Genomic DNA, 57,671 nt, shown 5'->3' on the forward strand with positions numbered 1-57,671 from the left:
CCGTAGACAAGTAATTTTAAAATCTTATCAAGATTATACTTATGCTTTGTTTCAAAATCATAACGCTTTATAAAATCTGTAATTCCAAGTTCCTTGTAGATTTTTTCTAGAAAGAAGTACCCATAATTTTTATCCTTTTCTTTATCTGAATTTGAATCTAATAGATTCAATGTAATTTTAACTTCGTTTTTAGGTGTTTTTTTAGCCTCAGCTTTAAGCTTTGCAAGAATATCAGGATCATCAGATTCTAACTCCTCTAAATTTCCATAACACTGAACAATTCTTTGTTTTGATTTACCGTTTTTATCTCGATAACCTTCAACTAGATATACTTTTGTGAATTTAGCTGTATTACCTTTACTTAATCTAATATACATAAATGATCACCCTCTTTTATTATATCTTAAATTAGTACAGCTCACAACATCGATAATTAAAATCATACATAAAAAAACGTCTATTTTTCAATCCATAGATATTTTTTTCTATTTATAAAGTGTCAAACTCGAGGATGCAATGGATTCGATTGGAATGGTTGTAGAAGGTGTTGTTACCACAGCGGGTACTTATGAACTGGCTGAAAAATTTAACGTAGACATGCCGATTACCACTGAAATATTCAATATACTTTATAAAAATAGTGATGTAAGAGAAGCGGTAGTGAACTTAATGATGCGAAGCAGGACACATGAAATAGAAGAAGTGGCAAAGAATAATATGTTTAAATGGTAATGATTTATATGAGAAAAAATAGCTAATTAGATAGCTATTTTTTTATTTTCAAAAGGCATAATCCTATTTACTTCATCATATATATATATTGTTAATACATTTCTATACTATTCAAGCTAGAATTGTGTAATATTTTAATAAATATTTATGATTAAAGGAGTGAAAAGAAATGGAAAAGTTCAATATATATAATGATATTGCAGAACGAACCCAGGGAGATATCTATGTAGGGGTTGTAGGACCTGTTAGAACAGGAAAATCTACATTTATTAAAAGATTTATGGAATTATTGGTTTTACCTAATATTGAAAACACATATAGAAAAGAGCGCGCAAAAGATGAATTGCCACAAAGTGGTGCAGGTAAAACCATCATGACTACAGAACCAAAATTTGTACCTAATGAAGCAATTGAATTAACCTTAAAAGAAAATGCAAAATTTAAAGTACGATTAGTAGACTGTGTAGGATATTTAGTAAAGGGTGCAATGGGTCATGAGGAAAATGGAAAACCTAGAATGGTAACAACACCATGGTATGAAAAACAAATTCCTTTTGTAGAGGCAGCTGAGATTGGGACAAAAAAAGTGATTACAGATCACTCTACTATTGGGTTAGTCATTACTACAGATGGTAGTATTACAGATATTGAAAGAAATAAATACATAGAAGCAGAAGAAAGAGTTGTAAAAGAGCTAAAAGAATTGAATAAGCCATTTGTAATGATTATAAACTCTATGAGCCCTGCAGATCCGCAAACTGCCACACTAAAAAAACAATTAGAAGAGAAATACAATGTGCCTGTGGTTGTAACGGATTGTGCCAAAATGAATATAGAAGATATAAATACGATATTGGAAAATGTTCTGTTTGAATTCCCAATTAAAGAGATTAATATTACACTTCCAGGATGGGTAGAGGGATTAGAACCAAATCATTGGCTTAAGGATAAATTGATTTATGGGGTGAGACAATGGAGTCAAGAAGTAAAAAAAATAAATGATATAAGAAACTCTGTAAGTGAGTTTATGGATATGGAAGTCATATCAGAAGCAAATATAGAAGATATTTCTTTAGGTGAAGGTGTTGCAAAAATTGAAATGAAAACAAAGGAAGGGTTATTTTATAATGTTTTAGAAGAAATGACAGGTTATAAAATTGAGGGGGATCATCAACTATTAGGGCTTGTAAAAGAATTTTCAAAAGCGAAGAGGGAGTATGATCGGGTAGAGAAAGCATTAAATGATGTGAAAGAGACGGGTTATGGTCTTGTTGCGCCACGGCTTGAAGAACTTGAGCTACAAGAACCTGAAATTTTTAAACATGGTAATCGATTTGGTGTAAAATTAAAAGCCAATGCACCATCCCTTCATCTAATTAGAACAGATATTGCTACAGAAGTTTCTCCAATTGTAGGAACTGAAAAAGAAAGTGAAGAATTATTAAAATATCTATTAGATGAATTTGAATCTGATCCAACAAAGATATGGGAAACTAATATGTTTGGTAAATCACTCCATGATATGGTGAAAGAACAATTACAACACAAATTGTTTATGATGCCAGACGATACAAGAAACAAGATGCAGAGGACTTTACAGAAAATCATCAATGATGGTAGTGCTGGTTTAATTTGTATTATTTTATAATGGATAATAAAAATAGATAGGAAATATCCTATCTATTTCCATTCTTCTACTTGAAAAAAATATATATTTGTGTATAATAGAAGTAAAGTATATCTGGGTGTAGCGCAGTTTGGTAGCGCGCTAGAATGGGGTTCTAGAGGCCCCGGGTTCAACTCCCGGCACTCAGACCAAAAGAAAACCTGTAATCTAAGACGATTACAGGTTGAATTTATTTTTGACAAAGTTAAATAAATCATTATAATAAGGGATATTTCGGTCAGATATACTTCATAATATTTACAAAAAAACCATTATATAATAAAATGAGAATAATACATAATGGGAGATGATTGCTATGAGATTTTTTGGACCCAATCAAGCAGATATATGGAAACTATTGAGTGAAGATATTGATGGAGAATGGATTGTTTTAGGAGGAACTAGCAAGGAATATAAAGTAGGAAAAAAGTTTAAGGAGTGGTCCATTACATTAGAAACAGCTTCATCAGGAAATAAACAGGACCCTGTACTTACAAGAATTTATGCAGATTTTTTCAATAAGCATGGGCTCAGATTTAAAATATTCAATGAACATTTCCGCAACTATTTTATGAGTTTCTTTGATATGCAAGATGTACAGGTAGATCAGAATGGATTTAACAAGGAATTTATTATTAGAAGTAATAGTGAAATTGCGATGAAAAGATTCTTTGACAATCCTATGATTAGAGAATTGATAAATATGCAACAAGATGTACTATTTGAAATTAATGGGAAAGGTTATGATCAAGCGGTTGAAAAAGATAGTATATGCATGGTTGAAATAAAAATGCCAGGAGTAATTAAAAATAATGAATTTTTAAAAAATTCATTTGAATTGATGGTAGCAAGTCTTTTAGAAATCGAAAAATTAAATAACGAATATGAAACATTAGATGTAAATAATTTTTCGAAATTTAGCGTGGTTAAAAAAAGTATAAAAAATGTTATGGCTGAGAAAGTTTCTTATGAAGAATTGAAAGAGAGCATCTTGAATAAAATAAGTAAAAAGAAAAAGCCATCAAAAGATGAAGAAAATGTAGCGGTTATTGCAATAGACAGTGCAATGAGTAGTAAACAAGAAAAAGAAGATGCAATTTTGTGTATTGAAAAGAATATAAACGTTGAAGCTGATCAAGCACAAGAAGAATATGAACCAATACTACAGATACAAAAAGAATACAATGATAGAGAAGAAGATATTAGTAGTATTGAGAATACAACGGACTTAAACGAATATTTAAAGGGTTTAAGCGTTTTTAATTTAGATTCGAGTGGTTCAGAATATGACAATCCTTCAGAAAAGAATAAATAAAAAATACTCATTTCCTTATGTAGTGGAAATGAGTATTTTTTTATATTTTTTGCGTATCATTTGATGTGTATGGGAACGTATTGACTTCTACTTTTAAAACTTTACCAACTGCTTTATAAACAAAAATAGTTATGATGGAGTTTGTAGCAGTTTTAAATAAGTTAAAGGGGATAATGGCTGGTATAATCATGGCTTTTACAACATCAAAAGGAACATTTAAGAAAAGGGTTGTAAGAACTAAGTTGAGCGGAATCATGATTAAAGTCATACAAGCAGAACCAGCAATTAAACCAATTATTGAACCTTTTAGTGTGTGCATTCTCTTGTAGATGTTGCTTGCAACAACGACCATTATTCCCGTTGCGATGATATGCATGAGTGCACCAATCCATCCACTACCTGCACTTACAGTAAATCCTTGTATTATTGAGACGATAGCAGTAATCATAAATCCAGCACCAGGACCAAATAAAAAGGCACCGACCAAAGCAGGTACATCACCAGGTTCATATTCGAGGAAAGGAGCAGCTGGAATAATAGGGAAACGAATGAGCATCATAAGCATTAATCCCATAGCAGATAACATTGCAAGTTTTACCATCTTGTTTACATTATACTTCATAAAAATAACCTCCTTAAATAAAAAATTCCCTAAAATATAATTTCAGGGAATTTAGCATACATAATTGTATTAAACAATACCTACAATACAATGACATTATCTTCTATCATCCAGACTCTAACTGTCGGCCTTGGAATCTCACCAAGTCAGCTTTCGCACGCGGGCTAACGAAAAAAATCGTATTACCGCCGGTAGGGACTTTCACCCTGCCCTGAAGATTATATTTAATTATGTTTTTACATAATAATAACACCATAAAATTTATATGTCAAGGTTAAGATGCATTTGCCAGTTCTGAACAGACTAACGTAGGGGGTAGTTGGGTAGTTGTGTTGAAAAAAGAATTATAATTACATGAATGATCACACAAATAATCATGAAAATATACCCGATGGTTATTTTGAAGTAGATAGGATTATAAAAATTGTAGATGAATGGAGCAATACATAGTATAATGAATATTGATACAAATAGGTAAATGATGCATAGATAGAGAAACAGAGATTCAGTATGGATTCACTATATTTCTGGAATGATATATAGTGAAATAAATAACTAAAGAGGTGTAAAAAATGGCAGAAATAAAATATGAAATCCAAAAAAATATTGGACAAATATCAGAAAATAAAAATGGTTGGACAAAAGAAATAAACCTAATCAGTTGGAATGAAAGATCACCAAAATATGATTTGAGAGACTGGGCACCTGAGCATGAAAAAATGGGAAAAGGTATTACTTTATCGGTAGAAGAACTTAAAAAACTGAAAGAAATTTTAAACAATATGGATTTATAATTTATAAAAAATACTACGCCTAAACATATAATAGGAGTAGTATTTCTATGTTTAGGCGAATATAACAAAAGAAAAAAGACAGAATAGAACAATTCATAGATAAAAATACAATATAGAAAACCTTGATAAAAGCGGGAAATTACTATATTTTGTAACAATATTGAAAACCTTTACAAATATTGTAGGACTGAAAAACTAATTTCAATGAATCATAATAATTATGGAGGAAAATCAATAGAAGTGAAGAATTATATAAAGATAAAAAGAACTAGTAGGTGAAGGAAGTGAAAAAGAAGTTACGTAAGAAATCAAAAAAAAATAAGCGATTTCGATATTTTATATTGGGTGTGATTTTATTTTATTTAGGCATAAAGTTTTTACCTATGCTCATATCTTTTTCAAAGGAGACAAGTATAGCTGAGTATGGAAATATTCAAGTTGTAGATAAACTCAATTGTTATATTATTAGAGAAGAAAAAAAAGTAAATAGTAATGTTGAAGGAGATATTAAATATTTTGCGCAAGAAGGAGAAAAAATAGAAAAGGGGTATAAGATCGCTGAAATAGAAAAAAGCATAGTGGATGATGAGACAAGAAAAAAATTAGAGATCATCAATCAAAGAATTGAGAGCATAAATGAAAATGAAAATAACTTATTTCAAAGTGATATTAAAAAAATTGATGAAGAAATAAATAAAATAATTAATAATATAAAAGAATATAAAGAAAAAGGAAATCTATTACAAATTAGCAAGTTAAAAAGGGAACTTAGTAACAAGTTAGAGAAAAAAAGAATCATCACGGGAGATAAAAGTTTTGCAGGGAAAAATTTAGAAGCGCTAAAGCTAGAACAAGAACAATTAGCAGGGAAAATAAATAATGCCATTAATATTATAAAGAGTCCGCAATCTGGTATTATTAGTTATAATATAGATGGATATGAAAACATACTTACTCCTAAGAATATGGCTACCATAGAATTAGAAAAATTAAAAAAGATAGATAGCAAAATAACAAATTTAAGTGCTGAGAAAGTAATTAATCAACAAAATTTATTTAAAATTGTAGATAATAATTTGTGGTATATGATTAGCTGGGTAGATGATGATACTTTAGAAAGATATAAGGTAGGAAGAAGCGTAGCTTTTCAATTTCCACAGAGGGAAATAACTGGTAGCATCTATAAAATAGTAGAAAATGAGAAGAATAATATGGTTATATTTCAATTGGATCAGTATGTAGAGAATTTTTTTAACCTAAGAAATATAGAACTGAATGTCATTTCAGTAAATTATGAGGGATTAAAAATTTATAGAGACAGTGTGATTGAAAAGGATGGAAAAAACGGTGTATATGTACTGGATATTAATAGATATGTTAATTTTAAACGGATAAAAATTATTGGATATGATGATGAATATGCAATTATTCAAAGTAATGTTTTCTACGAAAAAGATGGAGAAGATATGAAAACAATCAGTACCGTAAAATTATATGATGAAATTGTTAGAAATGGCGCTAGAGTGAAAGAAGGTCAAATGATTTATTAGGATATGGAGGAGGATTTTATGTTATATATTAAAGAAAATATTGACAGTATACGAGAACAAATGAATGAAGCTTGTAAAAGGGTTGGAAGAAATGCAGATGAAATTCAACTCATTGCAGTTACTAAAACAGTAGATCGTGAAAAAATCAATGAAGCAATTGCAATGGGGATTACAGACATAGGAGAAAATAGAGTACAAGAAATAATGGATAAGTATGTTGCGGTATCAAATGTCCATTGGCATATGATTGGACATTTGCAAACAAATAAAGTAAAATATATTATTGATAAAGTAAAATTAATACATTCTGTAGATCGAATATCTTTAGTACAAGAGATAAACAAACGGGCAAAACAAAATAATCGGATTATGGATATATTAGTGCAAGTAAATGTGGCTAAGGAAGATACAAAATTTGGTTTAGCCTGTGAAGACGTATATGATTTTCTTAAACAAATACAACCACTAGAGCATATTAAGGTTAAAGGATTAATGACGATTGCACCTTACGAAGAAAACCCTGAAGATATTAGAAAGTATTTTAAAATATTAAAAGAAATGTTTGAGGAAATAAAGTTGAAGAAATTTTTAGGTGTTGAAATGCAATATTTATCAATGGGCATGACAAATGATTTCCAAGTTGCTATTGAAGAAGGGGCAAATATTATTCGTGTAGGAATGGGAATATTTGGAAGAAGAAATTATAATAAGTAGATCTATAAAGGAGGTTATGTAATGGCTGGTAAATTGGTTGATAAAGTAAAATATTTTATGGGATTAGATGACTATGATGAAGATGAGGATGAACTAGTAGAAACATCTGTTGAATATGATGAAAATATAACACCTATAGCTAGTAAAAATAAAAAGATTGTAAATATTCATACGACTACACAAATGAAAGTAGTTGTTTATGAACCCAACGAGTTTGAAGAATCGCCAAGTATTGTGGACAATCTTAAGAATAGAAAACCTGTGATTATCAATTTGGAAAATTTAGATGGTGAGTTAGCAAAAAAGATTTTTGATTTTGTAAGTGGGGCAGTATATGCGTTAGATGGCAGTATTCAAAAAGTTTCAAAGGGAATCTTTATTTTAGCCCCAAACAACGTGGATATATCTGGGAATATCAATGAAGAATTGAAGAATAAAGCACTATTTCCTTGGAATAAGTAAAATTTGGGTGGTGAAAAAATGTGGATAATGAAAGTATCAGTAGCTTATTTTTTTAAAGTGTTAGATTTTTTGATTATAGCAAGAATATTATTATCTTGGTTAAATCCAAACTTTGATGCAACGATTCCAAAACTAATTTATCAGTTAACAGAACCAATATTAGCACCTTTTAGAAACTTACTTTTCCGATTTGGATTGGCCAGAGGGATGATCGATTTTTCACCGATACTAGCTGTGTTAGTGTTGGATTTTGTTGGACAAGCTATTGTAAGATTATTGTAAGAGAGTGTGATATTGTGATTGACAAAGAATTGCTGACAAAAAACATAAAAAACAATGAAGAACGACAATGGATTATGAAAACTTTAAGTAAAGTGGAGAGTGTATGTAAAGGCCATATAATAAAGTATACTGATTTTTATGATCCGTATCAAATTGCTGTATGTGTGCCTACATTAAATCAAATCGTAGAAGTAAAATATTTGATCGCTGGTGGGTATGAACAAGCTGAAAGAAAGGTAATAATTATTTATCCTGAATATATGCAAGTGAAAAAAGAAGATTTTCCAATTTGTGCGATTCGTGTGACAGGAAAGTTTGAAAAAAATGACTTAACACACAGAGATTTTTTAGGGGCAATTTTAAATCTTGGATTAAAAAGAGAAAAAGTAGGGGACATTTTAGTTAGAGATGGACAAGCAGATATGATTGTATCGGAGGAATTATGTGATTTTATTCGTATGAATCTAGAAAAGATATCTAAATATAGAATAAATATTGAACAAATCACATTTGATGCATTGATAAATGTTCAAGAAGATTTCAGACTAGTTTGTTCAACCGTAGCATCTCTAAGATTAGATGCAATTATTGGTGTTGGATTTGGGGAGTCTAGAAATGCGATATCAAAATTAATCAGCAACGATCGTGTTAAGGTGAATTTTAGACCAATTAATCAACCATCATATACGATTGCTGAGGGAGACCTAATATCTTTTAAAGGAAAAGGAAGAATAATATTAGACAAAATTGGGAATAAGACAAAAAAAGATAAATACCAGATTTGCATTAAAAGAATGATCTAGAGGAGGGGATAAGATGATTACACCACTGGAGATTCAAAATAAAGAATTTAAAAAAGGAATGAGAGGCTATAAAGAAAATGAAGTAGATGAATTTTTAGATAAAATTATTGTTGATTATGAAAGCTTATATAAGGAAAATATAGAGTTAAAAGATAAAATTACAATGCTGAATGATCAAATAGGAAAATATGAAAATCTAGAAAAGACATTGAACAATACGCTTGTTTTTGCTCAGAGCACTGCTGAAGAGGTTGCACAAAATGCTCAAAAAAAAGCAGAACTTATTATAAATGAAGCAGAAAATAACGCACAAAAAATCATGGATGGTGCAAATTCAGAAGTGATTAAAATCAAGAGAGAATATGAAGAAGGCAAAAAGCAATTGCAAATTTTTAAAACCAGATTTAAGACATTATTAGAAGCTCAGCTTGAAGCGGTTACAAGTAGTAGCCAAGAAATTATTGATCAAGATGAATAATCCATGGAATTCTCGTTTTGAATGAGGATTTTTATGTTTGAAGAAGGATGAAATTATTATATTGTGAGAATTTCCCAGGCAATAGAGTCAATTATGGAAAGTAAGCAAATGGAGGCAAATGAAAATGAAAATAATTGGTATAATAGGGGCAATGGATGAAGAAATTGAAATTCTAAAAGAAAAAATGACATTAGAAAAAGAAATTTATTTTGCAGGAATGACATTTTATAAAGGAAAATTAGTTGGAAAAGATATTGTGGTTGTTAGAAGTGGTATCGGAAAGGTAAATGCAGCTATTTGTACACAGGTTTTAATTAGCAATTTTCAAGTGGATGCAGTGATAAATACAGGTGTAGCTGGGGCGATTCATGATGACCTTGATGTAGGAGATATTGTTATTGCTAAGGATGTTATAGAACATGACTTTGATGTTACATGCTTTGGAAACTATAAGCTAGGTCAAATTCCACGAATGGATGAATATATATTTAAGGCAGATGAAAAGTTTGTTGACATCGCTATGAAAGCAAGTGAAAAAGAAAATAAAAAATATAAAACGACAACAGGAAGAATTGTATCGGGAGATGTTTTTGTTGCGTCTTCTGAGAAAAAAGATTTATTGTGGAAGGAATTTAAAAGTTCTTGTGCAGAGATGGAAGGCGCGGCTATTGGTCATGCTTGTTACTTAAACAAGACGCCTTTTGCAATTATTCGTGCTATGTCTGATAAGGCAGATGGATCAGCAGATGTGAATTTTAATGAATTTGTTCAAGAAGCAGCAAACAATTCTGTTGAAATCGTAGTAGAAATGCTAGTGCATATATAGTATTTAAAAAATGTTCATATAGAAATAGATCGTTAGGTGATTAGGATAGCGTAAATGCTATCCTTTTTAGTTGGAGAAAGCAAGTAATTATTAGGATATTCAGCAAAAATGAGGGGAAAATAAGAAGAATAAACATATGAAAAGAAGTTGTTATATATAAAATAAAGGGGAAATATTATATATATAATGGGGGAATAATAATGGATGAAAAAAGATTTGTAAAGATTGAACATAAATTAGAAAAAATTTCAAATGAATTAGAAAAAACAAAAATAGCGGAGTATGTGGATCTTTTAAATAACACTAAAAGATTATTATATGTTAATTTTGTTGCTGGATTAGCTAGAGGTTTAGGGACAGCTGTAGGGCTTACCATTTTAGCTGCGCTATTTTTTTATATGCTGAACAAAACAGTAGATCTACCATTAATAGGAAAATATATTGCTGAGTTAATAGAGATTATTGAGAATAATAGGTAAAGGAGGTATGAATTGTGAATGTAGCTAAATTAAAGTACTTCAAAGAGAAGTTATTAAATGAAAAGAAAGAGACCCTAAAAGCCATAGAACGCATGGATGAGAACGAGCCGAATGAGTCATTTCAAGAATATTTTGGTGAGCTATCCGTATATGATAATCATCCGGCAGATATTGCAACAGAAACCTTTCAAATGGAAATGAATTTTAATTTAAAGAATAACGAAAAATTATATCTACAAGAAGTTGAGGAAGCAATCGAAAGGTTTGAAACAGGTGTATATGGGAAGTGTGATACCTGTGGGGAAAATATACCAGAAGCAAGACTTGAGGTTATGCCTACTACGAAAAATTGTATTGGGTGCGAGAAAAAAAATTTGCACATAGCAGAAGAAATCCATACAAGACCTGTAGAAGAAGAGACGCTAGAATATCCATTCGGAAGAACCTATATGGATGCAAATGAGGATTATAATGGATTTGATGGAGAAGATACATGGCAAGCGGTTGCCAGATTTAATAAAACAGAAGCACAAGATATGGCGCTAGATTGGTATGATAACAATATGTACGATGAAAATGTATCAGGAACAGTAGAATATGTAGACAATATAAGCAACGATTTTTATATGGGGCAGCTTGAAGATGTGGAAAGAGAAGATATACCGGATAGACAAAAGAAAAATATACAAAAAAAGTGAAGCAAAGCTTCATTTTTTTTGTAATAAAGACTTAAAAAATATGGTATAATCAGAAAGATACTGATTTTTAGGGGGAAGGATAATATGAATTATTTAGTTGTTGCGTTGCTTGTTATTTTAGATCAAATAGCAAAATATATGGTGAAAAATAGATTTGAGGTGGGTGAGTCTATACCTATTATAAAGGATGTTTTTCATCTTACCTATGTGCAAAATATCGGTGCAGCCTTTGGTATATTAGAAAATCAAAAAATATTTTTTGTGATGATTACAGTTTTGGTGATTAGCGGAATCATTGTGTTTATTCGTACGCAAAAGAATATACATAAAATAGTACTTTTTAGTCTAAGTCTTATTGTAGGAGGGGCTATTGGCAATTTAATTGATCGCGTGAAACTTGGATATGTAGTAGATTATTTTGATTTTAGAATTTGGCCTGTATTTAATATTGCAGATACAAGTATTGTGGTAGGAGCTATATTACTTTCATACTATTTAATTTTTATAGATGGAAAGCGTGACTAGAAAGGGAGAATTTGATTGGATATTCAAAAATTTTTTGTTGATGATATGGATGAAGAAAAAAGATTAGATTTGTATTTATCGGATGCATTAGCGGATATGTCTAGAAGCTTTATACAGAAATTAATAGAAAAGGGAAAGATTAAGATTAATGGGAAACCAATTAAAATAAAAAAGCACAAGATAAAGGCAAATGATGTCATTGAAATTGAAATACCAGAGCCTGAGAGGCTAAAAATCGAAGCTGAAAATATTCCTGTTGAGATCATTTATGAAGATGATGATTTGCTTGTGGTAAATAAACCACAAGGAATGGTTGTGCACCCAGCACCAGGAAATTATCAAGGAACACTTGTGAATGCTCTAATGTATCATTGTAAAAATTTATCTTCTATCAATGGCGTGATTAGACCTGGCATTGTTCATAGAATCGATAAAGATACGAGTGGCCTCCTTATGGTTGCGAAAAATGATCAAGCACATAAATGTTTAGCGGAGCAATTAAAAGAACATTCGATCAATAGAAAATATATTGCATTGGTTTATGGAAATATTAAAGAAGAAAAAGGAACCATACAAGCGCCTATTGGGAGAGATCCTAATAATAGATTAAAAATGGCAGTCGTTGAAAGAAATAGTAAAGATGCTATAACTCATTTTCGTGTATTAAAAAGATTTAAGGGATATACACTTATTGAAGCGAAGTTAGAAACAGGGAGAACCCATCAAATAAGAGTACATATGACCTATATCAATCATCCCCTTGTGGGAGATCCTGTATATGGACCAAGCAAACAAAAATTTCGTTTGAAAGGGCAAATGCTACACGCCAAAACATTAGGGTTTAGGCACCCTGCGAAGGGTACTTTTATGGAATTTCAAGCAGATTTACCTGATTATTTTACAAAACTTATTAAAATGCTAGAAGATAAGTATATGTAATAAATATAGAAAACGAGGTGGAATTATGAAGTTTAAAGCAAAAATAATGGATGAAAAGGCGATACAAAGGGCAACTACGAGAATTGCTCATGAAATTATTGAGAGAAATAAAGGGGTTGAGGATATTGTTCTTGTGGGTATAAAGACAAGAGGAATTCCATTTGCTAAGAGAATTGTTGAAAAAATTGAATCCATTGAAGAGACAAAGGTGAATGTTGGTATTTTAGATATCACTTTATATCGAGATGATTTAACAAAGTTAGATGATAATCCTGTATTAAATGATACAGATATTGCTTTTGATATTAATGAAAAGGTAGTTGTATTAGTAGACGATGTTTTGTATACGGGAAGGACTGTTAGAGCTGCTATGGATGCGATTATGGATATTGGCAGACCAAAAGTCATACAGCTTGCTGTTTTAATAGACAGAGGGCATAGAGAACTTCCGGTTCGTGCGGATTTTATTGGTAAAAATGTACCTACATCAAAAGAAGAAATTATTCGTGTAGAGTTTGATGAAATTGATGGCGTAAATATAGTTACAATCGGAGATTTAAATAAATAGATAGAAATAAATCCAAGTTTAATTTAACTTGGATTGGCTCTATTAAGGATTTCAACAATATTTGCGCGAGGGGTAATGTAGATGGTTTTGTTATTTTCATAAATAACCATTCCGGGTTTTGCACCACTGGGCTTTTTTACATTTTTAACGAAGGTATAGTCAATAGGTACATTGCTAGACATTTTTCCTTTGCTATGAAATGCAGCAAGTTCAGCAGCTTCTAATATTGTACTTTCTGGAACTTTATCATTTTTACAAAAAATAATGACATGAGAACCTGGCAGATCTTTTGTATGGAACCATAAATCTTTTTTAGAAGCGGTTTTTAAAGTTAATTGATCATTTTGTTTGTTATTTTTTCCAACCATGATTTGAAAACCATCGGATGAAATAAAAGATAGTGGTTTACTAGAGATATCTTTTTTCTTCTTCTTAGAAGATAAATTCCTTTTTTTCTTAATATAACCTTCTTCCACTAATTCAGAACGGATTTCTTCAATATCTGCTAAACTCCATGCACTTTCTATGGTGTGCAGTAAATTCTCAAAATAATGTATTTCGTTGTCTGTTTCTTCTAATTGGAGTTGCTTTTCTTTTTCTGCATTTTTTGATTTGGTATATCTTTTGAAATATTTTTGGGCATTTTGTGCAGGTGTAAGGTTTGTATCTAGTGGGATGATTACTGGAGCAGCTGTAGGATCATAAAAATTGATGACTTCAATTTCATGTGCATCTTTTTCTATTAGGTATAAATTAGCCGTTAATAACTCTCCATAAATTCTATAGTTTTGCGATTTTTGGGCTGAAATTAATTCTTTACGTAGCTTCTGTTTTTTATTAGATAATTTATTGAGTGTATGTGTGACTAATTTTCTTAAATCTGTAGATTTCTGTTTTAATCGATCGAATAAATCCCTTTTAATATAGTATTCTTCTAGTACATTACTCATAGAGTCAGAGACGTTAGATCCATAAATAGACTGATACATTTTTAGGGAAACAGAATAAAAATCGATTACATGATCATCTTCTTTAGATACAATGATATTTGGGTAGAATAAATCCTGTGTAGCATGGATAAAACCTTTAAATGATTGCCATAGTTCTTTTGAATTTTCATCGGATAAATTAAAAAGAGTTGCATCGTCATGAATATTTGCGCGAAAGCAAATTTCTCGGGATGCTATCGGACTAATCCCTTGTATAGAAGCATAGATAGCTTTGTAAATAGGTGTTTCGAAAGAAGTGTCTTTTATTGTAGCAACAAATTCTTCGAAATTTAGAAAAGTTGGATCAACTTTTCCTTGATTTGGAGGAGCTACATAAGATTTTCCAGGTAAAATTTCTCTATAACGATTTAAATCTGCTGATATTCTTTTAATACTATCTAATATTTTATTTGTAGACGGATCGAGTAATATAATATTACTATGTTTTCCCATGATTTCAATGACTAATTTTTTAATACGCATATAACCTAATTCATCATAGCTTTCGATATCTATTTCAATAATTCTCTCAAATTCTTTTTGCTGAATATCTAAGATTCTACCTCCTTGCAGATGTTTTCTTAGTAACATACAAAACATAGGAGGACTTTGTGGATTTACTTTATCTCCGTTGGTTAAATGCATGCGTGGATGCTTGCTACTTGCAGAAAGAAGTAGATTGTATTTTTCTTTAAAACATCGAATGAAGAGGTTAATTTCATCCGCTTCAGGTTGGTATATTTTCTCGATTTTACCTTTACTTATTTTCCCCCTTAATTCATGGACAATTGCTGAAACGACCATTCCATCAAATGGCATATACATCCCTCCAAACTATTGTTTATCATCATTAAAGTATACCATTCTTTCAAAGAAAATAAAAGTTGGTATAGAAATGTATAGGATTTCAAAAAAATAAAGAATATATAAAAGGTAACATTTCATTTTGTATTTTTATCCAATATGGATAAGAAGTTGAATCATTCATAAAAATAAAGAGAAAATCTTTTATAAGGCTTAAATTTTAGTAGTAAAGATGATATAATTATGTGTCATGAGAAGGATGTAATAACTAATATGTAATTAATTTTAAAATAAATGGATGGAAGGATGAAAAGTATGATTAAGAGTATGACAGGATTTGGAAGAGGTGAAGCAAAGGATTTAGAAAGACAGTTTACCGTTGAAGTGAAATCAGTTAATCATAGATATAATGACATTGTTGTGAGAATGCCTAAACGTCTAACCTATTTGGAGGAGCAACTCAAAAATATTGTAAAAGGTAAAATAAAGCGTGGGAGAGTGGAAATTTATATTACATTTGAAAACATTGGGGAAACCGATGCAAAAATCTCTGTAAATGCTCCCTTAGCAAAACAATATGTAGAGAGTTTAAAAAACATTCGAGAGGATCTCCAGATTATAGATGACATTTCTGTTTCATTGATATCTAAATTTCCCGATGTGATAAAAGTTGAACAAAAAGAAGAAGATGAAGATGCAACGTGGGGATGTTTACAAGAAGCGACAAATAAAGCATTGAAAATGTTAATGGAAATGAGAATGGCTGAAGGAAAAAAATTAGCAGAAGACATTGAAAATAGATGTATGTACATATCAAATATTGTAGAGCATATTGAAAATAAAGGACCACAGGTTGTATTAGAACATAAAGAGAAACTTAGAGATCGCATTCATGAACTATTAGAGGATGCTACTGCAATAGATGAAAATAGATTAAATATGGAAGTGGCTTTGATTGCTGATAAATGCAGCATAACGGAAGAAATTGTAAGACTTAAGAGCCACATTCATCAATTGAAAAAAGCACTTGAAGAAAATGAAGCAATTGGACGAAAATTAGACTTTTTAATCCAAGAAATGAATCGAGAAATTAATACAGTAGGATCAAAATCAAATGACTTAGAAATTACAAACTATGTAGTAGATATAAAAAGCGAACTTGAAAAAATAAGAGAACAAATACAAAATATTGAATAGGGAGGGCTGGAAATGAGTATAAAATTAATTAATATAGGTTTTGGAAACATTGTATCTGCAAATCGATTGGTGGCCATTGTAAGTCCTGAATCAGCCCCTATTAAAAGGATTATTCAGGAAGCGAGAGAGCGTGGGATGCTCGTGGATGCCACTTATGGCAGAAGAACAAGGGCAGTGATTATTACAGACAGCGACCATATTATATTATCAGCTGTTCAGCCAGAGACTGTTGCACATCGATTAACCAATAAAGATGAAAATAAAGATGCTACGGATCATGACTTAAAATAATATGTAAAAGGGGAATGCAAATGACAAAGAAAGGATTATTAATTGTTATATCTGGCCCTTCAGGTACTGGAAAAGGTACTATTTGCAAAGAATTATTAAATAGAGAACAAAATATGAAAATCTCTATATCTGCTACGACTAGGGAGACGCGAACCGGAGAAATAGATGGAATAAATTATTATTTTATTGACAAGGATACTTTTGAAAACCAAATTTCACAAGATGCATTTTTGGAGCATGCAAAAGTTTATGACAACTATTATGGTACGCCTAAAAAATATGTGATTGATGAAATCAATAAAGGAAATAATGTTTTACTTGAGATTGATATTCAAGGGGCATTACAAGTAAAGGAGAAGTATCCTGAAGGTTTATTCATATTTATATTGCCACCATCTATGAAGGAATTAAAGAAAAGGATTGTTGGCAGAGGAACTGAATCAGACAAAGCAATTGAAAAGCGATTCAAAAGTGCTTTTGAAGAGATAGATTATGTAAAGAAATATGATTATTTTGTGGTCAACGATGAAGTAGAAGTAGCTGTTGAAAGAATTAGAGCGATCATGCTTGCAGAAACGTTTAAAATTACAGAGGATATACAAAGTATGATATCAAAATTTAAGGAGGAGTCATTATGTTAAACCCATCAATTAACAAACTAATGAAGAAAGTAGATAGTAGATATACACTAGTAATTGCAGCATCTAAGAGAGCAAGAGAAATTATTGAAGGCGATGAAAAACTGATAAAGGTTGATTCAAATAAACCTGTCACTATTGCAACTTATGAAATTGCAGCGGATGCTATTTTATGTGGTAGCTCAGAGCCACAATCAGAGGAAAAATTAGAACAATAATGAGGTGCAGGTATGAATAAAAATGTTATAGTTGGTGTAACAGGAGGAATTGCAGCATATAAAGCAGCAGATGTTGTAAGTCGCCTAAAAAAACAAGGCTTTAATATAAATGTTATTATGAGCAAATCAGCACAAGAATTTATAAATCCTTTGACTTTTCAATCTTTATCTCAAAACTATGTGGTAACAGATATGTTTGACGAACACAAAACATGGGAGGTTGAGCATATATCTCTTGCGAAAAAGGCAGATTTGTTTTTAGTTGTGCCTGCAACAGCGAATGTCATAGGGAAAATTGCAAATGGTATAGCAGATGATATGTTGACCACAACAATCATGGCTACGAAGGCACAAGTCCTTATAGCTCCAGCTATGAATACCAATATGTATGAAAATCATATTGTTCAAGAAAATATTGAAAAATTAAAAGCTTTAGGGTACGCTTTTGTGGAACCTCAAGAAGGAAGACTGGCTTGTGGAGATGTTGGAAAGGGAAAACTTGCGGAACCTAAAGAAATTGTAAGAGAAGCCATGGAACAATTAGCGTCCAAAAAAGAACTAGTAGGAAAAAAAATTCTTGTTACAGCAGGGCCTACGAGAGAAGCCATTGATCCAGTGCGCTACATTACCAATCATTCATCCGGTAAAATGGGCTATGCTATAGCTGAGATGGCTGCAAGTAAGGGAGCAGAAGTGAGATTAGTTTCAGGGCCTACGAACTTAAAAAAACCATTTGGTGTAGAAAAGATTGATGTAGATACAACGAATGAAATGTATCAAGCCGTATTAAAATCTTTTGAGTGGGCAGATATTGTAATAAAATCAGCTGCAGTTGCAGATTATCGTCCAAACTTCGTTTCCAAAAATAAAATTAAAAAAGAGGATAGTGATTTCACGATTCAACTTACTAGAAATCCTGATATTTTAAAAGAATTGGGAAAACGGAAAAAAACAAATAAAATACTTGTTGGCTTTGCTGCAGAAACACAAAATTTACTGTATAATGCAAAAAATAAAATAAAAAATAAGAATCTTGATTTTATCGTGGCGAATGATCTTACAAAGGAAGGTGCAGGGTTTAAGAGTGACACCAATATTGTAAGTATTATAGATCGAAATGGGCAAATAGAAAATTATGAGAAGATGTCAAAGAAAGATTTAGCTGAAATCATACTAGATAAAGCGAAAGATTTATTCATAAAGGAGTAGGGTAACCTACTCTTTTTCTATACGGTGGTTGCATACTTTTTTTTCTGATATAATGAGACCATGGGGGAAATAGGCTATGGAAAAAATAAAATTTGTAAAAGTAATTATTAACCATAAAAGTAATCAAACAGATCGAGCATATACTTATAAGATTCCTGAAAAGCTTATAGGAAAAATCCATATAGCATCTAGAATTATCATTCCGTTTGGAAAAGGGAATAGAACAATAGAAGGATTCGTAGTAGATATAGTAGATCATATAGATATTGATTATGAAAAGGTAAAATATGTAAAATCTATGGTGGAAGAATCTGATATTTTATCAGAGGAATTGATAGACTTATGTAGATGGATGAAAGAAAAGTATCTGTGTAAGTTTATAGATGCGATTCAATGTGTAATACCTACAGGAATATCATTAAAATCGAAAAAAAGAATTGTTTTAAATAAAAACTTTAAGGAAAAAGAATTATCAAGCTATAGGCTTTCAGAAAAGCAGGGGAAAATCATAAAATTACTACTTGACAGAAGCCATGTAACAGAAGATTTTTTAAAAAAATATCTACAAGATTCGAATATAAATGCGGTGATTAAAAGTTTAGAAGATAAAAATATGATTGTTGTGAAAAATGCTTTGAAAAGTGATGTAAATACAGCTTTTGAAAAAAAGATTAGGCTTTTAGATAAAGAAGATATACGCATATTAATAAATAAAGTAAATAAAAATGCAAAGAAACAAAGAGAAGTTTTAGCATATCTTTTAGAACATAAAGAAGTCCTATGGGGGGATATAAAAGAGAAGATGAATGTATCTTTAAGTACGATCCAAACCCTTTCCGATAAAGGGTTTGTTGAGATGATTGAGGTAGAGAAAAGACGAGATCCCTATAAGAATATGGATGTACTCTCTACAGAAGCTCTTGCACTTACAAAAGAACAGACTTTTACGATACAACAAATCATTCCATATATTGACAAAAACACTTATAAACCTTTTTTAATTCATGGGGTTACTGGAAGTGGAAAAACAGAAGTATATATGCAATTAATACATTACCTATTCAATCAATCAAAGGAAGCTATTGTATTAGTGCCAGAAATAGCATTAACATCACAGATGATTGAAAGATTCAAAGGAAGATTTGGCAATAATGTGGCAGTGCTTCATAGTAAACTTTCATTAGGAGAGCGCTATGATGAATGGAATCGCATTAAAAATGGAGAAGTGAAAATTGCGGTAGGCGCAAGGTCTGCTGTTTTCGCACCTTTTAAAAATTTAGGGATGATTATTATAGATGAAGAACATGAGCATACCTATAAGTCAGATTATAGTCCTAAATACCATGCAATAGATGTAGCAAAATTTAGATGTATTCAAAATAATGGGGTTTTAATCTTAGGTTCGGCGACACCTTCTATTGAAAGTTATCAAAAATCATTAAATGGTGAATATCATAAAATTGAAATGAGGAGTAGATTTAATAATAATTCTCTTCCAGGTATGGAAATTATTGATATGCGAAAAGAGTTAGAAAAAGGAAATAAAAGTATTTTTAGTGCGTGTTTGCATGAAGGGATTATGAATAATTTAAAAAAAGGAGAACAAACAATACTTTTTTTAAATAGAAGAGGGCATTCAACCTTTATTTCATGTAGAAAATGTGGCTATGTAGTAAAATGTCCAAATTGTGAGATTTCTCTTACCTATCATGCGGCTTCCTTTGATGCGGTTTGTCATTATTGCGGATACACAAAAAAACCACCAAAGATATGTCCTGCATGTGAAAGTAAGTATATAAAATATTTTGGTGTGGGCACTGAAAAAATTGAAGTGATGACAAAAAAATACTTTCCACAAGCAAAGGTTGCGAGACTAGACTTAGATACCACATCAAAAAAAGGTGAAATGGATCGAACACTTGATCAATTTAAAAAAGGTAAGATTGACATATTAATTGGTACCCAAATGATTGCGAAAGGATTAGACTTTCCAAACGTAACCCTAGTAGGCGTAATTGCAGCAGATACCAATTTGAACTTACCTGACTTTAGAGCCAATGAAAAGACATTTCAACTTATTACACAAGTTGCTGGACGCGCAGGGAGGGGAGAAATATTAGGCAATGTTGTTGTGCAGACCTATGGGCCTGATCATTTTGTAATTGATTGCGCGAAAGATCACGATTATAAATATTTTTATCAGCAGGAAATTATGCTGAGAAAGGAATTTTTTTATCCACCTTATGCGAGGCTTATCAATATCCTATTTACAGCAGAAAATGAAGCACAGTTAATTAAAGAGACTCACAATTTTGCAAATATGCTTAGAGGAAAACTTCTTGAATGTAAAATGAATTTAAGAGAAGTGCTTCATGGGCCACATCCAGCGCCTTTATCAAAAATAAAGGAAAAATATAGGTGGCAAATCATCATTAAGAGTAACCCAGTTGACCAAAACACAATTAAGGGTATAATAAATGATATAAGGTTTGACAATAGAGGAAATCATTTTAGTAAAGATATAAATATAAGTATAGATATAGATCCTTATAGTATGCTTTAAAGAAGGAGGAACAATATGGCTATTAGAAATATTGTGAAGGATGGAGATCCAACATTAAGAAAAAAATCAAGAATGGTAGAAAAAATTGATAAAAGAATTCTCACACTCATAGATGATATGGTAGATACAATGTATGCTGCTGATGGCGTAGGGCTTGCAGCACCACAGGTTGGAATACTAAAAAAAATCGCTGTAATAGATATAGGAGACGGCATTATAGAACTTATTAATCCTAAAATTATCGAAGAAAAAGGAGAGCAGATCGATGCAGAAGGATGCTTGAGTGTTCCAGGTGTTACAGGAGATGTAAAAAGACCGAAATGGGTAAAAGTAAGAGGTTTAGATAGAAAGGGTCAAATGATAGAGATTGAAGGAGAAGATCTGCTTGCAAGAGCTCTTTGTCATGAAATTGATCATTTAGAAGGCATATTATTCACGGATAAAGTTATTAATAAGTAGGAGGTACTTATGAGAATTGTATTTATGGGAACACCTGAGTTTGCAGTTCCTTGTTTAACAGAAATAATAGAAAAAGGACATGATGTAGTAAGCGTAATAACGCAACCAGATAGACCAAAAGGCAGAGGAAAGAAATTGACGCCTCCTTCTGTAAAGGTAAAGGCATTAGAACATAACATACCAATCCTTCAGCCTGAAAAAATAAAAGAAAAAAGTGTTGTTGCAAAACTAAGAGATTTAGCACCAGATTGTATCGTAGTCGTTGCATTTGGGCAGATTTTATCAAAGGAAATATTAGATATTCCACCGTTAGGATGTGTAAATGTACATGCATCCCTTTTACCTAAATATAGAGGTGCAGCCCCTATTAATTGGGCAATTATTAATGGAGAGACAATATCAGGTGTAACAACCATGTATATGGATATAGGTTTAGATACTGGAGATATGATATTAAAAAAGGAAACAAGAATTGAAAATAAAACAGCTGGAGAACTTCATGATGAACTATCTTTATTAGGGGCAAAATTGTTGGGAGAGACCTTAGTATTATTTGAAAAAAGCCAAGTACCTAGAGAAAAACAAAAAGATGATGAAAGTTGTTATGCGCCTATGATGGATAAAAACACAGGAAAAATAGATTGGAAAAATACGGCACAGTCTATTGACTGTTTGATTCAAGGTGTAAATCCATGGCCATCGGCTTTTAGCACTTATAAAGGGGAGAAATTTAAAGTTTGGCGTGCAAAGGTAGCAAATGAAATCTGTAATGAAATTCCAGGAAAAATTATAAAAGTAGATAAAGAAGGTTTATTTGTAGCTACAGGGCAGGGGATACTCGTTTTAGAAGAAATACAATTTTTAAATAATAAACGTATGACGGTGGATGCCTATTTAAGAGGTCATGAAATAGAAAAAGATGTAATTTTAGGTGAATGGAATGATTAAAAATTCTATAAAAAAAAATGATGTTTTTTTTATTACCATACTCTTTTTATTGATTATTGTATCGAGTATCGTTGCTGTTTTGTCATTTTATTTAGTTCATTCTAGTAATATGGTATTATACAAGATTTTTTTGAATATACTAGTAATAGTAACTACATTTATTAGTCTCTTACTATTTATGAATGGGATTATCATCATAAAACTACTAAAGGGCAAAAGCATTTCTTGTATTTCAAGAAAAATAGTACAAATTTCATTAAGTTTTATATATACGAATACAGTAAACCTTTCTCGGTTACTAGGCTTAGATAAAAATAAAATAAGAAGCGTTTTTTCAGAATTAAATAATCGGCTCATATTATTATCAAACACCCATGTAGTGGCTGAGGAAATTTTAGTATTATTACCCCATTGTCTTCAAAAATCAAGTTGTCCACATAAAATAACAAACCATATTGACAATTGTAAAAGATGTGGGCTATGCGATATAGACAAATTAATTGAGTTAAAAGAAAAATACAATATAAAGTTGTTTGTAGCAACAGGGGGTACATTAGCAAGAAAAATTATTAAGGAAACGAAACCAAAAGCAATTATTGCGGTAGCTTGTGAGAGAGATTTGAGTAGTGGTATATTAGATGTGAAAAATATACCAGTCATAGGGATCCTCAATGAAAGGCCAGAAGGGCCTTGTGTAAATACGCGTGTAAATTTAAAAAAAGTTGAAGAAACGATTCAATATTTTATTACTGAGGTTAATTTTACTAAGAAATAGAAGAGACTAACTATGCACCCTCTTTGGGTGCATTCATTTATATAGGAGGAATTATGGAAAAAATAAATGCAAGAAAATGTGCTTATCATATACTGATAGACATAGAGGAAAATAATGCTTATTCTAATATCGCAATGAATAGACAATTAAAAGGAAAAAGTGTAGAATCTGTAGATCGGAGATTGATTACAGAGTTGGTGTATGGTGTTTTAGAAAATAAGATTTATTTAGATTTTATGATTGGTAAACTTTCAAAGATTAAAATGAAAAAAATTGATCCTAAAGTATTAAATATTCTTAGGATGGGATTGTATCAATTGATTTACCTTGATAAAATACCATCATTTGCAGCAGTGAATGAAAGTGTGAAGTTAGTGAAAAAAATTGACTTTAAAGCATCTGGATTTGTAAATGGGATCTTAAGAAATTTTATTAGAGATAGAGAAAATATAAAAGTACCAACACTAAGTGAAAATCAAGTTATGCACCTTTGTATTACGTATTCCCATCCTAAATGGATGGTAGAGTCTTGGTTAAAAGAATTTGGACAAGACTTTACCATAGCACTTCTCAAGGCAAATAATGAAACCCCAAAACTATCAGTTCGTATGAATACATTAAAGACGACGAAGAAAGAACTAGTAGAGAAATTAATAAGACAAGGAATAGATGTATTTGAGGACACTTATGTAGAAGAAGCCATTCATATTGGAAATTTAAAAAACATTGCAGAAATGGAGATCTACAAAGAAGGATTTTTCCAAATTCAAGATGAAAGTTCTATGCTAGTTGCGCATGTACTTGATCCAAAGCCTGGAGAATTTGTTATAGATGTTTGTGCAGCGCCTGGAGGGAAGACGACACATATTGCCCAGTTAATGAAAAATAAAGGGAAAATATTAGCGCGAGATATCTATGAACACAAACTAAAATTAATCAACGATAATGCCAAACGGCTTGGCATTGAAATTATTAAGACAGAAGTTTTTAATGCAAAAGAAACGGATGAAAACCTTTATGGACAAGCGGATAAAGTGTTAGTGGATGCACCTTGTTCAGGACTTGGAATCATAAGAAGAAAACCAGAATTAAAATATAATAAAAAGCCAGAGGATACAAAACAACTTGCAAAACTACAGCTTGACATCCTAAATAATGCTAGTAACTATGTAAAAAAAGATGGGATTTTAGTATATAGTACTTGTACCATAGAGAGTCAAGAAAATATAGATGTGATCAAAAAATTTATAAATAGCCATGAGGATTTTGAAATACGAGATATCAATGACTATCTCCCCATAAATTTTAGGGGAGAACAAAAAATATTACAATTATATCCAAATATACATGGGACAGATGGGTTTTTTATTTGTAAATTAAAGAAGAAAGCATAAGTAATCCGTCTACAATTGGATAGGAATGTGGTATAATAGGGATTGTATATAAATAAAAGTCGAAAAAGCAAGTACGATAATTTGTGGGGTGAGTAAATGGAAAGCGGAGCATATTCTCATATTGGGAAAGTGAGAGAAATAAATGAGGATGCTTATTACATATCAAATGGAAAGCTAAATTTGTTTATGGTTGCAGATGGAATGGGGGGGCATAATGCAGGAGAAGTTGCTAGCCATGAGGCGATCGATTCTATAAAAAAATTTATGAAAAAACATACAGAAGTACTCTTGAATAGCAATGAAGAAACGGTTTGTGAAATTTTGAAACAAGCAACTTTAGAAGCCAATAAAAATATATTTTTAAAATCTAAGAGAGAAGAAGCCTGTAAAGGCATGGGGACTACACTCACCATTATACTTATATTAGCAAAGGTGTATATAGCACATATAGGAGATAGTAGAGCGCACTTAATTCATAAAGAGGACATTGTACAAATTACGCAGGACCATTCACTTGTGGCAGAACTTTTGCGAAATGGAAGTATTACTGAAAATGAGGCGAGGATGCATCCGCAAAAAAATATGATTACACGTGCGTTAGGAACGGAAGAAAGTATAGAGATCGATCTATATATATTGGACTTAGGGGTTGATGATATCATCCTTTTGTGTACAGATGGTCTATCTAATTTGATAGAAATAGAAGAAATAAAAGATGCACTAATAGATTGTGAAAATATGCAATATGCATGTGAGCATCTTGTGGAACTAGCAAATGAACGAGGCGGATATGACAATATTACAGTAGTAGCAGTAAAAAATAGTTAAGTGTAGAAGAATCGAGGTGAAAAAATGATAGGAAAAATATTAGGTGATCGCTATGAAATTATTGAAAAGATTGGTGGAGGTGGTATGGCTTTAGTATATAAAGCCAAATGCAATCTGTTAAATAGATATGTGGCTGTGAAAATATTGAGGCGTGAATTTACAAGTGATGAAGAATTTATTCAATCTTTTAGAAAAGAATCACAAGCTGCAGCAAGTTTATCTCATCCAAATGTTGTAAATATCTATGATGTTGGAAATGATGAAAATGATATATATTATATTGTCATGGAATATGTAAAAGGAAAGACATTAAAGAAAATAATTAAAGAAAGAGGGCCTCTTAGTACAAACGAAATTATAGATATAGGAAAACAAATTTCCCTAGGATTACAACATGCCCATAACAACCATATTGTGCATAGAGATATAAAACCGCACAATATATTGATCACAGATGATGGAAGAGTGAAGGTTACAGACTTTGGAATTGCTAGGGCGGTTACTTCTTCAACTGTAACGAATACGGGAAACATCATAGGATCAGTACACTACTTTTCGCCGGAGCAAGCTAGGGGTGGATATATCGATGAAAAGTCTGACTTATATTCTCTTGGTATTGTTCTTTATGAAATGGCGACGGGAAAAGTGCCATTTGAAGGTGAGAGTCCAATATCGGTTGCCCTTAAGCATATTAATGAAGATATTATACCGCCTTCCTTGATAAACGAGTATATACCAGAAGCGCTAGAAGATATTATTATGAAGGCTACACAAAAGGATCAGAGTAAAAGGTATAACAGTACGAAAGAGATCCATGAAGATTTAGAGCAGACATTAATACAACCAGGGGGAAGTTTTGTGAAATTTGAAGAAGATGATGATAGTCCAACGCAAGTGATTCCTGTTATTAAAAATGAAGACATCCAATTAAATGATGGGTTTGAAAGTAAAAAAAGTAAAAAAAGTAATCGTACCATTGTGTTAGGAGCCATTGCAACAGCATTTGTTTTAGCAATTCTTTTTACGGGACTTGTGTTTTATTTAAAAGATAAGCTTATTATCCCAGAGAAAGCGATCCCATCAGTAATCGGAAAATCCTATGAAGAGGGAAAAAATAATTTAGAAAATCTCGGGTTTGGTGTAGAACTAGCGGCTGAGAGGAATAGTGATCAATATGAAAAAGGATATATCATTGAGCAAGATCCAGTAGCTGGTGAAATACGTAAAGCAGGATATACATTAAAATTAACGGTGAGTAAGGGGCCTGAATTAGTAGAGGTGCCATCTTTTACAAATAAAAACATAAATGAGATAGGCTATATGCTAGATAATGCAGGGCTAGAAGAAGGAAAGGTTCAATATGACTACAATGCTTTGCCAAGTGGCATCATTATTAGCCAAAGTCCAGAGGCACGAAAGGAAGTAGCTAAGGGATCAGAAATAAACTTTGTTGTCAGTCAAGGGCCAGAGATTAGAACGATTCTAATGCCAAATTTAGTAGGAGAAATGATTGAGAAGGCGAAAAACACCCTTGAAACTTCAGGGCTTAAATTAGAAAAAATCGAAGAAAAATTTGACGATACGGTTGAAAAAGATATTGTTATTTCACAGAGTGTCAAAGCAGGTTCTGAAATTGAAGAGAGAAAAGTAATAAATCTAGTAGTAAGTAAAGGACCTGAGGAAGTAAGTCAACCTCCTGAAGAAGATGAATTGCAAATGAAATCTATTTCTTTTCCACTCTTTTATGATCAGGCAAAAGCAGAAGCTTTTGTTCTAAAAATCGTTAAAATTCAAAATGGTATTTCGACGGATGTATATAGGGCAACCCATTATAAATCCAAAAGTGGAAAAGAGAAAATAACGATTCAAGGTAGAGATAAAGCAACCATTGAAATTTACTTTGATAATACCCTTATAACCACAAAGCAAATAGATTTTGAAACGGGGAAGATCTATGATTGATGGGATTATTACAAAAGGAATTGGTGGGTTTTATTATGTTCAATCAAAAGATGGTATATATGAATGTAGAGCAAGAGGAAAATTTAGAAAAGAAAAAATAATTCCTTTAGTAGGAGATCGGGTGAAAATAACAATTAATAATGTTTCAAAACAAGGTGTTGTTGAGGAAATAATGGATCGAGATACAGAGTTTATTCGACCACCTGTTGCAAATGTAAATCAAGCAATCATTGTTTTTGCAGTAAAGAAACCAGATCCAAATCTTATGCTTTTAAATAGGTTTTTAGTAATGGCAGAATATGAAAGGGTCGATGTGGTTGTTTGCTTTAATAAAATAGATTTAGATGAAAAACGGTATAAAGAACTACAAACTCTTTATACGGATGCAGGTTATAAAGTAATTGGAACAAGTGTAAAATTAGGCATAGGGATAGAAACTTTTAAAGACATATTAAAAGATAAAATAACAGTGTTTGCAGGGCCGTCAGGGGTTGGAAAGTCTTCTCTCTTAAATGCAACCCAACCAAATCTTTCTCTAAAAACGGGCGAAATCAGTGAAAAGAATAAGAGAGGAAAGCATACTACACGGCATGTTGAATTATTAGAATTAGATTTAGGAGGATGGGTATTAGATACCCCTGGATTTAGTTCCTTAAATTTAGATTTTATAGAAGAGGAAGAATTGCAATTTTTGTTTAAAGAGTTTATTTCAAGAATGGAGTTTTGTAGATTTAACGGATGTAAACATGTAAACGAACCAGAATGTGCTGTAAAGGAAGCAGTACGCAATCAATTCATTAGTAAATCTAGATATGAAAGTTATATTCAGTTATTAAAAGAAATTAAAGAAAAAAGGAGATACTAACCATGGTAAAAATTGCACCATCCATATTATCAGCAAATTTCGCTGATTTATTAGAAGATATAAAAAAAGTTGAAAAGGCAGGTGCTGATCTACTCCATATTGATGTAATGGATGGACATTTTGTACCCAATATTACAATAGGACCATTAATACTAAATAGCATTAAAGGGAAAACAAGGCTTCCGTTTGATGTACATTTGATGATTGAAAATCCTGATTTATATATTCATGAGTTTGTGAAATATGGAGCAGATATTATAACAGTACATGTAGAGGCTTGTCCACATCTACATAGGACAATTCAAAATATAAAATCTCACGGGGTAAAAGCAGCGGTATCTTTAAATCCTGCTACATCTCTAAGTACTATTGAATATATACTTGAAGAGACAGATATGGTTTTATTAATGTCTGTGAATCCTGGATTTGGCGGACAAAAATTTATTCCATCTGTACTGAATAAAATAAAAGATTTAAGAAAAATGATTAATGATAAAAAATTAGATGTAGATATTGAAGTAGATGGAGGTATCAAACTTGATAATGCAGCAGATGCTGTAAAAGCAGGAGCCAATATATTGGTTGCAGGATCTGCTATTTTTAATACAGATAATATAGATGAAACCATAAAATTGTTTAGAGATCAAATAGATCATATATAAGTGGAGGCCTTTCATGAAATGTGTGATTATAGCAAATGGAGATATTGTTGATTATGAAGAAATAGGGAAATTAATCAATGATTGTGATTTTATTGTATGTGCCGATGGGGGAGCAAAACATTTATTACATATGGACATACTTCCCCATACCATTGTTGGAGATTTAGACTCGATTGATGAAAGTGCAAAAAAATTCTTTAAAGATAGAAATGTAGATTTTTATAGATTTCCTAAAAAGAAAGATTATACGGATACGGAGCTTGCTATAAAATATGCTTTGAAAAAAGGTGTTACTGAAATTCTATTCTTAGGAGTGATTGGGAGCAGAATGGATCATACCATTGCAAATATTACATTGCTATTGCCATTATTAAAGAAGAATATACAAGCTAAAATTATAAATGATCATAATGAAATTATGATTGTAGATAAAGAAATAGCAATAGCAGGTGAAATAGGAGAAGTCTTATCCATCATTCCTTTAACACAGAAGGTGGAAGGGATTACTTTACAAGGACTTGAATATCCGCTTTATGATGCAACCATATCAATGGGACAAACGATTGGCATTAGTAATAAATTTATTGACAAAAGAGCGGTGGTATCCATTAAAAAAGGAAAAATTCTATTGATAAAGGCTAGAGATTAAAAACCCAATTTAAATGGGTTTTTTTTGTATCTAAATTTAAGAAAGATGAATAGTATATAATAATTACAATTTAAAAAGAAATATAATGGGGTGGTGTTTTGGGCAAAAAAATATGCATTAGGAGAATATTAGGAATATTATTGGCGCTAGGAGGGACAATTATTCTTATAGAGTTTATACCATTATGGATTTGGTATTGTATGCTAGGTGGTTTATGTATCATTTTTATCTTACTATTATTCAAAATTATTTGAATAGGAGGGGACAATTTTGAGGAGGAGAAAATACAAGCATATCTGGAGAAGAATAGAAAAAACAGTGATTAGATTCATGCTTTTATCCATTGGGGTTGCTATTATTGCATTTATAGTCCTTCCTAAGAGCGTATGGCTCATTTTAACAGGCTTGGCTATGATTTGCATAGGATATAAACTGTTTTGCCATTATTAGCATATAAATAAATAAAGCCCGCCAATGAAGGCAGGCTTTAGAAAGCTATATCGCTCTTTCAACTTTATTAGAACGTAGGCATCTAGTACAAACGTGAATTCTTTTCGCAGAACCGTCAACTACAGCTTTAACTTTCTTTATGTTCGCACCCCAAACTCTTTTTGTATGATGATTAGAGTGACTTACAGTATTACCAGCTATTCTACCTTTTCCACATACGTCACATGATTTTGACATATATTACACCTCCTTCGAGAACATATACAACATATTGCAAACATTAATAGTTTACCATATCTTTAGTGTTTTTTGCAACTACTATACAAAAATATTCATATAAAAGATTTTGCATATTCAATAAAATGGTATTTAAGTTGAATAGTTATTTGAATTCATATAAAATATAGTATAGATTTTAAAGTACATACTAAGCTTAAAAGGGTATGAAAAGGAGGATGAAAATGGCAGCCACATTACAAAATGAATTAGGGAATATTTTCATAGATCATGAAGTTTTAGCATCTATTGCGGGCATATCAGCTATGGAGTGCTATGGGGTAGTGGGTATGGCAAAAAAATCTACTGCTAGTGAATTATCTGAGCTATTAAGACGTGAAAATCTAGGTAAAGGTGTAAAAATTAAATCTGAAAATGATAAAATTGTTATAAATCTTTTTATTATCGTTGAATTTGGCACACGAATATCGACTGTTGCACAAAATATTATAGACAAAGTAAAGTATAATATAGAAATGATTTCGGGATTACAAGTGAAGAAAGTAAATATTAATATACAAGGTGTTAGAGTTCAGAAGTAATTTGAGGAGGTACGAAGTTGAAAATCAATGAAATTGATGGACTGTTACTGAAAAAGATGATTATTCAAGGAGCGAATATTCTTGAGGCAAATAGATCTGTAGTAGATGCCTTAAATGTATTTCCCGTTCCAGATGGAGATACAGGTACAAATATGTCCCTTACAATGAATGCAGCAGCAAAAGAAGTAAAAGAAACAAGGGAAAACAGCATAGATTATGTGGTAGATGCAATGGCAAATGGATCTTTGATGGGCGCGAGAGGGAACTCAGGTGTGATTTTATCACAACTATTTAGAGGATTTACGAAAAGTGCTAAAGGGAAAGATCAATTAACAACGATAGATTTAGCAGATGCCTTTAAAAGTGCTTCTGATACTGCTTATAAGGCAGTTATGAAGCCCATAGAAGGGACGATCCTCACAGTTGCCAGAGAAATAGGTGAAAAAGCGGTTGAAATAGCAAAGAGAGAAAAAGATGTTATAACCTTTCTACAAGATATTATAAATCATGGTGAACAAGCTTTAAATAAGACACCTCAGATGCTAAAAATTTTAAAAGAAGCAGGTGTTGTTGATGCTGGTGGGAAAGGTCTTATATTTATTTTTAAAGGATTTTATGAAGCGATAACAGGCAAAAAAGTGAATTTAGAGTCTCATAGCAATATAGATATTATAAAAGAAGATTTAAAAGAAACAGAAGATATTACCTTTGGATATTGTACAGAATTTATTGTTCAAGGAAGTAATATAAATATTGAAAAATTCAAACAAAAGATTAAAAATTATGGGGATTGTATGTTAGTTGTAGGAGATGCATCTTTAGTAAAAGTACATATTCATACAAATAATCCAGGGATGATTTTGGAAAATGGATTAGAATTAGGGCAACTTACACGGATTAAAATTGACAATATGAGGCAGCAACATGAAAATAAAATCTTTGAAGCGAAAAATGATGAGAACATTATGTTAGTGAAAGAATTTGGAATGATCGCTGTTACCATGGGTGACGGACTAACAAATATATTTAAAGATTTAAATGTTGATGAAATGATTACGGGTGGACAAACCATGAATCCAAGTACGCAAGATATCAAAGAAGCGATAGATCGTATTCAAGCAAAACATATATTTATTTTTCCAAATAATAGTAATATCATATTAGCAGCGAATCAAGCAAAGGAATTAAGTGATAAAGAGATTACTGTTATTCCATCTGAAACGGTACCACAGGGAATTGGGGCGATTTTAGCTTATGATGAAGAATCAAGCCTTGAAAAAAATATTGAAATGATGACGGAAGCCCTAAAGAATATAAAAACTGGGCAAGTTACTTATTCTGTGAGAGATACACAATTTAATGATATGCCTATTGAAAAAGGAGATATATTAGGAATTATTGATGGAAAGATTACGGCAGTAGGAAAAAGTGTTGAGGACGATGCCTATAGATTGCTAGAAGGTATGATTGAGGATGATGATGAAATCATTACAATTTTTTATGGAGAAGATTGTGAGGAAGAGAAAGCGCAGCGATTAGCGGATCGAATTAGTGGGAAATATGAAGAAATAGATGTTGAAGTCTACTATGGTGGGCAGCCACTTTATTATTACATATTCTCTGTAGAATAAGAAATGGCGAGCGTCATTTCTTATTCTTTTATGGGGGAGGTTAGCGCATGCATGATTTGAAAGAATCCATCCAGTTTATAAAAGGGGTCGGACCAAAGCGGTTAAAATATTTAGAAAAAATAGATATTTATAGTATTGAAGATGGGTTGTACTTTTTCCCAAAATCATACGAAGACCGACGGGAAATGAAAAATATTGCAGATACAAAAGATAATGAAAAAATCACTATAAAAGTAAATATCTACGAGAGTGTGCAAGAAAAATCAATTAGAAAAGGCTTAAAAATTTATAAGATTCCTATAAAAGACCATACGGGAGTAGCTTGCGCTATATTTTATAATGCACCATTTACAAAAGATATATTTAAAGAAGGAGATCGAATTTACCTACATGGAAAAATAAAGAAGGCATTTGGAGAGGTACAAATTATCCATCCGAGTTATGAATTTATAGAGGGGAATACAACAACTGTAAATAGTATTATTCCCATTTATAATCTTACACATGGACTTACCCAAAAGGATATGATCAATTTAAGTAGAAATATTTTACACGTATATGGAGAGAGCATGTATGAGTACCTTCCTGCGGATACAATAAAAAGAAATAGGCTGTGTGATATTCAATATGCTCTAGGGAATATTCATTTCCCGAGTTCACCAAAAGTATTAAAAATTGCAAAATACAGATTAGTTTTTGAAGAATTGTTGATTTTACAATTGGGATTATGGCTAATTAAGAATAAATTTAATAATAATCAAAAAGGAATTGTTTTCCAAAAACAAAAAGAATGCAAAGAATTGATAGCAGCTTTGCCTTTCACATTAACCAATGCACAAATAAGGGTATTACAAGAAATAGAAACAGACATGAAAAGTGAAAAAATTATGAATAGACTTGTGCAAGGGGATGTGGGATCTGGAAAAACAATTGTTGCGCTTATTGCGTTATACAAATCAGTTTTAAATGGATATCAGGGGGTTTTAATGGCGCCAACGGAGATCTTAGCGGAGCAACATATGGATTCGGCAAAAGAGCTCTTAGAACCCTTTGGTCTGAGAATTGGGTTGCTATCTGGAAGTGTCCCTAAAAGGAAAAAGGAAGAAATTTTAAAACAACTAGAAGCGGGACATATAGATATTATAATAGGAACTCATGCAATCATTCAAGAAAATGTACATTTTAAAAAACTTGGACTGGTTATTACAGATGAACAACATCGATTTGGGGTGAGGCAAAGGAGTATATTATCAAATAAAGGAACGAATCCAGATGTATTGGTTATGACTGCAACACCGATACCTAGAACCCTTGCATTAATCCTTTATGGGGACTTAGATGTATCGATCATAGATGAACTACCTCCAGGGAGAAAAAAAATAAAGACGCATGTGGCAGATGAAACAAAAAGAAAAAATATATATCATTTTGCAAAAAAAAGAATTGAGTCAGGAAGACAAGTATATATTGTAGCCCCGCTCGTTGAGGATTCAGAGCATATAGATGCGAAATCTGCCCAAGAACTTTATTTAGAAATAAAAGAAAATTATTTAAAAGATTGTAGTGTAGGACTATTGCATGGAAAGATGAAATCTAGTGAAAAAGATGAAACTATGGATAGATTTAAAAAAGGAGAAATACAAGTCCTTGTATCTACTACAGTAATAGAAGTAGGTGTAAATGTACCCAATGCATCCATTATAATTATAGAAAATAGTGAGCGGTTTGGATTAGCTCAATTACACCAATTAAGAGGACGAGTAGGCAGAGGACAATATCAGTCCCATTGTATTTTATTAAATTATAGTAAAAGTCCTTTATCAAAAGAGAGAATGGAAATTATGGAAGAGACCAATAATGGTTTTATCATTTCTGAGAAAGATTTAGAATTGAGAGGACCAGGAGAATTTTTTGGAACAAGGCAGCATGGTCTACCTGAGCTTAGAATTGCAAATCTTTTTAAACATATCAATATATTAAAGCAAGTACAAAAAGAAGCGGAAATTCTCATGAATGAAGATAAAACCTTGTCTCTTGAAAAAAATAGCGCTTTAAAAAACAGAATTATACATCAATTTGGTACGAATATACAAGAACTATGTCTTTAAGGACGCATCGTTACCATTCTGTTACACAACAACTAAAATATACTAGATATAATTTGTTTCAGATTGGTTAAATTAATAGTACAGAGAAAAAAGGAGGTGAAAAACAATGGCAAATAACAATACAAAGGTAGTTCCTGAAGCAAAAGCGGCATTAAATCAAATGAAATATGAAATCGCTAATGAATTGGGATTAAGTAACTATCAAACAGCCGATAAAGGAAATTTAACAGCTAGACAAAATGGTTATGTAGGCGGATATATGACTAAAAAATTAGTGGAAATGGCTGAACAACAAATGTCTGGTAAATAAAAATAATATATATAAATAATAAAGAAGAGATGAAATAGTATCTCTTCTTTATTATTTAAGAATAAGAAAAAAACATCTAAAAAAATACTGGTGGAAGTTCACCAGTATTTAGGGAGATGAGAAATGAAGAAAGAGCTCTAAGGGGAATTATATTTTTATAGGTTCATATATAATATGGCTTAGCATTATGAGTATTATGCATCATATTTGTAAAATATTTTAAGATGTTTGTGAATCATTTACTTATGTGCTAAAATATATTTATTGAAAGGAGCGAGTTGTACGTGAGAGTAATTGCAGGTTTGGTAAAGGGCATGAAACTAAAATCTCCAAAAGGATTAGAAACGCGACCAACTACAGATAGAGTAAAAGAATCTATTTTTAGTATGATTAATCCGTATATTATAGATAGCATTATTTTAGACCTTTTTGCAGGTACTGGCGGCTTAGGCATTGAAGCTTTAAGTAGGGGTGCACAGAAAGTTTATTTTATAGATAGTAATAAAAATAGTATAGAAGTAATAAAAGAGAATGTTAAACAGGCAGGTTTCGAACAAGAAAGTATCATCTTATTTCGTGAAGTGCAAAAGGCAATCAAAGAATGTTCTTTAAGTGAAAATAAGGTTGATGTGATCTTTATGGATCCACCTTACCTAAAGGGATTTATTGTACCCTGTATTCATGCTATAAATACAGAAGAAATCTTAAATGAAGAAGGTATTATTGTGGTGGAGCATGACCTGAAAGACCTTTTGCCTGATCAGATAGGAAGATTTATAAAAGTAAAAGAAAAAAAATATGGAAATACACGCATAACCATTTACGCAGGGGAGGCATAAAAATGAAAACAGCAGTATGTCCAGGGAGCTTTGACCCAGTTACGAATGGACATTTGGATATTATAAAGAGAACTTCAAAAATGATGGACAAGGTTATTGTGGCAGTGCTTTATAATCCGAGTAAAAACCCACTTTTTAGTGTTGAAGAAAGAATTACATTATTAAGAGAAGTGACAAAAGACATACCGAATATTGAGATTGATTGTTTTTCAGGATTATTAGTTGATTATGTAAAAGAAAAAAGAATAAATGCAATTGTTAAGGGCTTAAGAGCAGTTTCGGATTTTGAGTATGAATTTCAAATGGCGTTAATGAATAAAAAGCTAAATCCTGAAGTTGAAACCATATTTATGATGACGAGTAGTGAGTTTTCATATCTTAGCTCGAGTATCATAAAAGAAACTTTTAAATTTAAAGGATGTATTGATGGATTAGTTCCTGATAAAGTGAAAAAAGCATTGGAGAAAAAATATGAATAGGATAACAAGGGGGGATATAAATGAATGCATTGCGTCTATTAGATGAATTGGAGGATATTATTGAAAGTAGCTCGTCTATTCCATTTGCTGGTAAAACATTTATAGACAAGGAAGAAATTCTTGATATCATAAAGGAAATAAGAATTCAATTACCAGACGAAGTGAAGCAGGCTCAATGGATAAAAGAAGAAAGACAAAGAATCTTAATAGAGGCGCAAAAAGAAGCAGACTCAGTTATGCACAATGCAAAGGTACATATTGAAGAAATGGTAGAAAAAGATGAAATTACAAAAGAAGCACAAAAAATGTCCGAAGAAATAATTTCTCAAGCTCAAATAAATGCGAAGGAAATTAGACTTGGGGCAAGGCAATATACGGATGAATTATTAGGAGGTATAGAAAAAAATCTTGAAGAGATATTAGCAACTATAAATAGAAATAGAAAAGAGTTAAAAGGAATGAAGGGATAGATTCCTTCATTTCTTTTTGCGCGTATTTTTAACAGACCATATCCCCAAAAAAAGGGTCTGAAATAGGATGGCTACAATGGCAATAAATATGGTCATGCTAAGAAATAGCTTTGATGAAAATAATATTTTTGAAGTCCAAGTAAAGTTGACTAATTTTGATGATTGGTTTAAAAAAACAGGTGTATTGATGTGGTTAAACATAGTATGGGTTACTGGAACGATGATAAGCACAAAAAAACCAGAAAATATGGAATGAATAAATTTTGAAAAAATATAGATGCCTGTATTTAAATCTGTCTTACTGATTAAGCTAGCAGATTGTGCATGAATGGATAAGCCACTCCAAGAAATAATTATTGTAGCCAAAACAGCTTGCTCTATAAATGGAATTCCAGGGGTTTCAGAAAGAAGCTTACAACCCATAGTTATTTCAAAAATCCCACTTATAAGGGCTCCACCTGTTGATGCTTGAAAGTGGAAAATGGATAAAATGTTTTGAAAAAAAAATGAAATTATGTGTATGATTCCTATTGTTGTTAATATTTTAATAACTACTGAAAAAAGAACAATAAAGCCTCCAATAACAAAAAGGGTCTCTACAGAATTTTTCACAGCGCTACCTAGCAAAGCACCGAATGTCTTTTCATTACTTTGTGTTGTTTGAAACATTTCTTGAAAGGCTCTTTTTAGATACCTTTTTTTTATGTTGTTTGAAAGGGAATTTTTATATTTGAATTTATAAAATCGAAAAAGAATACCTGTTGCAATTGCGCCTAGATAATGAGATATGGTAATGACCGTACCTAACTGAGGATTATGAAACATACCAATAGAAACGGCGCTAATCATAAATAAAGGACCGGATGTACTACAAAAAGATAGAAGTCTTTGGGCTTCAAATTTGTCGAAGCGTTCTTGGTTTCTAAGTTGTGTGATTAATTTAACCCCTATAGGATAGCCAGATGTGATACTCATGGCTAAAACAAAGGCACCTTCACCGGATACATTAAAAAGAGGCCGGATAATAGGTTCTAAAAGAATGCCTAAGAAATTTACTACACCTAATCCAATGAGCAACTCTGCGCCAATAAAAAAAGGTAAAAGAGCAGGAAAAACAATATTAAACCAAGTATCTACACCTAACTTTGCAGCATCAAAAGATTGTTGCGGGTATTTTATGATGTTGATCACTAAGAAAAAGACAATTATGATTAAAACAAAATGTTTGATTTCAGAGAAAATAGATCGATTGCGCAATCTATAAAGTATAAAAATGACCATGAACACAATCACAAGTAATCGCATATTTTTCCCCCTGATAAAAAGATATATATTGATATATATATTTTTAAAATAAAAAGTTTAGTACTTAGTGGGGGAATAATAATACGGTTTCTTATAAAAATCGCTACCCCCAATTTGATGCATGACTTTAGGATATACTAGATTATAGATATCTGTTGCTAAAGTATCAAAAGAAAGCATCTGCCTTGCAATAGGATCATCGAGATTTTGCTTATTGATATTTGTTAAAATAGGTATTTGAGATGTTTTTTTTAATTTTTTTAACAACACTCTTCCTTTTTCTGAAAAAGCAAGGATGCGCGCGTACCGGGGGCCACCAGATTGATTAAATTGATCAATGTGTACTTTGTGTATGCCTAATAGGGCGTGGATAAAAATTCTTTGCAATCGGGTGCGGGTATATCTTTTTGTTTTGGATAAATGAAGTAGTTCTTGTAAATTTACTGCCTTTAAAGACGCTTCTTTTATTCTATTTTCAAGCCCCTCGGTTACATCCATAATCATTTTAAGGTTAGACTTAGAACATGTGCGAAGCGTATATAAAATAAGTTTATCAAAAGCATCATAATGAATAGGACCAAAGCCATCTGCAATACATTTTTGTAAGAGATGAAAACTTGGCATAGGCATTACATTTGTTAAATGAGAAATCTTATGATCCGTCTCAGAAAGATAGGCTCTTATGGCAGTAGCACTACAGATATTAGCTTGTATTTTTTCTGAATGGTAATGCGCTTTGATTCTTGTAAAGGTATAGGGTATGATTGGGCTCTTTAACTTGATCAAGCTTTTTATGTACTCAATACCAAGAATGTTATTGGGAGAATGGAGAATATCATTTAAATGTTCATTAGAAAAATATTTATCTAATGCTTTTTCACGGGCGCGTGGAAAAGAAATGCCTTCTGATAAAAATGATTTTAAATTTTCTTTGTATTGTTGGGGTTCATTTGCAAGAATTTGTGAGATTAATTTTAATTTATGAATGTCACCAGCTTCACTACCGAAGCTCATGGTATCCACGGCATTTAAGTTGTTCAATAAAGATACACCGCCGTAAGAAAAAAACTCGGCACTGTTGCATGCATAAGATACAGGCATTTCAATAACTAAATCAGCGCCCTCTCTTACAGCCATTTCAGCGCGTACCCATTTGTTTGTTATAGCAGGCTCGCCTCTTTGTAAAAAATTGCCACTCATTACGACGACTGTATGGGTAGCATTCGTTTGTTTAATTGATGTTTCAAGATGATATTTATGACCATTATGAAAAGGATTATATTCAGTTATAAGTCCTAGCACTTTCATTTTATATCCTCCTAAATAATAAAGTTATTTATAATATTACTAAATTTAGCTAATAATATCAAAAAAATATAAAAATATTTATCGCACTTAAAAAAATCCTGTACTAAATTATAAAAAAAATGGTAGAATAGAAAATGTATTGATATTTTTAAAAAATTTATCCTATAAAAATATATTAAGGAGGATGTTTAAATGAATGTATTAGTTATTAACTGTGGTAGTTCATCACTGAAATATCAATTGATTAATATGCGTGATGAAAGCATACTTGCAAAAGGTTTAGTAGAAAGAATAGGGATAGAAGGTTCTGTGCTTAAGCATGAAATTCTAGGAAAAGACAAGGTTGTTATAGAAAGACCTATGCCAGATCATAAAGTGGCAATAGGACTTGTACTAGACGCACTTGTAGATGAAAAACATGGTGCAATTAAAGATATGAAAGAGATTGGTGCAGTAGGACACCGCGTTGTTCATGCAGGAGAGAAATTTAGTGGATCTGTAATTATTACTGATGAAGTAATCAATGCATTAGAAGAATGTATTGAATTAGCACCACTTCACAATCCAGCAAATCTTATGGGAATTGCTGCTTGTAAAGAACTAATGGAAGATACGCCAATGGTTGGTGTATTTGATACAGCATTTCATCAAACAATGCCTAAATCATCTTACATATATCCATTACCATATGAGCTTTATGAAAAATATGCTATTCGTAAATATGGATTCCATGGAACAAGCCATAGATATGTATCACAAAGAGCGGCAGAGTTTATTGGAGAAAAATTGGAAGATTTAAAAATGATTACATGTCACTTAGGCAATGGTGCAAGTTTAGCTGCGATTGATGGTGGAAAATGTATGGATACAAGTATGGGATTTACACCACTTGAAGGACTTGTAATGGGAACTAGATGTGGGGATATAGATCCAGCCATAGTTACATTTATCATGGATAAGGAAAATCTAGATACTACGGGTATAAATGATTTAATGAATAAAAAATCTGGTGTATTCGGTATTTCTGGCGTAAGCAGTGACTTTAGAGATATAGAAAATGCTGCAAAAGAAGGAAATGAAAGAGCACAACTTGCTCTGGATGCATTCGATAAGCGTGTTAAAAAATATATTGGCTCTTATGCAGCGGAATTAGGTGGGGTAGATGTTATTGTATTTACAGCAGGATTAGGAGAAAATTCTATTGCCAATAGAGAAGAAATCTGTAAAGGGTTAGAATTTATGGGAGTTAAAATAGATTCTGAGAAAAATAATGTTAGAGGTAAGGACACTTTAATAAGTACAGCGGATTCAAAAGTAAAAGTCCTTGTTATTCCGACAAATGAAGAATTAATGATTGCAAAAGATACACAAGCATTATTATAATCAATACCTATCAAGTATTTTAGCTTGACAAATAAGTGTTCCATTTGTATAATTAAATCTGTTAATATGATGAGGTGAAATGAATGAAAGTCAGTTTAGCAGAAATAGTAGAGGGACAACTTAAAGAAGTGGACCTAGAGATAGAAGACAAGATTAGAGTCCTTAGTTATTTTGGTGATGAGATACCACTAGTTACTCCGGTTGTGTTTAAAGGAAAAGCCTATGATGCAAACGGAGACATATATATAAAAGGTATAGTTGAAAGTATGGCTGAGTATAGCTGTTGTAGATGCTTAAAAAAGTTTCAACAAAAAATTATTGGTGAAGTTCATGAAAAACTAATTAAAGAGCATTCTCCAAAGGCTGAAGTAGATGAATACTTTCTGATAAAGAACAATATGATTGATATTTCAGAAATAATGGAAAATACTTTAATTTTGTCTCTTCCTATGAAGATTATCTGTGACGAAAATTGTAAAGGCCTATGTTTGGTCTGTGGAAAAAATCTTAATGAACAAGCATGTGATTGTGAAAAAGATGAGATTGATCCTAGACTTGCTAAACTAAAAGATTTGCTACAATAACTTAAGGAGGTGGAAATAATGGCTGTACCTAAGCGTAAAACATCCAAAGCAAGAAGAGATAAAAGAAGAGCATCAAATATAAAAATGACAAGTCCTAATCTTGTTGAATGCCCACAATGTCATGAGCCAAAATTACAACATCGAGTATGTAAAAAATGTGGTTTCTACCATGACAAAGAGGTAATGGAAGTTAAGTAATAAAAAATAGTAATGATGAATTCCATCATTACTATTTTTTTTGTTTTTAAGAGAAAAAGTAAACATAAGATAGTTGATTTATGAAATAAAATAATATATACTAATTATTAATAGCAGGTACTAAATACAAGTGCTAAAAGAGGTGGAAACAATGCCTAATAAGAAAAAACTAAAAAAAGTGAGGCAATCAGAATTATTAGAAAAGATAGAGACTAAACCTTTTGTTACAGATGAAGAACTGAGTGAACATTTTCATGTTAGCATACAAACCATACGGTTAGATAGATTAGAACTAGGAATTCCTGAATTAAGAGAAAGAATTAAAAATGTTGCGCAGAAAAATTATTCTAAGGTTATAAGTTTAGGAAAATCAGAAATAATTGGTGAACTGATTGATTTAAATCTTAATCAAAGTGGTATTTCTATACTGCAAACGACACAAGAAATGGCTTTTAAGAGAACAAAAGTTGTGAGAGGTCATCTTATATTTTCAGTGGCTGAATCTCTAGCAATGGCTGTAATCAATGCAAAGGTTGCACTTACAGGTGTTGCAAATATGAAATACAAAACACCTGTTTTGCTAGGAGAAAAATTAGTAGCAAAAGCAGAAGTTGTAAAGATTAGAGGAAATAAATATTTTGTACATGTGAAAATATATGTAAAAAGTGAACAAGTTTTTAGAGGGAAATTTATTCTTGTATCTATAGAGGAAGAATAAGAGGTGATTATTGTGAGAATAGCAGTCGATGGAATGGGTGGGGATCATGCACCAAAAGAGGTTGTTAAAGGTTGTCTTGACGCAATAAATGAACTAGATGTGGAAATCTTTTTGACAGGACAAAAAGAAAAATTAGAGGAAGCTTTAAAAGGATACAATTTTGATCATACTAAGTTACATATTATACATGCATCAGAAATTATAACCAATGAAGACAAACCTGTACAGGCCGTAAAACAGAAAAAAGATGCATCTATGATTGTAGGATTAAACCTTTTGAAAAATGGGGAAGTGGATGCTTTTATTTCTGCTGGAAATACAGGAGCACTCCTTGCTGGAAGCTTATTTAGATTAGGAAGAATTAAAGGGGTAGATAGACCAGCTATTGCTTCAGTATATCCAACGTCTAAAGGGATTTCGTTATTGGTAGATGCAGGAGCAAATGCTGAGTGTAAATCTAGAAATCTCCTTGAATTTGGACTGATGGGTTCTGTTTATACTGATAAGGTGTTAGGAAAGGAAAATCCTTCTATAGGATTGGTTAATATCGGAACAGAACCAGGAAAAGGTACACCGCTAGTTAAAGAATCTTTTGAATTGTTTTCAAAAACAGATTTTAATTTTTATGGAAATGTGGAAGCAAGGGATCTTCCAAATGGTATTGTGGATGTAATTGTATGTGATGGATTTGTAGGAAATGTGATTCTAAAACTTACCGAAGGTGTAGGGATGACAATCATGTCCATGCTTAAAGAAATACTTACAAAAAATACGAAAAATAAACTGGCAGCATTACTCCTCAAAGCATCGCTTAAAGCATTTAAAAAAAATCTTGATTATACTGAATATGGAGGTGCGCCACTTTTAGGCGTGAAAGGGGCTGTGATTAAAGCCCATGGAAGTTCTAATGCAAAAGCCATAAAAAATGCAATTAAACAAGCGAAAGTTTTTGTGGAAAGAGAAGTTGTGAGCGTAATAAATAAGGAAATCAATAGAATAGGAGATGAAGAAAATGGGGAACCAACTTAGACCAGTAGGCATATTAGGAACAGGAAGTTATTTGCCAGAAAAAATCATTACAAATCATGATATTGAAAAAATGGTAGATACATCTGATGAATGGATTGTTACAAGAACGGGGATTAAAGAAAGGCGTATTGCGGATAAAGACACAGCTACTTCTGATTTAGCTACAAAAGCAGCCTTAAAAGCTTTAGAGGATGCGAATGTTTCAGCAGAAGAAATTGATTTAATTATCTTAGCTACACTTACACCAGATATGTTGATTCCTGCAACAGCTTGTATTGTGCAAAATAATATTGGTGCAAAAAATGCAGCGGCTTTTGACTTAGAGGCAGGATGTTCAGGTTTTATATATAGTTTAACGGTTGGGAAACAATTCATTGCTACAGGTATGTATAAAAAAGTTTTAGTAATTGGTGCTGAGGTGCTATCGAAATTTGTTGATTGGAGTGACCGTAATACTTGTGTATTATTCGGAGATGGTGCTGGTGCAGTAGTATTAGGTGAAACAAAAGAAGGCATGGGAATGCTTTCAGAGCATATGGGCGCAAATGGAGAAGGTGGGAAATTCTTAAACATTCCAGCTGGTGGATCGAAGATCCCATTATCTGTTAGTAGCATTGAAGAAAGACTTAACTACATCAAAATGGATGGCAGTGAAGTGTTTAAGTTTGCTGTTAGAGCCATGCATAAAGCTTCTTTAGAAGCACTAAAATTAAGTGGGCATGATATTGAAGATATAGATTACCTTGTACCACATCAGGCGAATACAAGAATTATAAACTCAGCTATGAAAAAATTAAAATTAGATATAGAAAAAGTATATGTAAATTTAGATAAAGTGGCAAATACATCGGCAGCTTCAGTACCCATTGCATTAGATGAAGCTATAAAGCAAGGTGCAATTAAAAAAGGTGATTTAGTATTATTGGTAGGATTTGGTGCGGGACTTACTTGGGGAGCAAGTGTAATTAGATGGAATAAATAGTTTGCTTAAAGGGGTGCGTGTATGACTGATTCAAATTTGTGTAAATTATTAAATATAAAATATCCGATTATTCAGGGAGCTATGGCGTGGATTTCTACGGCAGAACTTGCCGCAGCAGTTTCTAATGCAGGGGGACTTGGGATTATTGCTGCAGGAAATGCGCCTGCTGAGATCATAAAAAAGGAAGTAGAAAAAATAAAAACTTTAACGGATAAGCCTTATGGGATGAATGTAATGCTTTTATCACCCTATGTTGATGAAATAATGGATCTAGTTATTTCAGAAAAAATCCCTGTGATTACGACTGGAGCTGGAAATCCAGGGAAATATATGATAGCTCTAAAAAATATAAATACAAAAGTGATCCCTGTAGTCCCTTCAGTAGCGCTTGCAAAAAGGGTAGAGAAAGCTGGGGCAGATGCAGTGATTGTTGAAGGAACAGAAGCTGGAGGACATATAGGAGAATTGACCACAATGGTACTGGTACCTCAAGTAGCAGATGTAGTGAAAATTCCAGTGATTGCTGCAGGCGGTGTTGCAGATGGAAGAGGTATGCTAGCAGTTTTTTCACTAGGCGCACAAGGGGTTCAAGTAGGGACTAGATTTGTATGTTCAAAAGAGTGTGGAGTGCATGATAAATATAAAGAAATGATTTTAAAAGCAAAAGATCGGGATACTGTTGTGACAGGGAGAAGTACAGGACATCCTGTTCGCGTTATGAAAAATAAATTATCCAAGGAATTTGATAAATTAGAAAAATCAGGTGTAAGCATGGAGGAATTAGAAAAATTAGGTGCAGGGAAGCTAAAAAATGCTGCTGTTGATGGAGATATTGAAAATGGGTCTGTTATGTCAGGGCAAATTGCAGGTCTTGTAAATGATATAAAGAGTTGTAAAGAAATTATTGATGAAATGATGCACCATACAGCACAAACCTATCAATCAATAAAATATTTATGGAAATAAGGAGTGAAGAAAATGTCGAGAATTGCTTTTGTATTCCCAGGACAAGGCGCTCAATATGTGGGAATGGGAAAAGATATTGTGGAAAAATTTGAAATAGCAAATAAAATATTTGAAGAGGCAAGTGAAGCAATTGGTTATGATATGAAAAAAATGTGTTTTGAAGGACCAGAAGAAGATTTAAAGAAAACAGAAAATACGCAGCCAGCAATCCTTACTACATGCATTGCGATTGCAAAAGTACTTGAGGAAAAGGGAATAAAAGCAGACTTAAGTGCAGGACTGAGCTTAGGAGAATATGCTTCTCTTGTTATTTCTAAAGGCATAGATTTTAAAGATGCAGTTGCTCTTGTGAAGAAAAGAGGAAAGTATATGCAAGAAGCTGTTCCACTAGGGGTAGGCACAATGGCTGCAATTTTAGGGATGCAAAGAGAAGATCTAGAAAAAGCATTAGAAAAAGCAAGCGAATTTGGTGTTGTGGAAGCGGCGAATTTTAATAGTCCAGGACAGATTGTTATATCAGGTGAAGTAGCTGGTGTTGAGAAAGCGTGTGAATTTGCAAAGGGAATAGGTGCAAAAAAAGCAGTAATCCTTCCAGTAAGTGCTCCTTTTCATTGTTCAATGCTTGTGCCTGCTGGAGAAAAACTGGCACTAGAACTAGAAAATGTAATCATTAATGATTTAGAAATACCAGTGATTGCAAATGCCAATGCAGATTATTATAAAGACAAATCAGAAGTAATAGATTTACTCGTAAAACAAGTTAGCCATTCTGTTTTATGGGAAGATAGTGTGATTCGAATGCTTGAAGATGGCATAGACACTTTTATAGAAATTGGACCGGGTAAATCTTTAAGCCAATTTATTAAAAAGATCAGTAAACAACAAGAGAAAAGCGTAGCCATTTATAATGTGGAAAGCAGTGAATCTGTAGAAAACTTAATGGTGAATCTATCAAATTAGTAGGAGGTGTAATCAATGAATTTGACTGGAAAAACTGCTATTGTTACAGGGGGGTCTAGAGGGATAGGAAAAGCCATCGCTTTGAAATTGGCAGACTTAGGAGCCAATGTTGTAGTAAACTATACAAGTAGTCCCCAAAAGGCTGAGGAAGTTGTAAAGATGATAAAAGATATGGGAAGAGACGCCATTGCATTAAAAGCAGATGTTTCTAATAGTGAGCAAGTGCAAGAATTTATTAAGGGAATTGAGAAGCAATTTGGAAGTATTGATATATTAGTAAATAATGCAGGGATCACGCGTGATGGTTTGCTTATGAAAATGAAAGAAGAAGATTGGGATCAAGTAATGGCGATAAATCTAAAAGGTACATATAACTGCACAAAGGCAGTAACAAGAAAAATGATGAAACAAAGAAGTGGAAAAATTGTGAACGTAGCATCTGTTGTAGGAGTAACAGGAAACGGCGGTCAAGCAAATTATGCAGCGTCTAAAGCAGGTATAATTGGGTTTACAAAATCTATCGCAAAAGAATTAGGATCAAGAGGAATTAATGTAAATGCGATCGCTCCAGGATTTATTCAAACAGATATGACGGATATTTTATCTGATGAAGTGAAAAAAGGAATTATGGAGCAAATACCAATGAAAGAATTAGGAATGCCAGAAGATGTTGCCAATGTTGTTGCATTTTTATGTTCAGATAAAGCAAGATATGTTACAGGGCAAGTGATTCATATAGATGGTGGAATGGCAATGTAGCCCTTAATCGAGAGGAGGTGAATAGAGGATGTTTGAAAAAATTGTTGAAATTGTGGTGGACCAATTAGGTTTAGATAATGCAGATCATATTACCCCTAAGACTTCATTGATGAAGGATCTAGAGGCAGATTCATTAGATGCTGTAGAAATTATTATGGCCTTAGAAGATGAATTTGACATAGAGATTCCAGATGAAGAGGCGGAAAAATTCAAAAATATTGGTGATATTACAAAATATATTAAAGAAAATAAGTAAGTTTCATTCGTCCCGAACGATTCGGGACGAAATTAGACATTCATAAAATGAAATCATTTTTATATAGATGGTAATGAATAAAAGGGGAGGTTTTTAACTTGAAGAGAAGAGTAGTTGTTACAGGAATTGGAGCTATTACTCCTATCGGTATTGGAAAAGAAAACTTTTTTAATGCGCTAAAGACAGGAGAATGTGGGATAGACACGATATCAAGATTTGATGCAACCGATTTTAATACACAAATTGCTGCAGAAGTGAAGGATTTTGATCCAACAGATTATATTGATAAAAAAGAAGCAAAGAGAATGGACCGCTTTACACAGTTTGGTGTTGCGGCGAGTAAATTAGCAATAGAAGATGCAGCCCTTGACTTAGAAAAAATCAATAAAGATCGATTCGGGGTAGTAATAGGTTCTGGAATCGGTGGGCTTGAAACACTAGAAAATGAACATAAAAAATTAATTAATAAGGGACCTGGTAGAGTGAGTCCATTTTTTATCCCAATGATGATTGGGAATATGGCTGCTGGAAGAATATCTATAGCTTTTGGTGCAAAGGGTCCAAATACAACTGTAGTAACAGCATGTGCTTCGTCAACGAATGCAATTGGGGATGCATTTAAGATTCTCCAAAGAGGCGATGCAGATATTATGATTACGGGTGGAACAGAAGCTTCTATTACACCAAGTGCAGTTGCAGGCTTTTGCTCAATGAAGGCGATGTCAACAAGAAATAATGATCCTAAAGCTGCAAGCCGTCCTTTTGATAAAGATAGAGATGGTTTTATAATGGGAGAGGGATCAGGAATGCTTATACTTGAGGAATTAGAACATGCACTTGCCCGTGGGGCGCACATCTATGCAGAAATGGTAGGGTATGGTATGAGCGCAGATGCGTATCATATTACATCTCCTGCTCCTGGTGGAGAAGGTGCTGCAATGTCTATGAAACATGCTATAAAAGATGCAAATATTACACCAGAGGATATAGATTATATTAATGCGCATGGTACATCAACACCATTAAATGATAAATTTGAGAGCATGGCAATAAAATCTGCTTTTGGAGAACATGCATATAAATTGTCTGTAAGTTCTACAAAATCAATGACAGGACATCTCTTAGGTGCTGCAGGTGGCATAGAAGCGATTGTGTGTACTTTAGCTTTAATGGAGGATTATATACCACCTACTATCAATTATACAACACCAGATCCAGAGTGTGATTTAGATTATACGCCAAATAAAGGAAGCAAAAAAGTGGTAAACTATGCTTTATCTAATTCGTTAGGTTTTGGTGGACATAACGCGTCTATTATATTAAAAAAATATTAAAAATCATTAGGAAGTCTGAATAGGGCTTCCTATTATTCTATTATTCATAACCTTTTTGTTTATGCCTAAATCAGAACTTTTAAAATACATGGAAAAAGTGTACAATAAATAATGAGCATAAATACCACGAAGGTATAAATTTAAAGGAGGAAGTACATGTATATTGAAAACAGGGATAGGAAAAAAGAACTAAAGGCGTTTATGGAAAAATTACAATATACCTTTGAAAATATTGATTTATTAAACGAAGGATTAACCCATAGTTCATATGCCAATGAGAATAGAAAAAGAAATATGAAATATAATGAACGATTAGAGTTTTTGGGAGATTCAGTATTAAGTATTGTGATCAGTGATTATTTGTATAATCATTTATCTACGTTACAAGAAGGGGAATTAACAAAAATTCGTGCAAGTATTGTATGTGAGCCGTCGTTAGCAAATTGCTCTGTAGCTATGAACATGGGGAAATATCTTTTATTAGGAAAAGGAGAAGAAGTAACAGGAGGAAGAGATAGAGTTTCTATCCTTGCAGATGCTTTTGAATCCATTATTGGTGCTATTTATTTAGATGGTGGGCTTAACAAAGCAAGACAGTTTGTTTTAAAAAGCTTAGAAAATACTATAGTTAATGCGATTGAAGGGAAAGTCTTTAAGGATTATAAAACACACCTGCAAGAAGTTATTCAAAGCATGAATACGGAAAAAATCATGTATGAAGTAGTAAATGAAGAAGGACCAGACCATAACAAGGTTTTCCATGTGCATGTAAAGATAGGAAGTCATGTTGCAGGATGCGGGTCAGGAAAGAGTAAAAAAGAAGCAGAACAAAATGCAGCAAAAGAAGCATTAAAGAAGGTGATTTAAAATGCCAAAGGCGCATTATATTATTCCTATCTTTGTTCCTCATAAAGGTTGTCCATTTGATTGTGTATTTTGTAATCAAAAAAAGATTACAGGATTAAGCACAGATATTACACCAAAAGAAGTAGAATTTCAGATTGAAGAATACGTAGCTACTATAGGGGATGTTGAGAAGAAACATGTAGAAATAGCGTTTTTTGGAGGAAGTTTTACAGGGATTGAGAAACACAAGCAGGAAGAACTTTTGACCATTGCTTCAAAATGGAAAAAAAGAGGCATGATAAAAGATATTCGATTATCAACGAGACCTGATTATATCAATGTATCTATTATGGAATTTTTAAAAAGTTTTGGGGTAACCATTGTAGAACTAGGGGTTCAATCTATGGACAATGAAGTGCTCATAAAGAGTGATAGAGGGCATACTGAAGAAGCTGTAATGAATGCGGTAAAGATCATGCGGCAATTTGATGTGAAAATAGGACTGCAAATGATGATTGGCTTACCAGGGGATCATTTGCAAAAAACAAATTGTACGGTTGACAAGATTATTGCCTTATCACCTGACTTTGTAAGAATATACCCTACGCTAGTGGTAAGAGATACTTACTTAGAAAAAATGTATTTAGAAGGGAAATATAAACCCTTATCTGTAAAAGATGCAACAGATATTTCTAAAGGGCTATTATTGAAGTTTCTTAAAAAAGAAATACCTGTTATAAGAATAGGATTACAGCCTACTGAAAATATTTTGCTAGGGAAAGAAGTGATTGCAGGCCCTTTTCATCCTTCTTTTAGACAATTGGTGGAATCAGAAATCTTTAAAGATATGTTAGACTATTTATTCTCAAAACATGAGATTCAAAATAGATCATGGCTTGAATTACAAGTAAATGATCGAACTATTTCAAGTTTAGTAGGTCATAAAAAAACAAATATGGATTTTATTAAAAATAAATATAAAATAAAAAGAATAAAGATTTCGAGGAATAATCGCTTAGAAAATGGAAAAATGAAAGTAAGCAATGAAAGTGAAGAGATGCTAAGCTTTAGCATGAAACAATATGCTGATAATGTAATTTAAAATATATCTAATAGGAAGATAGCTTTTAAATTGCATTGTGAATTGAGCTATATTTGTATAGGATAAAATGATTAGAAGAGATAAATAAAGAAGAGGTGTTTTCATTTGTACTTGAAAAAGATTGAGATACACGGTTTTAAATCTTTTGCTGATAGAATTGAAGTTGAGTTTGAAAAAGGTGTTACAGGAATTGTAGGACCTAATGGGAGTGGGAAAAGCAATATTTCTGATGCGATAAGATGGGTTTTAGGAGAACAAAGTGCTAAAACATTAAGAGGAAGTAGAATGGATGATGTAATATTTGCAGGCACCATGCAAAGAAAACCCATTGGAATGGCAGAAGTATCCATTACTCTAAATAATGAATCAAATAAGCTTCCAGTAGATTATTCAGAAGTTACAATAACAAGAAGAGTGTATCGATCGGGAGAAAGTGAATATTATATCAATAAATCACTATGTAGATTAAAAGATATTAAAGAAATGCTTATGGATACTGGTGTAGGGGTTGATGGTTATTCTAGTATTGGACAAGGTAGAATTGATGATATATTAAATAATAAATCAGGAAATAGGAGACTTCTCTTTGAGGAGGCTGCTGGGATTGTAAAATATAGAAGCAGGAAAGAAGAATCGGAAAAGAAACTAGAAAATACAAATCAAAATTTATTAAGAGTGAATGATATTATTAGAGAACTTAAATCAAGAATAGAGCCACTAAAGGCGCAAAGTGAAAAAACGAAAAATTATTTGGCTATACAGGGAGAACTAAAGGATGCAGAGATTAATCTGTTTATACATGAAATAGAAACATTAAAGTATGATATAAAAGCTTTAAAAGAACAGAAAAATATTATTTCTGATCAACTAAATCGTTATGCTGATGATAAAAAAGAAATTGAGAGAAAATATCAGAAAGACAAAAAGGCAATTGAAGCTTTGGATGAATCAATCAATCAATTACAAAACAATATATTTGAAACCATGCATCTAATAGAAAAAAAGGAAGGGGAGCTAGGTCTTTGTAATGAAAAAATATTGAATATTACAAGGAATAATGGAAGATTAAACCATGAAATTGAAGAAATAGAAGAAAATAAGCGTCAACTTACGATGCAATTAGATGAAATGAACAAAAATATGGAAAGTGAAAATGTTTTATTAAAGGATACAAAAGGAATCTTACAAGATCAATTAAAATCTTTAAAGAAAATAAGTAGTATCTTAGAAAAAAAAGAAGAAGACATGGAACAATCCAAGGGAAATGTTATTGAAATTTTAAATACAACAGCAACGAAAAAAAGTGAAATACATAGCCTTGTTGCATTACAAAACAATATCATAAAGAGAAAAAAACAAGTTGAAAAAGAAAAAGAAAATTTAATAGACAATAAAAACTTGCTTATAAAAGAAGAAAATCAAGTCCATGAAATATTCGATGGGCTAACTACGAGTTTTGAAGATTTAAAAAAAGATAAAAAACGAGTAGCATTAGAGATTGAAAAATTAGATCACGCGAACAAGGAAGTAAAAGAAAAAGGAGAATTACTAAAGCAAAGTATTCAAGAAAAACAGACAAGAAAAAAGCTACTCGAAGAGATGGAAAAAGCATATGAGGGGTTTAACAAAAACGTCAAACAAACACTCATTCATACGAAACAAGATGCGATTTTAGGAAAAGGAATAGTTGGCGTTGTAGCAGAACTAATAGATGTTCCGAAAGGGTTTGAAATTGCAATAGAGGTTGCATTAGGCAGTGCGATGCAAAATATAGTATGTGAAAAAACTTTGGATGCCAATCGTGTAATTAATTATTTAAAGAAGAATAAGCTAGGTAGGGTAACTTTCTTGCCGATGGAAAGATTTCAAAGTAAAAATTTCTATAAAAAAGATGATCTTGAAGGGATACAGGGAGTTTTAGGACGTGCAATAGATAATATTAGTTTTTCTGAATCTTGTGAGAATATATTACAGCATTTATTGGGTAGAGTTGTAGTTGTTGATAAGATAGAAAATGGTATATGCCTTTCTAAAAAAACAGGAAATAAATATAAGATCGTATCTTTAGAGGGAGATGTGATCAACCCTAGCGGTGCTATAACAGGAGGAAGCTATCATTCAAGAACATTAAATATTCTAAGTAGGAAAAGAGAAATTGAAGAATTAGAAATTAGTCTTGACCAGTTGAATTTGAAATATAAAGAGGAAAATGAGCGTAGGATAGAAAATGAAATGCATTTAGATAAGCTCAAAGATACATTAAGCAATCAAGAGGATTTGTTAAAAGAAAAAGAGATTGCGCTTATCAATATAAAAAATCAAAAGAATCAATTAGAGAAGGATATAAAAAATTATATTGACAATATTCATCGGATTGATATGGAAATAGCCCAGCTAAGTATGGATGATGAAGATATACAAAAAAGTATAAAAATCAAAAAAGAGGAAATAGAAGAATTAGAAAAAAATGAAAGAGCAATACAAGCTGAGGTGTCTAGCAGTAAAAATGACTATGATGATGAAAAGATTCAAAAAGAAAAATTAAATAGTGAAGTAACAAATGTAAAGATCAAAATTGCTTCTATAGAGCAAAGCAAGGAACATATCCACCAAAATATAAAAGGCGCTCTATTAAAAATAAAAGAATTAGATGATTTAAAACACACTAAGCAAATAGAAATTGAAGAACTTATAAAAAATAAAGAAACATTATTTGAACAGCTAGAGCGATTTAAAATTGAAATGAAGGATGCGGATGTTTTAAAAAAGCAATGTGAATTCAATTTAGCACAAGAAAAATCAAAAAAGAAAGAAGTCTATAAAGCTTTTGGAGAAGTAGAGGAAAAATTAAAGAAAACAAATGGGATTTTGGCCGAATTACAAGATAGTCATTACAAAATAGAAGTAAAACTTACAAAACTTGAAATGCAGCAGGAAAGTTTCCGAAATAAGCTGTGGGAGACTTATGAAGTTACTTATCTTGAAGCTGTAGAATATAAAAAAGAAAATATCCATCTAGCAGAATCAGCAAAACGTATCAAAGTATTGAAAAATGAAATGAAAAATTTAGGAAGTGTGAACTTTAGTGCTATAGAAGAGTATAAGGAAGTAATGGAAAGATATGAATTCTTGACTGTCCAAAAAGAAGATTTGACAAGTGCTATGGAATCACTCAAAAAAGTTATCAAAGAAATGGAACATACAATGAAGAATCAATTTTCCCATTGCTTTGACAAAATAAAAGAAAATTTTGATGAAGTATTTAAAAAACTATTTGGGGGTGGAAAGGCAAAACTTAGGCTAGCAGATGAAGAAGAAATATTAACTTCAGCTATTGAAATTATTGCTCAACCACCAGGTAAGAAACTTCAAAATTTATCGTTACTTTCAGGAGGAGAACGTGCATTAACAGCAATTGCATTGTTGTTTGCTATACTAAAAGTGAAGCCTACACCATTTTGTATATTAGACGAGATTGAGGCAGCACTAGATGATGCGAATGTTTATAGATATGCTGAGTTTTTAAGAGAATTTTCAAATGAAACACAATTTATTGTAGTAACGCATAGAAAAGGAACGATGGAAAATGTGGATGTATTGTATGGTGTGACGATGCAAGAACATGGGATTTCTAAATTGGTATCTGTTAAATTAACTGAAAAAGCAAGCTAGATTGGAGGCATGAAAATGTTTAAAAAAATACTATCTAAATTAAAAAAAGAGAAAGATGAAAATGTAGAGGCTAAGCGAGAAAGTGCTAATGTTGAAGAAAAGGAGGCTGCTGAAGAAGTTATTAAAGAAGAAACAAACGAAATTGAATTTGAAAAGTTAGCAGAAAATAGGATTCAAGAAGAGGAAAAAAGAGATAATGTACAAGAATACAAAATAGAAGAACCACAAAAACAGAATGTAGCGGAAGAGAAAGTGCAGGAAATTGTTGAAGAAAAAGGTGGTTTTTTTGCCAAGCTAAAAAAAGGATTGACGAAGACAAGGCAAGGGATTACGAGTAAAGTAGATCAAGTATTAAAAACCTATAAAAAAGTGGATGAAGAATTATTTGAAGAAATTGAGGAAATATTGATTACTTCAGATGCAGGAGTCAATACCACGATGGAAATCATTGATCGATTAAGAAACTTGGCAAAAGAGAGAAAGATTACTGAAGCAGAAGATTTAAAAGGATTATTAAAAGAAATTTTAACAGATTTATTGAAGATTGAGAAATCTAATGAATTGAATGTAAACTCTTCTCCTACAATTATTCTTATGGTAGGGGTGAATGGCGCAGGTAAAACCACTTCTATCGGAAAAATTGCATATCAATTCAAAGAAGAAGGAAAAAAAGTATTATTAGCAGCAGGGGATACATTTAGGGCAGCGGCCATTGATCAATTAGAAATCTGGGGAAATAGAGTGGGTGTAGATGTGATTAAACATCAAGAGGGTGCGGATACAGCTGCTGTAATCTATGATGCCATTCAATCTGCAAAAGCAAGGAAAATAGATGTATTAATTTGTGATACAGCAGGAAGACTTCATAATAAAAAAAATCTGATGAATGAACTTGGAAAAGTTGGTAAGATTGTAGAGAGAGAGTTTCCTGAGGCTTCAAAAGAAGTGTTGTTAGTGTTGGATGCGACTACTGGACAAAATGCGATTCAACAAGCAAAAGTTTTTAAAGAAGTTACAGATATAACAGGTGTTGTATTAACAAAGCTAGATGGAACAGCAAAAGGTGGCGTTGTTCTTGGTATTAGTTCGGAGCTAGATATTCCTGTAAAACTTATAGGTGTAGGAGAAGGCATAAACGATTTACAAAAATTTGTGCCACAGGATTTTGTAAATGCATTATTTGGAGATGATAACTAAAAAAAGGTTGACAGTTTATGAAATGTAGTATAAAATACATCTGTAAAGCAAAAAACCTTTACAGTTACATTTAGGAAGTGTGATGATGTTTGATAAAATACTTCAAATGAGTCTTTTATATGATTTCTATGGGCAACTGCTGACGAAGAAGCAACAAGAAGTGTTGCAATTATATTATGGCTATGATCTTTCTTTAGGAGAAATATCAGAACAATTAGGTGTTAGCAGACAAGCTATATATGATACAATAAAGAGAACTGAAAAGTTACTATTTGAATATGAAGAAAAATTAGGGTTGATGCATAAATTTATTGAGACAAAAAAGCAAATTGAAGAAATTTTACGAATTTCAGAAAAAATAGAGCAGGATAAGGATTTGAAAGAGACGCAATCTGTCTTATTAGAGGAAATAGAAAAAATCAAAAAGCTTTCTTATGATATATTGGAGAAATAGCTCTTGAGGAGGTGGAAAAGTGGTTTTTGAAGGATTAGCAGATAAACTTCAAGGTGCTTTAAAGAAGTTAAAAAGCAAAGGAAAACTTACAGAAAAAGATGTAAAAGAAGCTATGAGAGAAGTAAAGCTAGCATTACTCGAAGCAGATGTTAACTTTAAAGTGGTTAAAGATTTTATCAACAAAGTAAAAGAACGAGCTATTGGCGCAGAAGTCATGGAAAGTCTAACGCCGGGGCAACATGTGATTAAAATTGTTAATGAAGAGTTGACAGCACTTATGGGAACAACTCAGAGCAAATTAACTTTTTCTTCGAAACCTCCTACAGTCTACATGTTAGTGGGGTTACAGGGGGCTGGTAAGACCACTACAGGTGGTAAATTAGGTGGATATTTAAAAACAATGGGCAAAAGACCTTTACTCGTTGCAGGTGATATTTATAGACCTGCTGCTATAAAACAATTACAAGTTGTAGGAAAACAATTAGATATTCCTGTTTTTTCTATGGGGGACAAAATAAGTCCTGTAAACATTGCAAAAGCTGGTATTGAACATGCAAATCAGCATAGCAATGATGTTGTAATTATAGATACGGCAGGGCGACTTCATATTGATGAAAATTTGATGGATGAATTAGAGGATATTAAAAAAACAGTAAATCCTCAAGAAATCTTATTAGTTGTAGATGCAATGACAGGGCAAGATGCTGTAAATGTTGCAGAACGCTTCAATGAAAAGTTAGGGATTGATGGTGTGATCCTAACGAAGCTAGATGGTGATACAAGGGGTGGAGCAGCTTTATCTGTCCGTGCTGTAACACAAAAACCCATAAAATTTGTTGGAATGGGTGAAAAATTAAGTGAGTTAGAAGCTTTTCATCCTGACCGAATGGCCTCAAGAATATTAGGAATGGGTGATGTTTTAAGCCTAATAGAAAAGGCGCAAGTTAATTTTGATGCCAAAAAGGCAAAAGAATTAGAGAAGAGAATAAAAAGTCAAGAGTTTTCATTTGAAGATTTTTTAGAGCAACTACAACAAATGAAAAATATGGGACCTATGAGTCAATTGCTGGAGATGATTCCAGGGGCAAATAGTAAACAATTGAAAAATTTAGAAATCAATGAAAAAGAGTTTGTTCATATAGAAGCAATGATTCAATCCATGACAAAAGAGGAAAGAAAAAACCCTTCTATGATCAATGGAAGTAGAAGAAAAAGAATTGCTAAAGGAAGTGGAATGACGGTTAATAAAGTCAATGGTCTTCTAAAACAATTTGCACAAACAAAAAAAATGATGAAACAATTTACAGACATGGAGAAAAACATGAAAAAGGGTGGAAGAATGAAGCTTCCGTTCTTTGGAAAATAAATTTAAACGTAATTTTAAAGGAGGTGACTAAAATGGCAGTAAAGATTAGATTAAAAAGAATGGGAGCTAAAAAGAAGCCTTTCTATAGACTTGTAGTTGCAGATTCTCGTTCACCTAGAGATGGAAAATTCATTGAAGAACTAGGATATTACAATCCAGTTGTTGAACCAGTAGAGGTGAAAATAGATGATGAAAAAGCTATAAAATGGTTAAGTACTGGCGCTCAGCCAACTGATACAGTGA

At 32.1% G+C, this 57,671-nt stretch carries 61 protein-coding genes, 1 tRNA gene, 2 pseudogenes and 1 riboswitch (1 of these 65 running past the window's edge); of the genes and pseudogenes, 58 read left to right on the plus strand and 6 right to left on the minus strand.

The genetic code is table 11. From position 1 onward, the window contains the following. Positions 1-377 (minus strand): annotated as a pseudogene (locus EV214_RS02920) (hypothetical protein); the annotation flags it as partial. A gap of 136 nt (positions 378-513) precedes the next feature. Here EV214_RS02920 and EV214_RS02925 point away from each other — a divergent pair. From EV214_RS02925 to EV214_RS02940, 4 genes and pseudogenes are all read left to right on the plus strand, one after another. Beyond that, positions 514-732 (plus strand): annotated as a pseudogene (locus EV214_RS02925) (NAD(P)H-dependent glycerol-3-phosphate dehydrogenase); the annotation flags it as partial. Positions 733-901: 169 nt separating this feature from the next. Continuing rightward, positions 902-2,380 (plus strand): stage IV sporulation protein A, encoded by a 1,479-nt coding sequence (gene spoIVA / locus EV214_RS02930; protein WP_132242551.1) that lies wholly within the window; start codon positions 902-904, stop codon positions 2,378-2,380. A 93-nt stretch (positions 2,381-2,473) separates the two neighbouring features. Beyond that, a tRNA-Pro gene (locus tag EV214_RS02935) sits at positions 2,474-2,550 on the plus strand. Positions 2,551-2,714: 164 nt separating this feature from the next. Further along, complete coding sequence (locus tag EV214_RS02940) at positions 2,715-3,713, plus strand: hypothetical protein (RefSeq protein WP_132242553.1); 999 nt, start codon at positions 2,715-2,717, stop codon at positions 3,711-3,713. 40 nt (positions 3,714-3,753) lie between these two features. On the opposite strand, the gene EV214_RS02945 is transcribed toward EV214_RS02940, so the two are convergent. After that, a complete protein-coding gene (locus EV214_RS02945; RefSeq protein WP_132242555.1) occupies positions 3,754-4,335 on the minus strand; it encodes an ECF transporter S component in 582 nt (193 codons plus the stop codon). A gap of 94 nt (positions 4,336-4,429) precedes the next feature. Then, a riboswitch (FMN riboswitch) is annotated at positions 4,430-4,558 on the minus strand. 349 nt (positions 4,559-4,907) lie between these two features. Between EV214_RS02945 and EV214_RS02950 the strand changes: the two genes are divergently transcribed. From EV214_RS02950 to pyrR, 13 genes are all read left to right on the plus strand, one after another. Next, positions 4,908-5,129: a YdbC family protein gene (locus tag EV214_RS02950; RefSeq protein WP_132242557.1), complete on the plus strand. Its 222-nt coding sequence runs from the start codon at positions 4,908-4,910 to the stop codon at positions 5,127-5,129. A gap of 284 nt (positions 5,130-5,413) precedes the next feature. Beyond that, positions 5,414-6,679, plus strand: a complete 1,266-nt coding sequence (locus EV214_RS02955; protein WP_132242559.1) for an HlyD family efflux transporter periplasmic adaptor subunit — start codon at positions 5,414-5,416, stop codon at positions 6,677-6,679. 18 nt (positions 6,680-6,697) lie between these two features. Continuing rightward, positions 6,698-7,393: a YggS family pyridoxal phosphate-dependent enzyme gene (locus tag EV214_RS02960; RefSeq protein ID WP_132242561.1), complete on the plus strand. Its 696-nt coding sequence runs from the start codon at positions 6,698-6,700 to the stop codon at positions 7,391-7,393. 21 nt (positions 7,394-7,414) lie between these two features. Beyond that, entirely contained in the window at positions 7,415-7,855 is a 441-nt protein-coding gene (locus EV214_RS02965; RefSeq protein ID WP_132242563.1) for a cell division protein SepF, read from the plus strand. Positions 7,856-7,873: 18 nt separating this feature from the next. Next, positions 7,874-8,137 (plus strand): YggT family protein, encoded by a 264-nt coding sequence (locus EV214_RS02970; RefSeq protein WP_132242565.1) that lies wholly within the window; start codon positions 7,874-7,876, stop codon positions 8,135-8,137. A gap of 14 nt (positions 8,138-8,151) precedes the next feature. Continuing rightward, positions 8,152-8,940 (plus strand): YlmH family RNA-binding protein, encoded by a 789-nt coding sequence (locus EV214_RS02975; RefSeq protein WP_132242567.1) that lies wholly within the window; start codon positions 8,152-8,154, stop codon positions 8,938-8,940. A 13-nt stretch (positions 8,941-8,953) separates the two neighbouring features. After that, entirely contained in the window at positions 8,954-9,418 is a 465-nt protein-coding gene (locus EV214_RS02980; RefSeq protein ID WP_132242569.1) for a DivIVA domain-containing protein, read from the plus strand. Positions 9,419-9,542: 124 nt separating this feature from the next. Then, positions 9,543-10,244: a 5'-methylthioadenosine/adenosylhomocysteine nucleosidase gene (locus tag EV214_RS02985; protein ID WP_132242571.1), complete on the plus strand. Its 702-nt coding sequence runs from the start codon at positions 9,543-9,545 to the stop codon at positions 10,242-10,244. Between the two features lie 200 nt (positions 10,245-10,444). Next, complete coding sequence (locus EV214_RS02990) at positions 10,445-10,723, plus strand: DUF5665 domain-containing protein (protein WP_132242573.1); 279 nt, start codon at positions 10,445-10,447, stop codon at positions 10,721-10,723. A 14-nt stretch (positions 10,724-10,737) separates the two neighbouring features. Continuing rightward, positions 10,738-11,421 (plus strand): TraR/DksA C4-type zinc finger protein, encoded by a 684-nt coding sequence (locus EV214_RS02995; protein WP_132242575.1) that lies wholly within the window; start codon positions 10,738-10,740, stop codon positions 11,419-11,421. Between the two features lie 84 nt (positions 11,422-11,505). Further along, the gene (gene lspA / locus EV214_RS03000) at positions 11,506-11,946 is read left to right on the plus strand and encodes a signal peptidase II (protein ID WP_132242577.1); all 441 of its coding nucleotides are present in this window, start codon (positions 11,506-11,508) and stop codon (positions 11,944-11,946) included. 45 nt (positions 11,947-11,991) lie between these two features. Next, a complete protein-coding gene (locus tag EV214_RS03005) occupies positions 11,992-12,885 on the plus strand; it encodes an RluA family pseudouridine synthase (protein WP_132243022.1) in 894 nt (297 codons plus the stop codon). A 25-nt stretch (positions 12,886-12,910) separates the two neighbouring features. Further along, the gene (gene pyrR, locus EV214_RS03010) at positions 12,911-13,453 is read left to right on the plus strand and encodes a bifunctional pyr operon transcriptional regulator/uracil phosphoribosyltransferase PyrR (RefSeq protein ID WP_132242579.1); all 543 of its coding nucleotides are present in this window, start codon (positions 12,911-12,913) and stop codon (positions 13,451-13,453) included. 23 nt (positions 13,454-13,476) lie between these two features. On the opposite strand, the gene EV214_RS03015 is transcribed toward pyrR, so the two are convergent. Next, a complete protein-coding gene (locus tag EV214_RS03015; RefSeq protein ID WP_132242581.1) occupies positions 13,477-15,261 on the minus strand; it encodes an Rqc2 family fibronectin-binding protein in 1,785 nt (594 codons plus the stop codon). A gap of 300 nt (positions 15,262-15,561) precedes the next feature. Here EV214_RS03015 and EV214_RS03020 point away from each other — a divergent pair, with 300 nt between their 5' ends. The 16 genes from EV214_RS03020 (at position 15,562) to EV214_RS03095 (ending at position 30,354) form a co-directional block, all read left to right on the plus strand. Beyond that, positions 15,562-16,443: a YicC/YloC family endoribonuclease gene (locus EV214_RS03020; RefSeq protein ID WP_132243024.1), complete on the plus strand. Its 882-nt coding sequence runs from the start codon at positions 15,562-15,564 to the stop codon at positions 16,441-16,443. A gap of 12 nt (positions 16,444-16,455) precedes the next feature. Next, positions 16,456-16,734: an extracellular matrix/biofilm regulator RemA gene (remA, locus tag EV214_RS03025; protein WP_132242583.1), complete on the plus strand. Its 279-nt coding sequence runs from the start codon at positions 16,456-16,458 to the stop codon at positions 16,732-16,734. Positions 16,735-16,754: 20 nt separating this feature from the next. Continuing rightward, positions 16,755-17,375 carry a guanylate kinase gene (gmk, locus tag EV214_RS03030; protein WP_132242585.1) on the plus strand — a complete coding sequence of 207 codons (621 nt, stop codon included), beginning with the start codon at positions 16,755-16,757 and terminating at the stop codon, positions 17,373-17,375. Then, entirely contained in the window at positions 17,369-17,590 is a 222-nt protein-coding gene (gene rpoZ / locus EV214_RS03035; RefSeq protein ID WP_132242587.1) for a DNA-directed RNA polymerase subunit omega, read from the plus strand. Before gmk ends, rpoZ begins: the two co-directional genes overlap by 7 nt. A 12-nt stretch (positions 17,591-17,602) precedes the next feature. After that, complete coding sequence (gene coaBC, locus EV214_RS03040) at positions 17,603-18,799, plus strand: bifunctional phosphopantothenoylcysteine decarboxylase/phosphopantothenate--cysteine ligase CoaBC (protein ID WP_132242589.1); 1,197 nt, start codon at positions 17,603-17,605, stop codon at positions 18,797-18,799. 76 nt (positions 18,800-18,875) lie between these two features. Next, the gene (gene priA / locus EV214_RS03045) at positions 18,876-21,362 is read left to right on the plus strand and encodes a primosomal protein N' (protein WP_132242591.1); all 2,487 of its coding nucleotides are present in this window, start codon (positions 18,876-18,878) and stop codon (positions 21,360-21,362) included. 15 nt (positions 21,363-21,377) lie between these two features. Further along, positions 21,378-21,821, plus strand: coding sequence for a peptide deformylase (gene def / locus EV214_RS03050; RefSeq protein ID WP_132242593.1), 444 nt, complete (start codon positions 21,378-21,380; stop codon positions 21,819-21,821). Positions 21,822-21,830: 9 nt separating this feature from the next. Next, a complete protein-coding gene (gene fmt, locus EV214_RS03055) occupies positions 21,831-22,769 on the plus strand; it encodes a methionyl-tRNA formyltransferase (protein WP_132242595.1) in 939 nt (312 codons plus the stop codon). Further along, a complete protein-coding gene (locus EV214_RS03060; protein ID WP_132242597.1) occupies positions 22,762-23,544 on the plus strand; it encodes a DUF116 domain-containing protein in 783 nt (260 codons plus the stop codon). Before fmt ends, EV214_RS03060 begins: the two co-directional genes overlap by 8 nt. Before the next feature lie 53 nt (positions 23,545-23,597). Further along, complete coding sequence (gene rsmB, locus EV214_RS03065) at positions 23,598-24,938, plus strand: 16S rRNA (cytosine(967)-C(5))-methyltransferase RsmB (RefSeq protein ID WP_132242600.1); 1,341 nt, start codon at positions 23,598-23,600, stop codon at positions 24,936-24,938. Between the two features lie 96 nt (positions 24,939-25,034). Then, complete coding sequence (locus tag EV214_RS03070; RefSeq protein ID WP_132242602.1) at positions 25,035-25,766, plus strand: Stp1/IreP family PP2C-type Ser/Thr phosphatase; 732 nt, start codon at positions 25,035-25,037, stop codon at positions 25,764-25,766. Between the two features lie 24 nt (positions 25,767-25,790). Then, positions 25,791-27,728, plus strand: coding sequence for a Stk1 family PASTA domain-containing Ser/Thr kinase (pknB, locus tag EV214_RS03075; RefSeq protein ID WP_132242604.1), 1,938 nt, complete (start codon positions 25,791-25,793; stop codon positions 27,726-27,728). Beyond that, positions 27,721-28,593 carry a ribosome small subunit-dependent GTPase A gene (rsgA, locus tag EV214_RS03080; protein WP_132242606.1) on the plus strand — a complete coding sequence of 291 codons (873 nt, stop codon included), beginning with the start codon at positions 27,721-27,723 and terminating at the stop codon, positions 28,591-28,593. The genes pknB and rsgA overlap by 8 nt, the downstream gene beginning before the upstream one ends. A gap of 2 nt (positions 28,594-28,595) precedes the next feature. Beyond that, complete coding sequence (rpe, locus tag EV214_RS03085; protein ID WP_132242608.1) at positions 28,596-29,255, plus strand: ribulose-phosphate 3-epimerase; 660 nt, start codon at positions 28,596-28,598, stop codon at positions 29,253-29,255. A 13-nt stretch (positions 29,256-29,268) separates the two neighbouring features. Then, positions 29,269-29,904, plus strand: a complete 636-nt coding sequence (locus EV214_RS03090) for a thiamine diphosphokinase (RefSeq protein ID WP_132242610.1) — start codon at positions 29,269-29,271, stop codon at positions 29,902-29,904. Between the two features lie 270 nt (positions 29,905-30,174). Further along, positions 30,175-30,354: a hypothetical protein gene (locus EV214_RS03095; RefSeq protein ID WP_132242612.1), complete on the plus strand. Its 180-nt coding sequence runs from the start codon at positions 30,175-30,177 to the stop codon at positions 30,352-30,354. Positions 30,355-30,399: 45 nt separating this feature from the next. Here EV214_RS03095 and rpmB read toward each other — a convergent pair whose 3' ends face one another. Next, positions 30,400-30,591: a 50S ribosomal protein L28 gene (gene rpmB, locus EV214_RS03100; protein ID WP_132242614.1), complete on the minus strand. Its 192-nt coding sequence runs from the start codon at positions 30,589-30,591 to the stop codon at positions 30,400-30,402. Between the two features lie 224 nt (positions 30,592-30,815). Here rpmB and EV214_RS03105 point away from each other — a divergent pair, with 224 nt between their 5' ends. The 7 genes from EV214_RS03105 (at position 30,816) to EV214_RS03135 (ending at position 37,009) form a co-directional block, all read left to right on the plus strand. Continuing rightward, positions 30,816-31,172 carry an Asp23/Gls24 family envelope stress response protein gene (locus EV214_RS03105; RefSeq protein WP_132242616.1) on the plus strand — a complete coding sequence of 119 codons (357 nt, stop codon included), beginning with the start codon at positions 30,816-30,818 and terminating at the stop codon, positions 31,170-31,172. 17 nt (positions 31,173-31,189) lie between these two features. Further along, the gene (locus EV214_RS03110; RefSeq protein WP_132242618.1) at positions 31,190-32,803 is read left to right on the plus strand and encodes a DAK2 domain-containing protein; all 1,614 of its coding nucleotides are present in this window, start codon (positions 31,190-31,192) and stop codon (positions 32,801-32,803) included. Between the two features lie 47 nt (positions 32,804-32,850). Continuing rightward, the gene (recG, locus tag EV214_RS03115; RefSeq protein WP_132242620.1) at positions 32,851-34,911 is read left to right on the plus strand and encodes an ATP-dependent DNA helicase RecG; all 2,061 of its coding nucleotides are present in this window, start codon (positions 32,851-32,853) and stop codon (positions 34,909-34,911) included. A gap of 106 nt (positions 34,912-35,017) precedes the next feature. Next, complete coding sequence (locus tag EV214_RS03120) at positions 35,018-35,221, plus strand: alpha/beta-type small acid-soluble spore protein (protein WP_132242622.1); 204 nt, start codon at positions 35,018-35,020, stop codon at positions 35,219-35,221. Positions 35,222-35,505: 284 nt separating this feature from the next. Continuing rightward, positions 35,506-36,060: a 16S rRNA (guanine(966)-N(2))-methyltransferase RsmD gene (gene rsmD, locus EV214_RS03125; protein ID WP_132242624.1), complete on the plus strand. Its 555-nt coding sequence runs from the start codon at positions 35,506-35,508 to the stop codon at positions 36,058-36,060. A 2-nt stretch (positions 36,061-36,062) separates the two neighbouring features. Continuing rightward, complete coding sequence (gene coaD / locus EV214_RS03130; protein ID WP_132242626.1) at positions 36,063-36,539, plus strand: pantetheine-phosphate adenylyltransferase; 477 nt, start codon at positions 36,063-36,065, stop codon at positions 36,537-36,539. 20 nt (positions 36,540-36,559) lie between these two features. Continuing rightward, the gene (locus tag EV214_RS03135) at positions 36,560-37,009 is read left to right on the plus strand and encodes a V-type ATP synthase subunit E family protein (RefSeq protein ID WP_132242628.1); all 450 of its coding nucleotides are present in this window, start codon (positions 36,560-36,562) and stop codon (positions 37,007-37,009) included. A gap of 6 nt (positions 37,010-37,015) precedes the next feature. Here the strand turns inward: EV214_RS03135 and ylbJ are convergent, their stop codons facing one another. Both ylbJ and EV214_RS03145 read right to left on the minus strand, forming a co-directional pair. After that, positions 37,016-38,314: a sporulation integral membrane protein YlbJ gene (gene ylbJ / locus EV214_RS03140; protein WP_132242630.1), complete on the minus strand. Its 1,299-nt coding sequence runs from the start codon at positions 38,312-38,314 to the stop codon at positions 37,016-37,018. A 57-nt stretch (positions 38,315-38,371) separates the two neighbouring features. Continuing rightward, positions 38,372-39,622: a nucleotidyltransferase gene (locus EV214_RS03145; protein WP_132242632.1), complete on the minus strand. Its 1,251-nt coding sequence runs from the start codon at positions 39,620-39,622 to the stop codon at positions 38,372-38,374. Positions 39,623-39,814: 192 nt separating this feature from the next. Here EV214_RS03145 and EV214_RS03150 point away from each other — a divergent pair, with 192 nt between their 5' ends. The 18 genes from EV214_RS03150 to rpsP all read left to right on the plus strand — a co-directional run. Beyond that, positions 39,815-41,005: an acetate/propionate family kinase gene (locus tag EV214_RS03150; protein WP_132242634.1), complete on the plus strand. Its 1,191-nt coding sequence runs from the start codon at positions 39,815-39,817 to the stop codon at positions 41,003-41,005. 83 nt (positions 41,006-41,088) lie between these two features. Beyond that, a complete protein-coding gene (locus EV214_RS03155; protein ID WP_132242636.1) occupies positions 41,089-41,589 on the plus strand; it encodes a YceD family protein in 501 nt (166 codons plus the stop codon). A gap of 18 nt (positions 41,590-41,607) precedes the next feature. After that, positions 41,608-41,787: a 50S ribosomal protein L32 gene (rpmF, locus tag EV214_RS03160; protein WP_132242638.1), complete on the plus strand. Its 180-nt coding sequence runs from the start codon at positions 41,608-41,610 to the stop codon at positions 41,785-41,787. A 151-nt stretch (positions 41,788-41,938) separates the two neighbouring features. Beyond that, entirely contained in the window at positions 41,939-42,505 is a 567-nt protein-coding gene (fapR, locus tag EV214_RS03165) for a transcription factor FapR (protein ID WP_132242640.1), read from the plus strand. A 12-nt stretch (positions 42,506-42,517) separates the two neighbouring features. Then, complete coding sequence (plsX, locus tag EV214_RS03170) at positions 42,518-43,534, plus strand: phosphate acyltransferase PlsX (protein WP_132243026.1); 1,017 nt, start codon at positions 42,518-42,520, stop codon at positions 43,532-43,534. Further along, the gene (locus tag EV214_RS03175; RefSeq protein ID WP_132242642.1) at positions 43,518-44,516 is read left to right on the plus strand and encodes a beta-ketoacyl-ACP synthase III; all 999 of its coding nucleotides are present in this window, start codon (positions 43,518-43,520) and stop codon (positions 44,514-44,516) included. Before plsX ends, EV214_RS03175 begins: the two co-directional genes overlap by 17 nt. A gap of 21 nt (positions 44,517-44,537) precedes the next feature. Beyond that, positions 44,538-45,482 carry an enoyl-[acyl-carrier-protein] reductase FabK gene (gene fabK, locus EV214_RS03180; RefSeq protein WP_132242644.1) on the plus strand — a complete coding sequence of 315 codons (945 nt, stop codon included), beginning with the start codon at positions 44,538-44,540 and terminating at the stop codon, positions 45,480-45,482. Positions 45,483-45,494: 12 nt separating this feature from the next. Continuing rightward, on the plus strand, positions 45,495-46,442 hold the full coding sequence (gene fabD / locus EV214_RS03185) for an ACP S-malonyltransferase (protein ID WP_132242646.1): 948 nt from the start codon (positions 45,495-45,497) through the stop codon (positions 46,440-46,442). A gap of 15 nt (positions 46,443-46,457) precedes the next feature. Continuing rightward, the gene (gene fabG / locus EV214_RS03190; protein WP_132242649.1) at positions 46,458-47,201 is read left to right on the plus strand and encodes a 3-oxoacyl-[acyl-carrier-protein] reductase; all 744 of its coding nucleotides are present in this window, start codon (positions 46,458-46,460) and stop codon (positions 47,199-47,201) included. Between the two features lie 28 nt (positions 47,202-47,229). Next, positions 47,230-47,457: an acyl carrier protein gene (gene acpP, locus EV214_RS03195; RefSeq protein WP_132242651.1), complete on the plus strand. Its 228-nt coding sequence runs from the start codon at positions 47,230-47,232 to the stop codon at positions 47,455-47,457. Positions 47,458-47,555: 98 nt separating this feature from the next. Beyond that, positions 47,556-48,791 (plus strand): beta-ketoacyl-ACP synthase II, encoded by a 1,236-nt coding sequence (gene fabF / locus EV214_RS03200; protein WP_132242653.1) that lies wholly within the window; start codon positions 47,556-47,558, stop codon positions 48,789-48,791. Positions 48,792-48,947: 156 nt separating this feature from the next. Further along, a complete protein-coding gene (rnc, locus tag EV214_RS03205; RefSeq protein WP_132242655.1) occupies positions 48,948-49,658 on the plus strand; it encodes a ribonuclease III in 711 nt (236 codons plus the stop codon). Position 49,659: 1 nt separating this feature from the next. After that, the gene (locus EV214_RS03210; RefSeq protein WP_132242657.1) at positions 49,660-50,739 is read left to right on the plus strand and encodes an elongator complex protein 3; all 1,080 of its coding nucleotides are present in this window, start codon (positions 49,660-49,662) and stop codon (positions 50,737-50,739) included. Positions 50,740-50,844: 105 nt separating this feature from the next. Continuing rightward, a complete protein-coding gene (smc, locus tag EV214_RS03215) occupies positions 50,845-54,411 on the plus strand; it encodes a chromosome segregation protein SMC (protein WP_165916197.1) in 3,567 nt (1,188 codons plus the stop codon). A 15-nt stretch (positions 54,412-54,426) separates the two neighbouring features. Further along, a complete protein-coding gene (gene ftsY, locus EV214_RS03220) occupies positions 54,427-55,608 on the plus strand; it encodes a signal recognition particle-docking protein FtsY (RefSeq protein ID WP_132242661.1) in 1,182 nt (393 codons plus the stop codon). A gap of 85 nt (positions 55,609-55,693) precedes the next feature. Beyond that, positions 55,694-56,062 (plus strand): YlxM family DNA-binding protein, encoded by a 369-nt coding sequence (ylxM, locus tag EV214_RS03225; protein WP_132242663.1) that lies wholly within the window; start codon positions 55,694-55,696, stop codon positions 56,060-56,062. 19 nt (positions 56,063-56,081) lie between these two features. Then, positions 56,082-57,428: a signal recognition particle protein gene (ffh, locus tag EV214_RS03230; protein WP_132242665.1), complete on the plus strand. Its 1,347-nt coding sequence runs from the start codon at positions 56,082-56,084 to the stop codon at positions 57,426-57,428. Between the two features lie 32 nt (positions 57,429-57,460). Beyond that, a protein-coding gene (rpsP, locus tag EV214_RS03235; protein ID WP_132242667.1) for a 30S ribosomal protein S16 crosses the window boundary here: on the plus strand, positions 57,461-57,671 show its 5' portion. The gene runs 59 nt beyond the window's last position; only the first 211 of its 270 coding nucleotides appear in the window; its start codon is at positions 57,461-57,463; its stop codon lies beyond the right edge, outside the window.

This window comes from Marinisporobacter balticus, assembly GCF_004345705.1.
In the GTDB taxonomy this organism is placed as follows: domain Bacteria; phylum Bacillota; class Clostridia; order Peptostreptococcales; family Thermotaleaceae; genus Marinisporobacter; species Marinisporobacter balticus.

Excerpts from the sequence above, each read along its gene's own strand:
- spoIVA (WP_132242551.1), top strand. The coding sequence starts at position 902 with ATGGAAAAGTTCAATATATATAATGATATTGCAGAACGAACCCAGGGA.
- EV214_RS02940 (WP_132242553.1), top strand. The coding sequence starts at position 2,715 with ATGAGATTTTTTGGACCCAATCAAGCAGATATATGGAAACTATTGAGT.
- EV214_RS02945 (WP_132242555.1), bottom strand. The coding sequence starts at position 4,335 with ATGAAGTATAATGTAAACAAGATGGTAAAACTTGCAATGTTATCTGCT.
- EV214_RS02950 (WP_132242557.1), top strand. The coding sequence starts at position 4,908 with ATGGCAGAAATAAAATATGAAATCCAAAAAAATATTGGACAAATATCA.
- EV214_RS02960 (WP_132242561.1), top strand. The coding sequence starts at position 6,698 with ATGTTATATATTAAAGAAAATATTGACAGTATACGAGAACAAATGAAT.
- EV214_RS02965 (WP_132242563.1), top strand. The coding sequence starts at position 7,415 with ATGGCTGGTAAATTGGTTGATAAAGTAAAATATTTTATGGGATTAGAT.
- EV214_RS02970 (WP_132242565.1), top strand. The coding sequence starts at position 7,874 with ATGTGGATAATGAAAGTATCAGTAGCTTATTTTTTTAAAGTGTTAGAT.
- EV214_RS02980 (WP_132242569.1), top strand. The coding sequence starts at position 8,954 with ATGATTACACCACTGGAGATTCAAAATAAAGAATTTAAAAAAGGAATG.
- EV214_RS02985 (WP_132242571.1), top strand. The coding sequence starts at position 9,543 with ATGAAAATAATTGGTATAATAGGGGCAATGGATGAAGAAATTGAAATT.
- EV214_RS02990 (WP_132242573.1), top strand. The coding sequence starts at position 10,445 with ATGGATGAAAAAAGATTTGTAAAGATTGAACATAAATTAGAAAAAATT.
- lspA (WP_132242577.1), top strand. The coding sequence starts at position 11,506 with ATGAATTATTTAGTTGTTGCGTTGCTTGTTATTTTAGATCAAATAGCA.
- EV214_RS03005 (WP_132243022.1), top strand. The coding sequence starts at position 11,992 with ATGGATGAAGAAAAAAGATTAGATTTGTATTTATCGGATGCATTAGCG.
- pyrR (WP_132242579.1), top strand. The coding sequence starts at position 12,911 with ATGAAGTTTAAAGCAAAAATAATGGATGAAAAGGCGATACAAAGGGCA.
- EV214_RS03015 (WP_132242581.1), bottom strand. The coding sequence starts at position 15,261 with ATGCCATTTGATGGAATGGTCGTTTCAGCAATTGTCCATGAATTAAGG.
- EV214_RS03020 (WP_132243024.1), top strand. The coding sequence starts at position 15,562 with ATGATTAAGAGTATGACAGGATTTGGAAGAGGTGAAGCAAAGGATTTA.
- remA (WP_132242583.1), top strand. The coding sequence starts at position 16,456 with ATGAGTATAAAATTAATTAATATAGGTTTTGGAAACATTGTATCTGCA.
- gmk (WP_132242585.1), top strand. The coding sequence starts at position 16,755 with ATGACAAAGAAAGGATTATTAATTGTTATATCTGGCCCTTCAGGTACT.
- rpoZ (WP_132242587.1), top strand. The coding sequence starts at position 17,369 with ATGTTAAACCCATCAATTAACAAACTAATGAAGAAAGTAGATAGTAGA.
- coaBC (WP_132242589.1), top strand. The coding sequence starts at position 17,603 with ATGAATAAAAATGTTATAGTTGGTGTAACAGGAGGAATTGCAGCATAT.
- priA (WP_132242591.1), top strand. The coding sequence starts at position 18,876 with ATGGAAAAAATAAAATTTGTAAAAGTAATTATTAACCATAAAAGTAAT.
- def (WP_132242593.1), top strand. The coding sequence starts at position 21,378 with ATGGCTATTAGAAATATTGTGAAGGATGGAGATCCAACATTAAGAAAA.
- fmt (WP_132242595.1), top strand. The coding sequence starts at position 21,831 with ATGAGAATTGTATTTATGGGAACACCTGAGTTTGCAGTTCCTTGTTTA.
- EV214_RS03060 (WP_132242597.1), top strand. The coding sequence starts at position 22,762 with ATGATTAAAAATTCTATAAAAAAAAATGATGTTTTTTTTATTACCATA.
- rsmB (WP_132242600.1), top strand. The coding sequence starts at position 23,598 with ATGGAAAAAATAAATGCAAGAAAATGTGCTTATCATATACTGATAGAC.
- EV214_RS03070 (WP_132242602.1), top strand. The coding sequence starts at position 25,035 with ATGGAAAGCGGAGCATATTCTCATATTGGGAAAGTGAGAGAAATAAAT.
- pknB (WP_132242604.1), top strand. The coding sequence starts at position 25,791 with ATGATAGGAAAAATATTAGGTGATCGCTATGAAATTATTGAAAAGATT.
- rsgA (WP_132242606.1), top strand. The coding sequence starts at position 27,721 with ATGATTGATGGGATTATTACAAAAGGAATTGGTGGGTTTTATTATGTT.
- rpe (WP_132242608.1), top strand. The coding sequence starts at position 28,596 with ATGGTAAAAATTGCACCATCCATATTATCAGCAAATTTCGCTGATTTA.
- EV214_RS03090 (WP_132242610.1), top strand. The coding sequence starts at position 29,269 with ATGAAATGTGTGATTATAGCAAATGGAGATATTGTTGATTATGAAGAA.
- rpmB (WP_132242614.1), bottom strand. The coding sequence starts at position 30,591 with ATGTCAAAATCATGTGACGTATGTGGAAAAGGTAGAATAGCTGGTAAT.
- EV214_RS03105 (WP_132242616.1), top strand. The coding sequence starts at position 30,816 with ATGGCAGCCACATTACAAAATGAATTAGGGAATATTTTCATAGATCAT.
- recG (WP_132242620.1), top strand. The coding sequence starts at position 32,851 with ATGCATGATTTGAAAGAATCCATCCAGTTTATAAAAGGGGTCGGACCA.
- EV214_RS03120 (WP_132242622.1), top strand. The coding sequence starts at position 35,018 with ATGGCAAATAACAATACAAAGGTAGTTCCTGAAGCAAAAGCGGCATTA.
- coaD (WP_132242626.1), top strand. The coding sequence starts at position 36,063 with ATGAAAACAGCAGTATGTCCAGGGAGCTTTGACCCAGTTACGAATGGA.
- EV214_RS03135 (WP_132242628.1), top strand. The coding sequence starts at position 36,560 with ATGAATGCATTGCGTCTATTAGATGAATTGGAGGATATTATTGAAAGT.
- ylbJ (WP_132242630.1), bottom strand. The coding sequence starts at position 38,314 with ATGCGATTACTTGTGATTGTGTTCATGGTCATTTTTATACTTTATAGA.
- EV214_RS03145 (WP_132242632.1), bottom strand. The coding sequence starts at position 39,622 with ATGAAAGTGCTAGGACTTATAACTGAATATAATCCTTTTCATAATGGT.
- EV214_RS03150 (WP_132242634.1), top strand. The coding sequence starts at position 39,815 with ATGAATGTATTAGTTATTAACTGTGGTAGTTCATCACTGAAATATCAA.
- EV214_RS03155 (WP_132242636.1), top strand. The coding sequence starts at position 41,089 with ATGAAAGTCAGTTTAGCAGAAATAGTAGAGGGACAACTTAAAGAAGTG.
- rpmF (WP_132242638.1), top strand. The coding sequence starts at position 41,608 with ATGGCTGTACCTAAGCGTAAAACATCCAAAGCAAGAAGAGATAAAAGA.
- fapR (WP_132242640.1), top strand. The coding sequence starts at position 41,939 with ATGCCTAATAAGAAAAAACTAAAAAAAGTGAGGCAATCAGAATTATTA.
- EV214_RS03175 (WP_132242642.1), top strand. The coding sequence starts at position 43,518 with ATGGGGAACCAACTTAGACCAGTAGGCATATTAGGAACAGGAAGTTAT.
- fabK (WP_132242644.1), top strand. The coding sequence starts at position 44,538 with ATGACTGATTCAAATTTGTGTAAATTATTAAATATAAAATATCCGATT.
- fabD (WP_132242646.1), top strand. The coding sequence starts at position 45,495 with ATGTCGAGAATTGCTTTTGTATTCCCAGGACAAGGCGCTCAATATGTG.
- fabG (WP_132242649.1), top strand. The coding sequence starts at position 46,458 with ATGAATTTGACTGGAAAAACTGCTATTGTTACAGGGGGGTCTAGAGGG.
- acpP (WP_132242651.1), top strand. The coding sequence starts at position 47,230 with ATGTTTGAAAAAATTGTTGAAATTGTGGTGGACCAATTAGGTTTAGAT.
- rnc (WP_132242655.1), top strand. The coding sequence starts at position 48,948 with ATGTATATTGAAAACAGGGATAGGAAAAAAGAACTAAAGGCGTTTATG.
- EV214_RS03210 (WP_132242657.1), top strand. The coding sequence starts at position 49,660 with ATGCCAAAGGCGCATTATATTATTCCTATCTTTGTTCCTCATAAAGGT.
- ftsY (WP_132242661.1), top strand. The coding sequence starts at position 54,427 with ATGTTTAAAAAAATACTATCTAAATTAAAAAAAGAGAAAGATGAAAAT.
- ylxM (WP_132242663.1), top strand. The coding sequence starts at position 55,694 with ATGTTTGATAAAATACTTCAAATGAGTCTTTTATATGATTTCTATGGG.